This is a genomic window from Clostridium sp. UBA7339, from assembly GCF_002470865.1.
GTDB lineage: Bacteria > Bacillota > Clostridia > Clostridiales > Clostridiaceae > Clostridium_J > Clostridium_J sulfidigenes.
In genome coordinates this window covers 590,711-648,381 of sequence record NZ_DKPI01000014.1, presented here as the reverse complement: position 1 = coordinate 648,381, position 57,671 = coordinate 590,711, and the positions used below count along the sequence as shown (strand labels likewise).

Here is a 57,671-nt window from a genome sequence, read left to right as displayed (position 1 = left end):
AATTATCTAAAAGAAGTACAGGAAAGACTTTGTATATATTAGATGAACCCACTACTGGATTACACATTGATGATGTTAGTAAACTTATAAAAATTCTCCAAAGGCTTGTAGAAGGAGGAAATACTGTAATAGTAATTGAACATAATTTAGATGTAATAAAGTGTTCAGATTATATTATAGACTTAGGACCAGAAGGTGGAGATCAAGGAGGAACTATTATAGTTAAAGGAAATCCTAAAGATGTAATTAAATGTTCTAAATCATATACAGGACAGTACCTAAAAAAGATGATATAATTACTTATAACTAGCATCATAATTTATAATGATGCTAGTTATGTTATATATGTATAAAGGAGTTTTGCTTATGAATATTTTAAAATTCGCATTGAATTTAGGAATAATAGCAATAGTTTATTTTATTATAATCTACGCTTTAAAAATAATGTATACAGATACTAAATCAGTGGGTAAAAGAAGGAATAGAACTAGAAAGGCTACTTCTGGGCTAGAAATAATAGTAGCTGGAGAAAATACAAATCTAAAAAATGGAGGAATACTACCAATAGTAGATAACTTAACTATGGGAAGAAAAAGTGATAATACAGTAATCTTAGATGATAAATATGTTTCTTCTCATCATGTTAAAATTTTCAGAAGAAATAATGAGTATGTGTTGGAAGATTTGGAGAGCACTAACGGAACTAAGGTTAATGATATTAGAATAAAGAATTCCCTTATATTAAAGTCAGGGGATATAATAAAGGTGGGAACTGCTACCTTTAAATTTATGTAGTTATTAGGAGGCAAGTATGAAGGGTATAAAACAAGAAAAAAGAGTGCTTAGATTTACTTATTTGCTTGTAATGGCACTATTTTTTAATGTAGCAATTCTAACTCCAACTATTGATAAGGGTGCAATATTTATAGGAGCAATAATATGTGGTTTATTATGTTATTCCCACTTTGTAATAAGAAGATTTTATCCAGATGGGGATAAATTTATATTATTATTTTCAAATATCCTTGCTGTTATAGGGATTGCTATGATATATAGGTTGGATTTACCCATATCGGGAGGTAGTTATATAGCGGAAGGTACTAGAAGTTTTTTAACAGCTAAGCAAATTATATTTTTTGCTTTAGGTATGACTATGTTTATATTAGTAGTTGTAATACTTCCAGATTTAAAAAGATTTAGTAAGTACAAATATTTATATCTAATAATAACATTATTATTTATGTCCATGGGTACCTTTTTTGGAAAGGAACAGTTTGGAGCTAAAAACTGGGTAAATTTATTTGGGTTCGGTTTTCAACCTTCTGAGTTTGGGAAAATTGCCTTAGTAGCTTACCTTGCTTCAGCATTAAAGGATTATGAAAAGCCTTCGAAGTTTTGGATTAAGATAGGAAAGGCAATTGGATTTAGGAAAGAAAGCTCATATAAATATATAAGTTTAATAGAGCCTGCTATGGTAATGATGATATCATTGCTATTTATGTTAGCTCAAACAGACTTGGGTTCAGCGCTAATTTTCTTTGCCATAGCACTTACTATGCTTTATATTGCTACATCAAATAAAAAGTATGTAATAATAGCATTGCTGTTATTTGTAGTTGGTGGTGTCATAGGATATTACTTATTTTATCATGTTCAGATAAGGGTTATGATATGGCGAAACCCATGGAAGTATGGATATGATGAAGGACATCAGCTTGTTCAATCCCTTATAGCTATAGCAAATGGTGGATTTTTTGGGGTAGGACTTGGAAATGGATATCCAGGATATATTCCAGTAGTAGAATCTGACTTTATATTTGCGGCTATATGCGAAGAATTAGGATTACTTATTGGATTTGCAGTTATAATTTTAAATTTTCTATTATTCTATAGATGTATAAGAGCTGCACTTTACATAAAGGATAAATTTTCAAGATTATTAGCCGTTGGATATAGTACTATGATGGTATCTCAAACACTAGTAATTATTGGTGGTGTAACTGGAGCTATACCTCTTACAGGAATAACTTTGCCTTTTGTTAGTTATGGAGGAAGTTCTATGCTGATAAGTTATCTTTCACTAGGTATAATACAAAAAATATCAGAGGAGAGTAGTAATTATGAATAATCTACAAAAGAACATAAAAAATGTAATGATTGTATTTCTGTTATTATTTATTGCTCTAATCTCTTATATAAGTTATAGTACATTATTTAAAAATCAAATAGCTTTGGATAGTGTTTATAATAAAAGAAATCAAGCGGAGAAAAATAGAGTTCTTAGAGGAACTATTTATGACAGAGATATGAATCCTTTAACTACAGGTGAAAAAACAGGGGAGTTTTCTCAAACAAGAAAGTATGTTGGAGGAGTAGCTTTTTCTCATGTGGTTGGTTATAATGATGCTAAGTATGGGGCTAGTGGAATTGAAAAGAAGTTTGATAAAGAACTTTCAGGACAATCAGTAAATTCTATAAAGGATATATTTTCCAACAAAAAGGATGAGAATAAAGTTGGAAATCATGTAGTGACTACCTTAAATTCTAAGTTACAACAAAGAGCCTTTGAGGTTTTAGGTAATAGAAAGGGATCAATAGTAGCATTAAATCCTAAGACAGGAGAGGTTCTTGCTATGGTGTCAAAACCAAGTTTTGATGCAAATACAATACAAGAAGACTTTGAAAAACTGTCACAACAAGAGGATACACCTTTCTTGAATAGAGCAGTTTCAGGTCTTTACCCACCAGGCTCAACCTTTAAAGTTATTACAGCCATAAGTGCTTTGGAGAATATGTCGGATATAACCAATAGGACCTTTAATGATGAGGGGAAAATTAGTTTTAATGAAAGTGAATACCTAGAAAACTACAAAGGGTATGCTTATGGAAGCATTGGACTTAGAACAGCTTTTTTAAAGTCTAGTAATGTGGTATTTGGTACCTTAGCTATGGAACTTGGAAATGATAATTTAAAGGGAACATCAGAAAAGTTCTTCTTTAATAAAGATATTCCATCAGAAACTCTTACCATTGATAATAGTATTTTCCCAAAATATAAAAGTGATGAGGTTGGTAATATAGCTCAAAGTGGTATAGGACAAAGTGGAGTACTAGCAAGTCCAATAGAAATGGCACTAGTAGCTAGTACTATAGCTAATAATGGTGTAATGATGGAACCTAATGTAGTAAAGGAAATCATAAGTCCGGAAGGGAAAGTAGTTAAAAGCTATGAACAAAAGGAAGCAGCTACAGTTACAACTCCTGAAAATGCAGCATTGCTAAAGGAATATATGAAAGCTGTAGTCAATGAGGGAACTGGTCAGGCAGCAAAGTTATGGAACGTTCAAGTATCAGGAAAGACTGGAACTGCAGACCATGACTCTGGAGATAAGGAGCCACACACTTGGTTTATAGGTTTTGCAGGTTATGATGACCCAGAAATAGCCTTTGCTATAATTGCAGAAGAAGGTGGAAATGATAGCTTTAATGCCAGCGCTATGGCAAAGGAGCTTATGAAATCTTATTTTAGTACAAATTAATATTAAAACTTTTGAAATATAATTATATAATATACCTTATGAGTATTAATCATTGCATTAAAAGTGAAGCTCAATAAGTATTATACTAAAGATGAAACAACTTTTGGATGAGAAGTGAGGTGATTTAATGTTTGATTTTGAGTATCATCTAAAAAATCTTCCAGACAATCCTGGAGTTTATTTAATGAGAAATTCTTTGAGAGAAGTAATATATGTAGGAAAAGCAAAAAATCTTAAAAATAGAGTAAGACAATACTTTCAGAATTCTAAAAATCATAGTGAAAAAGTTAGAGCTATGGTTAAGAATATAAGTGAATTTGAGTATATAGTTACAGATTCTGAAGTAGAAGCTTTAATACTAGAATGTAATTTAATAAAAAAGTATAGTCCTAAATATAATATTTTGCTAAAAGATGATAAATATTTTCCTTTTATTAAAATTACTAATGAAGAATTTCCAAGGGTATTAGTTACAAGAAATTATGGAAATGATTCATCTAAATATTTTGGACCATATACGGATGGAAGTGCAGTATATACTATAAATGAACTTATAAAGAAGGTATTTTCTCTTAGAACATGTAGAAGAGTTATAAAGGAAAATGGGCCTAAAACAAGGGTTTGTCTTAACTATCATATAAAATTATGTAGTGGACCATGTGAAGGATTAATTTCTAAAGAGGAATATAAAAAAATTATCAATGATGTGGTGGATTTACTTACAGGGAAGGATACAAAGATTACTAGTAAGATTAAGACTGAAATGGAAGAAGCAGCAGAAAATTTAGATTTTGAAAGAGCAGCTTCTTTAAGAGATAAGTTGATAGCCATAGATAAAATAAATGAAAAGCAAAAGATTATTAGTAATAATTTTGAAAATGAAGATTTTATAGGTATTTCTCAAGATGAAAAAGATAGTTGTATTCAGATATTCTTTTTAAGAGATGGTAAAATTGTTGGAAGAGAAGATTTTATTTTAGACAATACAGGTGGAGAAGAGCCTGCCTATGTCATAGAGGAATTTATTAAAAACTTTTATGGAGGAACTGCTTTTATACCTAAGACTGTATATGTAAGTCATTGTGATGAAATTGATATCTTAGAGCAATGGTTATCTATAAAGAAGGAATATAGAGTGACTATAAAGGTTCCACATAAAGGAGAAAAGAGAAAGACACTTGATATGGTAGAAAAAAACGCTAGCCATGCTCTCGAAATGTTTAAGATTAAACATAAAGTAGACAAGGAACTTAATAATGTGGCACTTTCTGAAATTCAAGAGGTTCTTGGGATTGAAGATATGCCTATTAGAATTGAAGCCTATGATATATCTAATATCATGGGAATGGATTCCGTAGGAACCATGGTAGTATTTCAAGATGGAGTAGCTAAAAATAGTGATTATAGAAGATTTAAAATTAAAACGGTAGAAGGTGCAGACGATTATGGCTCTATGAGAGAAATATTAATAAGAAGATTTACACATGGATTAGAAGAAATAAGGAAGATAAATAATAATGGTATGGACTTTAAGTCGGGTAAGTTTTCTATTTTTCCTGACTTGATTATGATGGATGGTGGAAAGGGACAAATTAATATAGCACTTCAAGTATTGGAGGAGTTAAATATTAATATACCTGTATGTGGTATGGTGAAGGACGATAAGCATAGAACAAGAGGACTTATTTATAAAAATAAAGAAATTCTGTTAAAGCCATCTTCCAAGGCCATGCTTTTAATAACTAGGATTCAGGATGAAGTTCATAGATTTGCCATTACATATCATAGAACCTTAAGAGATAAACGTACTTTATTTTCTATATTAGATGAAATACCTAAAATAGGAGAAAAGAGAAGGCGTGAACTTCTAAAAAAATTTGGTAGTATTGAAAATATAAAAAAGGCTACCTATGAAGAGTTAATGGCTACACCTTCTATGGATGGGAAAGCTACTGAAAGTATAATTAATTATTTTAAGAAAAATAGTTAATAACCATATGTCAGCATAAAATATTGAATTAGAGTGTTTATACTATTAGTAGGATAGTATACTTAAAATGAAAGAAATATGTAATAACTGTTGATATATATAACCTAAGTATTTTATACTTAATATATAATAATATAGTAAGAGGTATACAATGAAATTAAAGGATAGTTTTGTAAGAAGTGTTTTAGATGTAGCAGGGAATGAAAATGTAAAAATAGATGAACTAATGAAGAATCATACTTCTTTTAAGGTAGGTGGACCAGCTGACCTATTAGTTTACCCTTCTAATTATGAAATGGTTAAAGAATTAATTAAAATATGCAAGGAAAATAAGGTGGATTATTTCATATTAGGAAATGGATCTAATCTCATAATAAGAGATGGAGGAATAAGAGGAGTAGTCATAAAACTAGGACACATAAATAAAATAGTAGTAGATGAAAATTTAATATCTGCACAATGTGGAGCTAAGTTATATTCAGTTGCAGATCAGGCTTTAAAGAATAGTTTATCAGGGCTAGAATTTGCGTCTGGGATACCAGGATCTATTGGAGGTGCTACTGCAATGAATGCAGGTGCCTATGACGGAGAAATGGCAAAGGTAATTGAAAGTTCATTAGTAATTGATAATGAGGGGAACATTAGAGAATTAAGTAAAGAAGAACTAGAATTTGGATATAGGAATAGTGCAATTTTAAAGTATGGATATATAGTTCTGGAAACAAGAATGAGATTGTCTCATGGAGATAAAGCTTTGATCAAGGAAAGAATGGATGATCTATCAGAAAGAAGAAAAAGTAAGCAACCCTTAGAATATGCATCAGCAGGAAGTACATTTAAAAGACCCGAGGGATATTTTGCAGGTAAGCTTATTCAAGATTCAGGATTAAAGGGTACTAGCGTTGGGGACGCGCAGGTATCTGAAAAACATTCAGGATTTATCATAAATAGAGGCAATGCAACGTCAAGGGATATTTTAGATCTTATTGAAGTTGTAAAAGCTAAAGTTTATGAAAAATTTAAGGTTGAATTACACACTGAAGTTAGAGTTATAGGTGAAGATAGTTTAACCTAATATAAAAAATAGGGAGATGGGGATATGATTTCAAAAAAAATGGTGGATTATGTTAATGGTAGTTCATTAATCAGAGCTATGTTTGAAGAAGGTAAAAGACTCGCATCAATTTATGGTGCAGAAAATGTTTATGATTTCAGCTTAGGAAATCCAAATCTTGAACCGCCAAGCACTGTAAGGGAGGCAATTATAGATATTTTAAATAATGAACCTAATACTATGGTTCATGGTTACATGAGTAACTCAGGATATGAGGATGTTAGAGAAACTATTGCTAACTCAATTAACAAAAAATTTGATACAAGTTTTACAGAAAAGAATATAGTTATGACTGTAGGTGCAGCAGGTGGTTTAAACGTGATTTTTAAAACTCTTTTAAACCCAGAAGATGAAGTAGTAGTATTTGCACCTTATTTTGGTGAATATAGAAGTTATGCAGCTAACTATGATGGAAAGCTTGTAGTAGTATCACCAAACACTACAGATTTTCAACCTAATTTAGATGAGTTTAAAAGTAAAATTACGGATAAGACTAAAGCTGTTATAATTAACTCTCCAAACAATCCTACAGGTGTTGTTTATTCAGAAGGGACTATTATAAAACTTACTAATATCTTAAAAGAAAAACAAAAGGAATTGGGAACTGACATATATTTAATATCAGATGAACCTTATAGAGAGCTTGTATACGATAACATTCAAGTGCCATATTTAACAAAGTACTATGATAATACAATTGTTGGATATTCCTATAGTAAATCTCTTTCATTACCAGGAGAAAGAATTGGATATTTAGTTATTCCAAATGAAGTATCCGATTTTGAAAATGTTGTATCTGCTTCTAATGTAGCTACTCGTATTTTAGGATATGTAAATGCACCATCACTTTTCCAAAGAGTAATAGCTAGATGTTTAGATGATAAAGTAAATATTGATTTTTATAATAAAAATCGAGAACTACTTTATAGTGAACTTACTTCTTATGGATATAATTGTATAAAACCAGAAGGTGCTTTCTATTTATTTGTTAAATCACCTATAGAGAACGATATTGAATTCTGTAATATGGCAAAAAAATATAATATTTTAATAGTTCCTGGAACTTCTTTTGCTTGTCCAGGATATATTAGAATTGCTTATTGTGTAGCTTATAGTACTATAGAAAATGCCTTACCTGGATTTAAATCATTAATTGAGTCTATAGAATAAGTAAATATAAAAATAATATTGTTAATTTTTAAAATTTTATGTGAAAGATATAGGATAAATAAATATTTATCCTATATCTTTTTTAGTAATATAAATTACTATATGATATAATTAATGTGTATAATATATAGATATTAGTGTTAATTTTTATTAAAAATATTAATTTAAAAGAAGTATAATTTTAAATTAATATAAGATTAAATTTAAAAGTTTTACTGGAATTAAATATGCAAAAGAGGTGTGATAGAATGAAATTTTTGATAGTTACAGGTATGTCAGGAGCAGGTAAGACACAAGCAATAAGATCACTTGAGGATTTAGGGTTTTACTGTGTAGATAATTTACCACCAACCCTTATAATAAAATTTGCTGAAGTATGCTTTAAAACTGAAGGTAAAATAGATAAAATTGCCATAGTAGTAGATATTAGAGGGAGAACATTTTTTGATGACTTATTAGGTAGTTTGTCCACTCTTGATAAAGAAGGTTATCTATATGAAGTATTATACCTTGAAGCTACAGATGAAACCTTAGTTAAAAGATATAAAGAATCAAGAAGAAAACATCCTCTTGCACCAGATGGAAGGATTATTAATGGTATAAGTATAGAAAAGAAAAAACTAAAAGGAATAAGGGAAAGGGCTAGTAAAATAATAAACACATCAAAATTAACTAATAAAGAGCTAAATGAAGAAATAACTATGGCCTATGGAGATGAAGGTCAAATTGAAAGTCCTTTACTTATTAATGTAATATCCTTTGGATTTAAATATGGAATACCTTTAGATGCGGATTTAGTTATGGATGTAAGATTTATTCCTAATCCATATTATATTGCTGATCTAAAGCCTTTTAGCGGCCTAGATAAGCCGGTAAAAGATTATGTATTATCTAAAGTTGAAACACAGCAATTTGTAGAAAAATTTATAGATATGCTTAAATTTTTAATCCCTAATTATAAAATAGAAGGAAAAAGACAATTGATTGTTGCTATTGGTTGTACAGGAGGTAGACATCGTTCTGTAGCTATTGCAAATAAAGTATATGAGACTTTAAATCATAATGGTAATAGTGTAACTATAGATCATAGAGATATAAATGAGGATGTAAGTAGAGGAGCTGGAAAGCGATGAAGCTTAAGGACGGGTTAATGCCTGGTGTGGGAATTAAGAGGTGGATATGTCAAATTATTTTAGGTGTATTTTTAATTTCCTACTCTATAATTGAGCTTATAAGAAGATGGGGTGAAGGTATTTCTATTAAAATATTTTTAGTAGCGATACTAGTTTTAGGGTGCGTATTGACCTATATAAGTTTAGAGAAGTATACTAAAAAAGTAATAGATATAATAAAGTTTGAAGCGTTGAATTTTTCTATGGGAAAGAAAAATTTTGACGATGATTTTTTTAAAAATAGTATATTAGTAAAGGGTCCTAAGGTGGTAGTTATTGGAGGCGGAACAGGGCTCTCCAACATGCTTAGCGGACTAAAAAGATATACCACTAATATAACCGCAGTAGTTACAGTGGCTGATGATGGAGGTGGTTCTGGAGTATTGAGGCAAGATTTAGGAATGCTACCACCAGGAGATATTCGAAACTGCATAATAGCTTTAGCAGATACTGAACCTTTGATGGAACAGCTCTTTAGGTATAGATTTAAGGATGGTTCTTTAGAAAATCAAAGTTTTGGTAATTTATTCTTAGCTGCTATGAATGGGATTTCCGATAATTTTTTAGAGGCTATTAAAAAAACTAGTGAGGTTTTAGCAGTAACAGGAAAAGTACTGCCTGTTACTCTAGAAAATGTGCAATTATATGCAAAACTAAAAAATGGAGACATAATAAAAGGGGAATCCTCAATACCTACTGAGAGCTTAAATAGAAAATCACCTATAGATAGAGTATTTATAGAGCCTAAAGATGCTAAGGGAGTTCAAGAGGCCGTTGATGCTATAAGAGATGCTGATGCGGTTATATTAGGTCCAGGAAGTGTGTATACTAGTATAATCCCTAATCTAATGGTAGGTGATATAAGAGAGGCTGTAAAGGCCACTAAAGCATTAAAGATTTATGTATCAAATATAATGACTCAACCAGGTGAGAGTGATAACTTTAGTGTTCAAGATCATATAAGAGCTATAATGAAACATTGCCAAGGTATGCCTATTGATTATGCTATTGTAAATAAAGGACTCTCAAAGGAAGAAGAAAATATAAAAGAAAGATACTTACAAAAAGGCTCAACCTTTGTTCAACTTGACCATGGTGACAAAGATAAGCTAAATGTAAAATATATAGAATTTGATATGATAAAGATTAAAAAAGAACTCATAAGACATGATGAGGATAAACTGGCTAAAATACTTATAGAAACTATATTAAAGAAAAAAATGATTAATGATGAGAAAAGAATTTTTGAATATATATATTTATCACAGAGATTAAGAAGAGAAAAAAAGGATAGGGAGTAGAGAAATGTCATTTTCACTAAAGGTAAAAAATGAAGTATGTAGAAATAGTGAATTATCTAAAGATGAAATAGCTGCCCAATTATCAGCTATAATGAAGTCAAGTGGAACATTGGGTTTTGGATTTAATAGATCTATTACTTTTAAGATAGTAACTGAAAATCCAGCTATAGCAAGATGGATTTTTAAGAATTTAAAAGATTTCTATGATATTCACACTAAATTATTAGTAAAGAAAAGCAATTCGTTAAAGAAAAATAATATATATATGGTTTTAATACCAGAAGAAGTAGATGTAAAGGGACTCCTTCAAGAATTGGGAATAATAGAAAAGGATGGCTTATTTAATATACACTACGGAGTACCTAGTGAAGTTATAAAAAATGAAAATTGTAAAAGAGCATATATAAAGGGAGCTTTTTTAGGGGGAGGAAGTATTAGTAACCCAGAGAAAACTTACCATCTAGAGTTTGTAACTCATGATCAAGATTATGCCAATGAACTTAGTGATCTTATTAACAGTTATAAGCTTAATTCTAAAGTAATACAAAGGAAAAATAGTTTTGTAATATATTTAAAAGAAGGAGAGCAAATAGTAGATCTTTTGAATATAATAGGTGCACATAATGCATTATTAGAGCTTGAAAATATAAGAATCATGAAGGAAATGAGAAATAATGTAAATAGAATTGTTAACTGTGAAACTGCAAATCTTAGTAAAACTGTTAATGCAGCTGTAAGACAGGTGGAAAGTATAAAGCTTATTGAAAGTGAAATTGGACTTGATAGGCTACCTAAAAATTTAAAGGAAGTAGCTAAATTGAGGCTTGCCTTCCCAGATGAATCCTTAAAGGAGTTAGGAGCTATGTTAAATCCGCCTGTAGGAAAATCAGGAGTAAATCATCGTCTTAGACGAATTGAAAAAATAGCTGATGAGCTTAGGAAAGAGGGTAGATAGGCATGTCAAAACATGAAGAAATAATTAAATATATTCTATCCTTAGATATAAATACTAAGATATCTGTTAGAGGAATTAGTAGTAAATTAGGTGTCAGTGAAGGAACGGCATATAGAGCAATAAAAGAGTGTGAATCTATAGGAATTGTCAATACAATTCCTAGGGTTGGCACAGTAAGAGTAGAAAAGTTAGAAAAAAAGAATATTGACAAGATATCTTTTAGGGAAATTGTAAACATGGTAGATGGAACCTTAATTGGTGGTAAGGGTGGAGAGAATAATTTTCTTGAAAGATTTATAATAGGAGCCATGGAAGTTGAAACCATTAAGAGATACATAAGCCCAGGTTCGTTACTTATAGTAGGAAATAGAGAAAAAGCTCAAAGACTAGCTCTTGAAAATCAATGTGCTGTGCTTATCACTGGGGGCTTTCAATGTAGTGATGAAATAAAGACTCTAGCAGATAAAACAAATTTGCCTGTAATATCCTGTACCTATGATACATTTACTGTTGCAAGCATGATAAATAAGGCCATATATGAAAATAATGTTAAGAAGGAAATTGTATTAGTAGAAGATGTTATGGATAAAAATCCAGAATACTTAAATGTATGGGACAAGATTAAAGCATTAAAAGAATTATCAGAGAAAACTAGGCATGAAAGATTTCCAGTTTTAGATGAGGAATCTAGAGTTATAGGTCTTGTAAGTATAACTCAAATAAATAATCATGATGACAATGAAATCGTAAATACCATTATGACAAAGAATCCTATTGTGTTAAACCCTACAAGTACGGTTGCCTATGCAGCACATATCATGGCTTGGGATGGAATTCAAATATGCCCAGTGGTATATAAAAAGAAATTAATAGGTATAATTTCCAGAGGAGATGTAATAAAGGCATTACAAATAGTTACAAGACAGCCTCATGTAGGTCATACTATGGATGATTTAATTTTAAAGAATTTTGAATTTGAGTCTAGTAAGAATAAGATGCATTTCTGGGGAGAAATTGTGCCTGAAATGCTTGACTCTATAGGTACTGCATCATGGAATGCATTAAATATGCTTTTATCAACTATGGGAACTATGGTATTAAGACAAAATGGTATTACAAATGTAGCTATAGATAGTTTCACATCTTATTTTACTAAGCCAGTTCAAATGGGTAGGATAATTGATGTATATTCTGAAGTAATAGATAGAGGAAGATATTATTCAAAGGTAGAAGTAACAATGTATAATCAAAATAAAGAGATTATGGCGAAGGCTATGCTATCAGCTAAGGTACTAAAAAATAATTAAATAAAATAGGTTAATGTATAGGGGGTAAAAAGTTGTTTATACATGTGGTTTTATTTAAGTTAAAAGAAAATACAAGGGAAAACGTAAAGTTTGTAGCAAATACTCTTAAAGCTATGGAAGGAAAAATACCTGAGCTTAAGGAGATAGAAGTAGGAATAGATGAGCTTCATACGAATAGATCTTTTGATGTATGTCTTATAACTAGATTTGATTCTGTAGATGACATGAATGAATATCAGATACATCCATATCATATTAATGAAGTTTTAGGTAAAATTAAGCCCTATATTGAGGTTTCTAAAGTGGCTGACTATTATTAAATAAAGTATTATTTTAAAGATAAAAAGAACTCTGTTTATAATGGAATGTCTCAAAATCATTACTTTTTAGATCAGTTTTATAGTTTAATTACTAGGGCTAAAAAGATTAATTATGTAAGGCATTCCATTTTTGAGAATGTTACAAAACATATGTGTGTATAATTACTTAATAGTTTATAATTTTAAGTAAAGAGGTGTTTTAATGAAGGGGAAGATTAGAAACATTATAAGTATACTTTTAATTTTAGTGGGGATTGGATTATTACTGTTTGCTTTTAAAGGAAAGTGGGAAACAAAAAAAGTTCAAGATCAGCTTTATGACAAATTTGTATCAGAAGAAAAGCAAGAAGTTAATCATGAAAAAAACGAGAAAAGTAAGGAAGAAAAACTTCCTTATATAGATATGGTAAATCCAATTGCAGTTTTAGAAATACCAAAAATAAATTTGAAAGTAGTAGTAGCAGAAGGTACTGAGGATGAAATAATAAAATATGCAGTAGGACATTTTAAGGATACTGCTATGCCAGGGGAAGAGGGTAACTTTGCACTAGCAGGACATAGAAACTATGATACAGGAGAATTTTTTCTAAGACTAAACAAATTAGAAGTTAATGATAATATACTAGTATCTAATCATGATAAAACATTTACTTATAAAGTTACAGAGAGCTTTACAGTTGCTCCAGAAGACACCTATGTTTTAGATAAAAGTGAGGATGCAACAATAACCCTTGTAACATGTACTTATGATGGTAAGGACAGATTAATAGTAAGAGGTAAGTTAGAAAAATAATATAAAAATAAGTATTTTAAAAGAAATTAGTATTGTTACAAAGGATGCAGGGGGTGAAAATATGAAGGATTTTGTACATCTGCATGTGCATACAGAGTATAGTCTCTTAGATGGTTCAGGGAAAATATCTAAACTTATTAAAAGAACTAAGGAATTAGGTATGAAAGCTATTGCTATTACTGATCATGGAACTATGTACGGTGCAGTAGATTTTTATAAAGAAGCTATAGAAAATGGGATAAAACCTATAATTGGATGTGAAATATATGTGGCAGGAAAATCAATGTACATTAAAGAACCTCAAAAGGACAATGATACCTATCACTTAGTTTTGTTAGTTAAAAATAAGGTAGGTTATGAAAACCTAATGAAAATAGTATCTACTGCTTCTATAGAGGGGTTTTATTATAAACCAAGAGTAGACTATGAATTTTTAAAGGAAAATTGTGAAGGATTAATTGCTACTAGTGCTTGCTTAGGTGGTGAGGTTCAAAAAAATTTACTTAGAGATAATAAAGAAAAGGCCAAGGAAGTTGCTTTAAAATATAAGGAAATATTTAAAGATGATTTTTATTTAGAATTACAATACCATGGAATTTCCCAGCAGTTGCAAGTGAATGAAATGTTATTAGAGTTGTCTAAGGAATGTGATATTCCATTAGTATGTACTAATGATACTCACTATATAAATGAAGAAGATAGTAAATCACACGATGTATTACTTTGTATTCAAACAGGTAAGACCGTAGAAGATAAAACTAGGATGAGATATCCTTCAAATCAATTTTATCTTAAGTCACCTGAAGAAATGTATGAGACTTTTTCTTATATACCAGAGGCTATGGAAAACACGCTAAAGATAGCAGAAAGGTGTGATTTCGATTATAAATTTCATGAATCTAAGTTACCTAAATTCCCTTTGCCTGAGGGGGTAGATCCCTTTGAATATCTTAGAGGAAATTGCTATAAGGGACTTATTGAAAGATATGAAGTATTCTCAGCTTTAAATGGAGTATTGGATGAAGAAAAAGTAAATAAAATAAGAGAAGAAAATGAAGAAGGAAAACTTCTGTGCGATAGATTAGATTATGAGTTAGGAATAATCAAGAAAATGGGATATGTTGATTATTTTCTAATTGTTTGGGATTTTATAAAATATGCTAATGAAAATGGAATTCCGACAGGACCGGGAAGAGGTTCAGCAGCAGGAGCTATAGTTGCTTATACCTTGGGAATAACCAAAATAGATCCAATAAAGTATGCTTTGCTTTTTGAGAGATTTCTTAATCCAGAAAGAGTAAGTATGCCTGATATTGACTCAGACTTTTGCTATGAAGGGCGTCAAAGGGTAATTGATTACGTAGTTGATAAGTATGGAGAAAATAATGTATCACAGATAATTACCTTTGGAACAATGGCACCAAGGGCATGTATCAGGGATGTAGGAAGAGCAATGAATTATTCCTATGCTGAGGTAGATAAAATTGCAAAGATGATCCCTTCAGTATTAAATATAACTATAGATAAATCATTGGAGATGAATAGTGAGCTACAAGAACTTTATGATGTAGATGAGAGAGTACGTGAACTTATAGATGTAGCTAGAGATTTAGAAGGGTTACCAAGACACTCATCTACCCATGCTGCTGGAGTAGTTATAGCATCCCATCCTTTAGTAGAATATGTTCCATTACAAAAGAATGAAGGTATGATAGTAACTCAGTTTACCATGGGTACATTAGAGGAATTAGGACTTTTAAAGATGGATTTCCTAGGATTAAGAACCCTTACAGTAATGGATGAAGCTATTAAGAATATATGGGAAAATCAAGGTGTAAAAATAGATATAGATCATATAGACTTTGGAGATTCAAAGGTTTATCAGATGATTGGAGAAGGAAAAACAGTAGGTGTATTCCAGTTAGAATCTGCAGGAATGACTTCCTTCATGAGAGATCTAAAACCAGACTGCTTTGAGGATATCATAGCAGGAATAAGTCTTTATAGACCAGGTCCAATGGCAGAAATTCCAAAATACATTGAAGGAAAAAGAAATCCAGACAAAGTAGAGTATGTAACTCCACAATTAGAAGTAATACTGGATGTGACATATGGGGTAATGGTGTATCAGGAACAAGTAATGCAAATAGTTAGAGATCTTGGAGGATATTCCCTGGGGAGAAGTGACCTTGTGAGACGTGCCATGTCGAAGAAGAAACATAAGGTCATGGAAGAAGAGAGAAAAAACTTTGTTCATGGAATAGTAGATGAAGAAGGCAAGATTGTAGTACCTGGATGTATTCGAAATGGAATTACAGAAGAAGCAGCTAATAAGATATTTGATCAGATGATGGATTTTGCATCCTATGCTTTTAATAAAAGTCACGCTGCAGCTTATGCAGTAGTTGGATATCAAACAGCATATTTAATGTATTATTACCCAGCAGAATTTATAGCTGCCATGCTTAATAGTATAATGGGAAACAATGAAAAGGTAGCATACTACATTAGGTTTGCAGGAGAAATAGGAATAAAAGTACTTCCACCAGATATAAATGAAAGCTTTAGTAAATTTACAGTACAAGGTAATACTATAAGATTTGGTCTTTCAGCTATAAAAAATGTTGGAGTAAATGTTATAGAATCAATAGTGGAAAGACGTGAGGAAAAAGGAAAATTTAAGAGCTTTAGCGATTTTTGTAACAAGATTGATTCTGGAGCAGTAAATAAGAGAGCTGTAGAGAGTCTTATAAAAGTTGGAGCCTTTGATAGTTTAGGAGTATACAGATCTAAATTAATAGCTGTATTTGAGAAAATTTTAGATGGAATAAACAATGAAAGAAAGAGAAATGTCCCAGGACAAATCAGTCTATTTCAAGGAGCTGATGATGAAGATAGTGCCTTTAAGATAGTTTATCCAGAAATTCAGGAATTTAATAAAAAGTATTTATTAGCTATGGAAAAAGAAATGACAGGAATATATTTATCAGGCCATCCACTAGATGATTATGAGAAGACTTTAAAACATGTAACCACTCACAAGATATCAGACTTAGTTTTAGCAGATACCCTAGAAGATGGAAGTATAGGTGTAGAAGGACTTATTAGCGAGAGAGTTTCAAAGGTAAAGGATAAACAAAAAGTAATTTTAGGTGGACTTTTAACATCCATTTCTAAAAAAATTACAAGAAATAATCAGGCTATGGCCTTTGCGACCTTAGAGGACTTATTTGGAACCATAGAACTAGTCATATTTCCAAAGACATTTTCAGCTTGCAGAGAATTTATTGAGGAAGATGAAATAGTCACTGTGGAAGGACGTATAGCACTGGAAGAGGAAGAACAACCTAAAATATTATGTGAGAAAATATCGCCATTAGTTAAAGTGAGTACGGATAAGATATATATAAGGGTTGAAGATGATAGCAAGCTAAATAGTGCAATGAAGCTTATAAGAGACAATTTTATGGGTGAATTTGGTTCAGCACCAACTTACTTATTTGCTGCTAATACGAAGAAAAGATATCTTATAAATAAAAATAGTTGGCTTAATAATGATTATGAAACTACATCTAAACTGAGAGAAATTTTTGGAGATGATAATGTTAAAGTTTTAGAAGAGTAAAGTCCACTATCATAATAAAATAAATTAATTCAAGCACCAAGAAATTATCTTGGTGCTTTTTATATTGTGCTCGCATTGGTGTAATTTAATAGGCGAAAATCCTAAGCATGGATTGATAGTGACAAGTGCATAGTTTAAGACAAAGGTGTCCATGGTGACGTGGAACCTGAAGAAAGTCGGCGGAGAAACTCTGGTCTGACGAACAGAAACTACATATAAGGCATATGTCTGTGGGTAAGGTTGCTATACAAACTAAAGCCAGAAACTATTCGAAACAGACAGTGTAAATGTAGCAGATATATGGAGTGAAAGATTACGGTCTTACCTGGGGAGAGCTGACAGATACGTTATGGATATGTATTTAGAAGTAACAATCTATACAGTGATGTATGGCTGAACTGTCAGAAGCCAGCAGAGGTCATAGTATCAAAATAGTCATAAATATTTTGAAAAAGACCGAAGAATAGGATATTTTAGATATATTTTTATGTAGTAGAAAATAGTATTAATTAAGGTAATTATAATAAATTTGCATAAAAATTTGACAATAGAAATTATAAGTTTTATAATAATAATTATTAACAAATAAATTGAATTACATAATTAATTTAATTATTAGAAAGTCATATAAACAATTTTAGTTTCAACTTGTATTGTAAGTATATTGTACTTTCTAAATTAAAGATTATAAATTTTTATAAGTTCTATTAATAAAATTTGTAAAAATTAAAATAAAACACTAAATTAAAGGAGGTAAATTTATGTTTTTTAAGACTACAGAAAAACACGAAACTTTTCGTGTAAAAATCAGAGAATTTGCAGAGACAGAGGTAAAGCCACAAGCATTTATGTTGGATCAAGAAAGTAAGTTTCCAACTGAGGCTATAGAAAAGTTAGGTAAAATGGGGGTATTGGGTACTCCGTATCTTAAAAAATATGGTGGATTAGGTCTAGATATACTTAGTTATGCCATTGCTGTTGAAGAACTTTCTAGAGTAGATGGTGGTACAGGTGTAATTTTATCAGCTCATGTTTCTTTAGGAACATATCCAATTTTTGCATATGGAACTGAAGAACAAAAGCAAAAATACATGATTCCGCTAGCAAAAGGGGAAAAGATTGGTGCTTTTGGTTTAACTGAGACAAACGCTGGTAGTGATGCTGGTGGAACTGAAACTACTGCTGAACTAGAAGGAGATTATTATATTTTAAATGGTGGAAAGATTTTTATAACTAATGCAGATAAGGCAGATACTTATGTTGTATTTGCTGTAACTACTCCAGGTATAGGAGTTAAAGGTATAAGTGCCTTTATAGTTGAAAAAGGATGGGAAGGATTTACATTTGGTGATCATTACGACAAGATGGGAATTCGCTCTTCTGCAACTGCTGAATTAGTATTTAATAATGTTAAAGTACCTAAAGAAAACTTATTAGGTGAAGAAGGACAAGGCTTTAAAATAGCTATGGGAACATTAGATGGCGGTCGTATAGGGATTGCAGCTCAAGCTTTAGGTATAGCTCAAGGAGCTTATGAAAATGCTTTAGAATATTCAAAAGAAAGAATACAATTTGGAAAGCCTATATGTCAACAACAGGTAATTTCATTTAAATTAGCTGATATGGCAACTAAGCTAAGGGCGGCTAGGTTTCTAGTATATAGTGCTGCTGAACTTAAGGAAAATCATGAGCCTTATTCTATGGAAGCTGCTATGGCTAAACAATATGCGTCTGATATATGCTTAGAAGTTGTAAATGATGCATTACAAATCTTTGGAGGAACTGGTTACCTTAAAGGAATGGATGTAGAAAGAGCATATCGTGATGCGAAAATTTGTACTATTTATGAAGGAACAAATGAAATTCAAAGAATGGTAATTGCATCTCATATAATTGGAAAGATGCCTAAAAATGAGAATAGAGCTAAAAAAGGTTCAGCTGGTGGAGTCACTGGTGCTCGTAAGAAAATGATTATGAAAGATGGAACAGCAGAGGAAAGAGTTGCTAAGCTTGTAGAAGCATTGAAAGCAGATGGCTATGATTTTACTGTTGGTATTGATATAAATACTCCAATATCTAAGGCAGAGCGTGTTGTCAGTGTAGGTAAGGGAATTGGAGAAGAAAAAAATATGGAGCTTGCTAAAGCTTTAGCTATTCAAGTTGGTGCAGCAATTGGATCATCTCGTCCTGTAGCTGAAACCTTAAAATACTTACCGCTAAATCGTTATGTTGGAATGTCAGGTCAAAAATTTAATGGAAATCTCTACATAGCATGTGGTATATCAGGTGCTGGTCAACATTTAAAGGGTATAAAGGATGCTACTACCATAGTTGCTATTAATAATAATCCTAATGCTCCAATATTTAAGAATGCAGACTATGGTATTGTTGGAGACTTACTAGAAATAATGCCATTATTAACAGATGCTTTGGATAACGGAGAACCAAAAAAGGAAGCACCTCCTATGAAGAAAATGAAAAAGTATGTTCCTAAAAAGGTTGTTCCTAATTGGAAGAGATATGTTTGTAATGGATGTGGCTATGAATATGATCCAGCCATAGGCGATATAGAAAATGAGATATCACCAGAAACTCTATTTGAAGCTCTTCCAGAAGAATGGATTTGCCCAGATTGCGGTGAAGAAAAAGATAGTTTTATAGAGGTCTAATTCTATAGCAGAAATTTTAAGTTTTTTACAATAAAAAGGAGGAGTAATTTATGTTTTGTGTTAGAAAGGTAACTGAAGACCTTTATTGGGTAGGTGGAAATGATAGGCGTCTAGCTCTTTTTGAAAACGTTCATCCAATTCCAAGAGGAGTTTCATATAATTCATATCTACTATTAGATGAAAAAACTGTGCTATTTGATACTGTAGATTGGTCAATTTGTAGACAGTTTTTAGAAAATATACAAGCTGTTTTAAATGGTAGGCCATTAGATTATTTAGTAATAAATCATATGGAACCGGATCATGGGGCTGCTATTGAAGAAATAATATTGCGTTATCCTGATGTTAAGATTATAAGTACAGAGAAATCTTTTCTCCTAATGAGACAATTTGGATTCAAAATTGATGGTAGAATGGAGGAAGTTGTAGAGGGAGACGTAAAATCTTTTGGAAAGCATGAGATAACTTTTGTAGCTGCACCAATGGTACATTGGCCAGAAGCTATGGTTACATTTGATACTACAAATGGTGTTCTTTTTTCAGCTGATGCTTTTGGATCTTTTGGAGCATTAGATGGTAAGCTATTTAATGATGAGGTTGACTTTGACCGTGATTGGATTGATGACGCTAGAAGATATTATACAAATATTGTTGGAAAGTATGGACCACATGTTCAAGCATTGTTAAAAAAGGCAAGTGGACTAGATATTAAAATGATTTGCCCACTACATGGTCCAGTTTGGCGTACAGATCTTGGATATCTTATTGATAAGTATGATAAATGGAGTAGATATGAACCAGAAGAAAAAGCAGTAATGATAGTTTATGCTTCAATGTATGGTAATACCGAAGCTGCAGCTACTGCCTTAGCTACTAAATTTGTAGAAAAGGGAATGAAAAATGTAGTTATGTATGACGTTTCAAGCACTCATGTATCTGAACTGATTTCAGAAACCTTTAGAGTTAGCCACGTAGTTTTAGCTTCTGTAACCTATAACCTTGGTATTTACCCACCTATGCATAGTTATCTTATGGATATGAAGGCTCTTAACCTTCAAAAGAGAACTTTTGCAATAATTGAAAATGGCTCATGGGCATGTAAGTCTGGAACTTTGATGAGTGAGTTCCTAGATAAAATGAGAGAAATGACAGTTCTAGAAGATAAAGTTACACTTGTATCTTCTATGAATGAAGGAAATTTGACAGATATGGATACAATTGTTGAAGGTGTTATAAAATCAATGAAATAGTTATAATAAACATGTTGTTTAAGGGATATTTACCTAAAACAAATTATGATGTTACTTTAATTGTAATTATCACCTTCACCATGAAACCCTCGATAGAAATATCGAGGGTTTTCTTCTGCAGATAATTTAGAATTATTTATTTAGATGAATGGATAAGACGAAGGCTACCCCTATGCTATTGGTAACAATGGAAGAAAATTAAGACTAAATATGATAATCTTAAGATCTTAAGAAATGAATAATTTCCAACAATCCTATTTTAGCAAGAATGCTAAATAATAAATATCTATCTCATACTCGATTGATAATATAAATTTTTTAAAAATTCTTGACATTGTATTTTGAGTATATTAAAATATACTCAATAAAACTATGAAGAGAAGAGTAATCAAACTCAATTTTTTTACAGAGAGCTTTAGATGGTGAGAGAAAGCAAAAAACAGTTTGGTGAAAAAAGCCTCGGAGTTTTACACAGGATCTTTACTTCACTAGAGTTTATCTTTAAGTGAGGTTGCTTCTTAAAAAAGAAAGAAGTTTCCTTTAGGAAGAGAGATGGTGTAACGGGTGCTCCCGTTATAGAGCTAGGGTATAAGCTTAATATATTTTATTGTAAAGCCGTACTTGAAAAGGTTAATATGGTGACATATTAATAAACTGGGGTGGTACCACGAAGTTGAACTTACCAAACTCTCGTCCCCAAGACTATTGTCTTGGAGGTGAGAGTTTTTATTTTGCAAAAATATAATAATGGACGAAAGTAACGTAACTGAGTCTACTAGAAAACTATAATGAGGTGTTATTTAGATTCATATAAGTTATGAGAAATTAAAAAGCAAAATTGAAAGGTGGTACTATTATATATGTACAATGATTATGTAGAATTAAATAACTTACAAGAAATAATGCAAGATGCCAATGAATTTAACGTAGAGAGAATAAAAAAATTAAATGAACTTTTAAGCAGAGGAATCAATCCTTATCCCTATACTTTTGAGCCAAACACTACTTCGAACTATATAACAAAAAACTTTGATAAAATAGATAGTGAAGAGAGATTTATTTTATCAGGAAGAATAATGCTTTTAAGAAGAATGGGTAAAGTAACATTTTTAAATTTAAGGGATCAGAATGGAAATATTCAAGTGTATATAAGTAAAAATGATCTTGGTGAAGATGCCTATGGAGTTATTAAACTTCTTGATGTAGGAGACATAATTGGTGTAGAAGGATTCGCATTTAAAACAAAAACGGAGGAAATAACTATTAAAGCCCTGAATGTTACCGTACTTTCAAAATCTATAAGACCGCTTCCAGAAAAATATCACGGAATTCAAGATATGGATTTAAGACAAAGACATAGATCTCTAGATATGATAATGAATGAAGATGTAAGAGATAGATTTGTAAATAGAGCTAAGGCTATGTATGCCATAAGAGAGTTTATGAATTCTAAAGGGTTTATGGAAATGGAAACCCCTATTTTAGATACAAAATATGGCGGAGGAGAAGCTAAACCATTTATAACTAATGTAAATGCATTAGACTGTGAAGTATTTATGAATGTATCTCCAGAGTTATACTTAAAAAGATTGATGGTTGGAGGCATTGATAGAGTTTTTAGTATGGGACGTTCCTTTAGAAATGAAGGAATAGATAGAACTCACTATCCAGAATTTACATTGTTTGAATGTTACATGGCTTATGCTGACTATAATGATATGATGAGAATTATGGAAGATTTATATGAGAACGTATTTACTAAAATTAAAGGAACAACTAAGGCTGTGTATGACGGTGTTGAAATTGACTTTAAAGCCCCTTGGAAGAGAGAAACTATGTGCAATCTAGTTCTTAAAGATACAGGAATAGATGTGGAAAGGTTAACTAAGGAAGAAATAGTACATCTAATTATAGAAAAAGAATTATTAGAAGAGGAGCAAAGGGACGGATTTAATATTGAAGAAGCAAATAAAGGAGACTTAATACTTACATTATTTGAGGCTTATTGCGAGGATAAATTAATAGAGCCAACCTTTGTAATAGATTTTCCATTAGATTCGTCTCCACTATGTAAAGTTCATAGAGAAAATCCAGAGTTAATAGAAAGATTTGAACCTTATGCCTTTGGAGTAGAACTTGGAAATGCATATTCAGAACTTAATAATCCATTAAGACAAAGAATTTTACTTCATGAGCAAGCAGCAAAATTAAGAGCAGGACTTGAAACTGCTAGCCCAATGGATGAAGAATTTGCAGTAGCTATAGATGTAGCTATGCCACCAGCTGGAGGTCTTGGAATAGGAATAGATAGAATGATGATGTTTTTAACAAACTCATCATCTATAAGAGATGTAATTGCTTTTCCATTAGTAAAAAGATAATTAAAAGATAATATGAGAAGAGTTAGCTCAAATTTTACTTAGATTTAACTTTAATTTGCATGAAGATATAAAAAACTTATTGATATTAGATTGTAAATTGAATTGTTGGTAAAGATAAGTTTAATTGCAGAAGTAGCTCTTCTTAATTTTGTATATAAATTTTATTAAAATTTATTAATTATAAAGGATAAAATGGGAAGAATAAATTATAAGAGACTTTATTAAAAGTTGACAACATTTACAATAGCAAATTTATAGATATTTACTCAAATGCATCCAATAATAGGTTGCAAGGAGTAACTCTAAACATTAAACTTAAGTTAAGTAAGTAGAGATTTAAATAAATAATAACCACAATAAAGCTAGGGGGTAATATAGTGAAAAAAATTGCAGTATTGACTAGCGGTGGAGATTCACCAGCAATGAATGCAGCAATAAGAGCTGTAGTTAGGATTGGAATTGAAAATGAAGTCCAGGTATTTGGAGTACATAGGGGATTTAATGGGCTTATTAATGGGGAAATATTTGAGATGGATAGACACTCTGTTTCTGATATAATTCAAAGAGGTGGTACTATCCTAAGGACTGCTAGAAGTGAAGAGTTTAGAACACCTGAAGGGAGACAGAAGGCACTTAATGTTATTAAAGTCCTTAAAATAGATGGAATTATAGTCATTGGTGGAGATGGATCCTTTAGAGGAGCTAAGGAATTAAGTGATTTAGGTATACCAACAGTTGGAATACCAGGTACTATAGATAATGATTTACCTTATACAGATTATACCGTTGGTTTTGATACAGCTTTAAATACAGCTATTGATGCCATAAATAAAATTAGAGATACATCTAGCTCCCATGAAAGAGTGAGTGTAATTGAAGTTATGGGAAGAAACTGTGGGGATTTAGCTTTATTTTCAGGTATTGCTGGTGGGGCTGAACAGGTAATAGTTCCAGAAAAAAAATTCACTATTGAAGATATATGTGAGAATATTTTCAAAGGAAAACGTAATGGTAAGCTTCATAATATTATAATCTTAGCTGAAGGTGTAGGTGGAGCACAGAAATTAGCTAAAAGCATAGAGAAAATAACGGGTATAGAGACTAGGGCAACTGTGCTTGGATATATACAAAGAGGCGGAAGTCCAAGTGCTTTTGATAGAATTTTAGCTTCAAGAATGGGTAGTAAAGCGGTAAAAGTGTTGTTAGAAGGAAAGACAGCAAGACTTATTGGTATAAAGGCAAATAAAATTATAGATATAGATATAAAAGAAGCTTTAGATTTAAAATCATGTTTTAATGAAGAGTTATATAAATTAAGTGTAGATTTGTCGAATTAATGGGTTATAGATATTGTAGAGTTACAAATTTTTTAATATAATTTTATACATTGATAAAGTTATCTAGGCAAAAAAATTTAAGTCTATGTAATATAAAGGAGGATAACTATGAAGAAAACTAAAATTGTTTGTACAATGGGACCTACTACTGATGAAAAGGAAATTATAAAAAAGTTAATTGAAAATGGTATGAATGCTGCCAGATTAAATTTTTCTCATGGAAGTCATGAAGAACATAAGAGAAGAATAGATATGGTTAAGGAAGCAAGAGCTGAATTAGAAAAGCATATTGCTATATTACTTGACACAAAGGGGCCAGAGATTAGAACTGGAAACTTTGAAAATGGAACTGTAGAACTTAAAGAAGGAACAACTTTTATAGTTCATTGTGGAGAGGATATTATAGGAGATGAAACTAAATGTTCTATTACTTATAAAAACCTATATAAAGATGTAAAACCAGGAAACATACTTTTAATAAATGATGGATTAGTGGCATTAAAAGTATTATCTATAGAAGGTAAAGAAATAAAAACTCATGTTGAAAATACAGGAGTTATAGGAAATCACAAGGGAATGAATGTGCCAGGAGTTAAATTAAATCTTCCAGCATTAACAGAGAAAGATATAGCAGATTTAATGTTTGGTATAGAAAGTGAAGTAGATATAGTAGCTGCATCTTTTATAAGAAAAGGTACAGATGTTCTAGATATAAGACATCTTCTTGATAAGAATGGTGGAGATTATATTCAAGTATTTTCAAAGATTGAAAATAGAGAAGGCGTAGATAATATTGATGAAATTATAAGATATTCTGATGGAATTATGGTAGCAAGAGGGGATTTAGGAGTGGAAATTCCTACTGAAGAGGTACCAGTAGTTCAGAAGATGATTATACAAAAATGTAATGAAGCTGGAAAGCCCGTAATTACTGCAACTCAAATGTTAGATTCTATGATTAGAAATCCAAGACCTACTAGAGCAGAAGCTTCAGATGTAGCTAATGCGATCTTTGATGGAACTGATGCTATAATGCTAAGTGGAGAGACTGCTAGTGGTAAATATCCAGTAGAAGTTGTAAAAACTATGTCTCAAATAGCTATGAAGGCAGAGGAATATATAAACTACGAGGAAAGTCTCAAGAAAAGAAGAAAGTTACATGTTGCTAATGTGCCTAATGCTATAAGTGTAGCTACATGTACAACAGCAATGGAGTTAAATGCATCAGCAATAATTACAGCGACTCAAAGTGGTCAAACAGCAAGACAAATATCTAAATATAGACCGGAATGTGAAGTAATAGCTTGTACTCCTTATGAAAGGGTTGCAAGAAGTTTAGCACTAAATTGGGGTGTGTTCCCTGTAATAACTCCAAAATTAAAAGATACAGATGAATTAATAGATAAGACTTCAGAAATTGCATTAGCAGCTAATTATGTAAAGAAGGGTGATCTTGTAGTAATTGTTGCAGGAATACCGATGAACTACATAGGTAGTACAAATATGATGAAGGTTCATATTATAGGAGATGTACTTTTACAAGGTAAAGGAAGTAATTCTGGTACAGCCTTTGGAACAGTAATGCATGTAAATAATTCTAAGAAGTTTTTTAATTCTTTAGATGAAAAGCAAATTATTATAGTAGATAAATTAAGTAGAGATTTTTCAGATGTGCTTAATGAAGTTGGTGGAATAATAGTAGAAAGCGATGAGATGAGTTCTAGTGTATTACTAGAATGTGCATCAAGAAACATTCCTATTATATATAACGCACAAAACGCATCTTCAATTATAAAATCTGGATGTTTTATAACTATGGACTCAAAAGTAGGAATGGTATATAGCGGCAAAGCTAATATTAAGTAGTTTCATCCAAGGAATTATTTTAAAATTAAGATAATTATGGTATTTATGTAAATTTTATAAAAAATATTGAAATTATCTGAAATTTAATGTATAATTAATAATCCAATGGATAAGACTTAAAATATAACATTTTTGGCAACTGATTCATTATTGACACCCGTTAAGGGTGTCTTTAATTTTTTCGAGAGTTTTAATTTAGATATATTAGCATTAAGAAGTAGCTATAATTTTAGACCTACCCCGTGCATAAAAAAAATATTTTTCCACATAATAGTATTATCTAATGACTTAAGAAAATAATTAAGAATAGGAGTGCTATGAATGAGTGGAAATTTAGCATGTAATGCAACTAATTGTACACACAACAACTCTGGAATGTGCACCGCTAATACTATCCATGTACAAGGAGCAAATGCTCACTCTAGTGAGTATACTCAGTGTGGAAGCTTCACAGAAATGGGAATAAAAAATTCTCTTTCAAATGTATATAATATGAATATTGGAGGAGAAGTAAAACAAAGCTTTAATAACTTCGCTGGAGGTATAGGACCAAGAATAATATGTGATGCAATAAACTGTAGGTATAATATCAATAAGGATTGCGTTGCAAACTTTGTACACATTAATGGGGTAGGTGCAATAAGTAGTAATAGAACAGACTGTGAAACTTTTAAGATTTAATTCACTATAGTAAGGGTAACTTTAGTTAATTTTATTAATAATCTAAAGTTGCCCTTACTTTAATTTTATATTATGACTACTTATTATGGTTAATTGACTAGTTTTCTGATAAAATTAAAATTAATTAGAAGCTAATAAAGGGTGGTTTTATGAAAATACGTAAAGAGATAAGTAAGGTTAAAGTTATAGAAGAAGCTGAAAAAGAAGAGAGAGAAAGAGTGAAAGCTTCATTAGAAAAAGAAAGATTTCTAAAAGAGGATAGGGAAAGTGAAGAAAGAGAAGCAGAGATAGAAAATCTTATTTTAGAATTAAATAATAATCATGCAGATATAGAAATTGCGAAGAATAAGGATTATATAATTAAGATAGAAGGATATGGACATGAAGGAGAAGGGGTAGGTAAAATAAATAACTTTACTGTGTTTGTTAAAGGAGCCATAAAGGGTGAAACAGTAAAGATAAAGCTTATAAAAGTAAGTAAAACCTATGGAATAGGTAAACTATTAGATGTAATTCTCTCATCTAAATATAGGACAGAACCCATATGCCCAATTTATAAGAGATGTGGAGGCTGTAATCTTCAACATATATCCTATGAAGAACAACTTAACTTTAAAACTCAAAGAGTAAAGGATGTTATGGAAAGAGTAGGAAAGATAGAAGGATTAAAGGTACATAATACTATGGGTATGGATTTCCCATATAACTATAGAAATAAGGTTCAGTTACCAGTTGGAAATAATGATGGAAATATAGTAGTAGGATTTTATGCACCAAGATCTCATGAAATAATCAATATGGATCACTGTTATATACAAAGTAAAATAGGTGATAAAGTTGTTAAGATCCTTAAGGAATGGATGAAAGAGAATAAAGTAACTCCTTATGATGAAAAAAATCATAGTGGTGTAGTTAGACATATAATGATTAGAGAGGGGTTTAAGACTAAGGAGGTAATGGTTGTAATAGTTACTAATGGAGAAAAGTTACCTAATATAAAACCACTTATAAAATCTCTTAGAGAAGAAATTTTAAATCTTAAATCTATAATTCAAAATGTAAATAAGGATAAAACAAATGTGATTTTAGGTAACAAATCTATTACTCTATGGGGAACAGATACAATATCAGATTATATAGGTGAATTTAGATTTAATATATCACCATTATCTTTCTTTCAAGTAAATCCTGTACAAACAGAAATTCTATATAAAAAAGCATTAGAATATGCAAGTCTTACAGGAAACGAGATTGTATTTGATGCATATTGTGGCACAGGGACTATATCACTGTTCTTATCTAAAAAAGCTAAAATGGTATATGGAATTGAAATAATACCAGAAGCTATAGAAAATGCTAATGAAAACAAAATAATTAATAATGTAAAAAATGTGGAATTTATAGTAGGAAAATCAGAAGAAGAAATTCCAAAACTAATTGAAGGTGGAATACACCCAGATGTAATTATGCTAGACCCTCCAAGAAAGGGCTGTGAGGAATCACTTCTACATGCCATAGCAGAAGTAAGACCTAAAAGGATTGTTTATGTATCATGTGATCCTGCAACATTAGCAAGAGATTTGAAAGTTTTTGAAGGATTAGGCTATAAGGCTGTAGAGCTGCAACCAGTAGACATGTTCCCTCAAGGACATCATGTAGAATGTGTAGTCAATCTAATTAAGCAATAGGGCAATTTATAAGAGTTAAACAAGATGGAATAGTTTAAACTTCAGACATTCTTCCGATATGTTTTTTATATGTCGGAAGTTTTTGTTTTTAGAACAGATTCTAAGATATCAACAGTATCATCTTTAATCCTTTTAGTTATAGAATATCATTGACTACTTTTACTTCTTTCAAAATAACAAAATATCTGAAACCCTTGAGACCACAACAACTATTTAACTAGTTATATAGTTTTCTATTAACATATATAAATAGTTTAATATATAACTATTTATTATATGAAAATATAAATTAAGATCAAGAATAAGGTCATATGAGAGCACTGCTGTAAGGCGGTATTCTCATATGACAATGAAATAGTAAATGTATATTTTATTTTGCTGGTTTTATAAGTACTTCTCCAGCACCAAATATAACAATTCTATATTTGGGAGTAAGAGGAATTAAATCATGTATTGGAGATTTAGGCTCTAAACGTAGAAATTGCAGTGAAGTAAGATTTTCATCCATAACTATTAAGTAAGAATTATCCTTTGATGAAATGTTTTGGATAGTATAAAGATTATCTTTTGTAGGAGCAAAGTCTGATAATGTGTAAATACCTTCTTTATAAGTAGTGTTGTCAGATGCAAGAGCTACAATAGAAGTACTAAGTATTAATGTAATCAAAATTACTAATGTGGTAGTAAATTTTTTCATATAATAGCCACCTTTCGATAATAGTTTATGTAGTCAAAAAATAATGTAAAATAAAAATTTTATAGTATTTGTAAAGGGAATACATATCAATAATATATATTTTATTTATTACTAATTTAAGATTAAATAGAAAAATATATATTAATCAACACCTTTAATGAATATTTCACCATCTCCAACTATAAAAATTTTATATTCTGATTTAAGAGGAATTAGATTATATCTTGACGATTTTGGAGTTAGGTATATAACTTGTAATAAGGTATCATTTTCACCCATAACTGCGAAGTAACAATTACCTTTTGATGAAATATTCTGAACGAAGTAAGAATTGTTTTTTGCAGGAACGAAGTCTGATAATTTATATGAGCCTTCTTTGAATAGATTTTGGGCAAATGCAGGAGTAGAAGCAGATGCACCAAACATTAGAGTTATCAAGATTAATAGCATAACAGTAAATTTTTTCATATAATGACCACCTTTCAACAATAGTTTATGTAGTTGAAAAGATAATATACAGATTTACGATTTAGGAAGTACGTTAGATAAAATTATCTTTGAAAATTGAATAGTACGGTGTTTAAAAAGTATGTTATGATTATTTATATTTGTGTATAATTTATATTGAGTACCTACACTGATAATTATTAATTAGGTATAAGAATTACAAGTCTTTATATCCAGTATTTTATCAGTGGAGTTTCTTTTTTAAAAAGTTCATTTAGCTTTATAACAGGAATGTTATTTAAATAGCATTACAGGTGTATAGTTGTGTATATAATAATTTTAAAATGATAGAGAATAAAAATAAATTTTAATATTGAATTTGAATGTGATTAGAAATTAGAAGTTATATATTAGAATATCACAATAATGCTAAAGAAAGTTATACAAGAATCCATGTATAAACCAGTTAAGATTAAAAATAATAATCTTTGCTGGTTTTTTATGTTGAAAAAATATTGGGGTTTTACGATTAATGTTGAAATATGGCATTTGAAATTCATTGATGAAACCTTTACGATTAGATAAAATAATAGACAAGTATATAACTATTAATTTACATATATAATAAAAATATACTTATGAGTAAAATATTATTTGAAGGGAAGTACCTATAAAATGAAAAAGATAAATTTTCCACTACTTCTTGGAAGTATAATTGTAATATTTCTAGCAATTGTGGCCTTTTACCCAGAATTTTTCACATCAAAGGATCCTCTTTTTGAAGAAGCACCTAAGTATATAGAGTACAAAGAGGAAGGTGAGTGGGTGAAAAAGTTTGCTTACAACCCAATGCCGCCTAATAAGGATAATATTTTTGGAACAGATGATGCTGGAAGGGATGTATATTCAAGGCTTGTATATGGAACAAGAAATACATTAAAGTTAGCACTACTTATAGGTATATTTAGAATGATTTTAGCTCTTCCCCTTGGATTAGCTGCAGCAATGGGTATAAAGTTTATTTCAAATATAATAAAAATATTTAATACATTTTTTACTGCTATACCTATGCTTTTATTTAGCTTTGTAATTTTGAACATTGGATATTTCAGAAATCTACAAATGGATAAATCAATTTTTGCTTTTGCAATAGTACTTACCATTGTGGGATGGGCAAAGTTGGCTGGAATAATTGAAGATTCAACTAGGATGGTTATGGAAGAAGATTTTATTGAAGGTGAGATAGCTATAGGGAAGACAAAACTGCAAATAGCACGTCAAAATGTTTTACCTCACATATTACCAACTAGTATAAGCTTATTTTTTAAAGAAATGGGTATGGCGTTGTTTTTAATTGCTCAGTTAGCAGTTCTTGAAATTTTTGTTGGAGTAACAAGATCTATCAATGAACTAGCTTTTAAGGCAAATTATGCAATGAATTTAGAACCTGAATGGGGAGGTAGCCTTTCTAGAATTGCAGAAAATGTTGAAAAATACCAAGCAACATATTGGATGACCCTTTATCCTATATTGGTTTTTAGTATTGCAATCATTGGGATAAACCTTACAGGAGAAGGATTAAAAATAGAATTTCAAAAGAGAGATTCTAGAGTGATTAGTTCTATTAGAAAAATTGGTTATCTAATATCACCAAAAATGTTTATATCTCAAATTAAGGACATTAAGAAATACTACAAACCTGTAATTATCAAGAGTTTAATTATAATAGGAATTATTACATGGGCGATAATCCCTTGGCATCCAAGCCTTTATGAATTTGACATAGATCAAGCAAAATTACATCTTGAAGAACTTACAAAGGACAAATATGGAGGTAGGGTAGCTGGAACTGAAGGTGGATATTTAGCTGGAGAATATATAATTGATACTTTAAAATCCTATGGATATCAGGTGAATACCCTAGATATATCATTAATAGAAACTACAGATAAAATAAAAAATGAAAGTTTTGCACAAAAGCCTAAAACTTTGACTCCTGTGGTAATTGAATCAGGGTGTATAAAGCTTAAAGATGACAAGGGTGAGAATAAGACTTACTATCTTAATCAAGACTTTACAATTATATCTGTAAGTAAAAATATATTTAATGATACTCCAGAAGAAGAATTGCATTATAAAGGAGTTGCTGCAGAACCTGAAAATATAATTAATATACCAGAGGGTACAGAGTTTTTTTCAATTGAGAGAAATTTCAATGGTCTAGGAAATGAATCTCAGAATACTACTAATAATCCTAATAATAAAGCAGTTAGTGATATACAGTTTATATTATCAGAAGGCTACAATACAAACACCAACGTATACCTTTCTGAATCTACTATTATTGTTCCCTTTGATAATTTAAGGTTGGAGTTAGAAGCTGGTTACAGAGAAGTTGAAATAGACCTTGATTATCCAGAGATGCCTAAATATAATGGACGAAATATTACTGCGTTTTTACCTGGAAAAGACAAAACATATGAAGATCCAGGCGAATTAATATTAATAGGAGCAAGCTATGATGGTGTTCATATAAATGAAACTCAAAGTACACATGCAATGACAGCAACTCCTACTGCAATATCGCTGGAGGTAGCAAGGATGTTGTCTATTGCAAAGGAACCATTGGAAAAATCAATTCAATTTATATTCTGGGACAATGAATATGATTTTATGAAGTACTCAAATGTTGATGGTTCCTATGATTACAATATAACAAGAAATATACCTGTAAATATGGCAATATCACATAAGTACTATTATTTTGATATAAGCTATCCAGGTTATAGTAAGGATGAAAATTTAAATATTATTACTGCTAAAGCTCAGATAAGAGAGAAAAGTAATTATCTTATGGGGCTGGGAATGGAAAAGCGACTTAAACAAATGGATGTGAAATACCAAAGATTTCATAATGATTATACAACTACAAAAGCTATGAATAATTTGAGCTTAAATGCACTTTCAAGTGTGGCAATAGGGAATTCTTCCACAGAGGGAGTTAATAGTAGTATTGACATCTTAGAAAATGTAAATTATAAAAAAATGAAAGATATTGGACAAATTATATTAGATACCATGACAATGAATTCTTATATGATGGATTAGTAAGAAACCTTTGAAAAGGAGAAAAACCATGATAGAAGTAATAAATCTAACTAAACAATTTTTAATAAAAGACAAAATTTTTGGTGTGAATAAAGGGGTTGTACATGCAGTAAATGGTGTTAACTTTAAAATAGAAAAGGGAGAGACTTTGGGTCTTGTTGGAGAGTCAGGAAGTGGTAAATCAACCATAGGGAGATTGATGTTAAGACTCTTAGAACCAAGTGACGGAAAGATATTCTTAGAAGGAAGAGATATTAGTACCATTAGCAACAAAGAATTCCGAAAGCTAAGAAAGAATTTACAAATAGTTTTTCAAAATCCCTATTCTGCATTAGATTATAAAATGACTATTGAAGATATTTTGATTCAACCACTTCAAATACACAATATAGTTAAGCCATTAGAATACAAAAAAGAGGTGTTAAGATTACTTGAAATGGTAGGATTATCAGCACAGGATGCTAATAAGTTACCTCATGAATTTAGTGGAGGTCAGAGACAAAGAATTGCAATAGCCAAAGCTTTGGCAACAAGACCTAAGTTTGTAGTATGTGATGAATCTGTATCAGCTTTAGATGTATCTGTTCAATCACAGATACTCAATCTTATTATGGATCTTCAAGAAGAGTTTGGTTTATCATATTTATTTATATCCCATGATCTAAGTGTAATAAGGCACGTTAGTAACAAAGTAGCAGTGATGTATCTTGGAAAAATAGTAGAAAAAGGTAGTGTAGATGATATATTTGACTCTCCAAAGCACCCATATACTGAAGCATTAATGTCTGCTTCACCAGTACCAGAGCCTAGCAGAAGCATTGATAGAATAAAGCTTCAAGGTGAAATACCTAGTGCAATGAATATACCATCAGGATGTGCATTCCACAATAGATGTCCTAAAAGAGTGGCTAAATGTGAAACTGTTGAGCCAGAACTTATAGAACTTGATAATGGAAGGTTAGTTTCTTGCCATTTATATGAAGATGGGAGGAGTAAAAATGAAAGCTGAAATATTAAAGGTGGTAACTAAAAAAGTTCTTATGAATATATTAATACTCCTTGTAATTGTATTTCTTGTTATAGCTGTAACAGGAATACCATTAGATTTTGATATAGTTTCATACAATGGAAAACACACACCTAATATGAATATGGATGGAGTTATCGAAAACATAAGAAATAACTTTAAAATATTTTTGCGAGGTGAAGAATTTAATATTAAGGTTCAGGGAGAAACTATAGGACAACTATTACTTAAAACAGCAACTAAAAGCTTATTTATATTATTTTTTGGAACGCTTTTAGCAGTTGTTATTGGAATTCCTAAAGGAATTATAGATAGTAGAAAGAGGGAGAGGAGTGGAACAATAAAATTACTGCAATCTCTAATACCTCTTTCAATCCCAGATATATTAACAATAGTACTTGTACAGATGGGTGCTATATACTTATATAACAACGGAATTTCATTATTGGGTTTAGGGCCACTGCCAGCATTGGGAGATGAAGGATTTGTAAATGCAATTTACCCTATAATATCAATATCAATACTTCCAGCAGCATATATTGCAAGGATAACAGCTACTACAATAGAAGAAAATTTTGAAAAGCCATATATACTGGCAGCTAGGGGAAAGGGATGTTCTAGGGTTCAAATTATAAAAAACCACATGATGAAAAGCATAATCTATGGAGTGTTATCTGGATTTCCAACAGTTATGGGTATAATGTTTTCAAGTCTTATTATAGTAGAAAGATTATTTTACTTTAGAGGAATGGGATTTTATATGATACTTTTTTATACAACAGATTTGATTCCACCATATGAAGGTGGAATAGCCTTTACTACATTTATTTTATTTCTGGCGATTTTTTACTATTTTATTTTTCTGATTTTTAATGTGTTAAAAGATATTATAGTACCTAAGACAAAATTTCATTAAGGAGGGATAAGATGACATTACTTCAGGTTAAGAATTTAAAAACATATTTTTATTTGAACGGAAAGGAATATCCTGCAGTAGATGATATAAACTTTACCCTAGATGAAGGTAAAACAATGGCGATTATCGGAGAGTCTGGAAGTGGTAAAAGTGTGACTGCTTTATCTATCATGGGGTTAATTGATGCTCCAGGAAAAATAATTCATGGAGAAATACATTATAAAGGAGAAAATTTGCTTAAAAAGAGTGAAAAGGCAATGAGACAAATAAGGGGAAATGAAATATCTATGATATATCAGGATCCAATGACAACATTAAATCCTATGAATAAGGTAGGAGAACAGATTGCAGAAGCTCTCATAATTCATAAAAAAATTAGTAAGAAGGAAGCTCAAAAGGTTGTTATAGAGTTAATGAAAGCCGTTGGTATTACGGATGGAGAAGAAAGATATCATCAGCTCCCTAATCAGTTTAGTGGGGGAATGAGACAAAGACTTATGATAGCAATGGCAATAGCTTGTAATCCTAAAATATTAATAGCAGATGAACCTACAACGGCTTTGGATGTTACAATTCAAGCAGAAATTTTAGATCTATTACGTAAACTTAATAGTGAATACAATATGTCCATAATATTAAATACCCATGATTTGGGAGTAGTAGCAGAGATGGCAGATGAAGTAGTGGTAATGTATTGTGGAAAAGTTATGGAAATAGCACCAAATAAAGAACTATTTGAAGAGCCTATAAATCCATATACTAAAAAGCTTATGGAATGTATTCCAAGAATAGATGATAAAAAAAGGAGATTAGATACAATTGAAGGATATGTTCCACATCTATCACAATTATCAAAGGGATGTAGATTTTCAGATCGTTGTCATGAAGCCTGTGATAAATGCAGAAGTGAATTGCCAGATTTAAAAGAGGTTTTTAAAGGACATTGGTCTAGATGCTGGCTTCATGAAGATTAGTTTAGGGTGTTTTTAAATAAATCATCTGAAAAAATAACATTTTATATAAAAGAAAATTCATGTAAATATAAATATGATTTGCTACCATAATTTTAGTATTGGTAGCAAATTGTTTTTTTATTAAAATATTGACCAATATATATTATTGGTTTATGATATGGGCATAATATATAATTTTGAGGCACGAAATATTAATTTTATTTAAAGGGATGATAATATGTTGTCAAAAGAAATGGATGAATTGATTAAGCAACGGCAAGGTCAAGTAAAAAAGGAAAATTCTCAGATTCCTTACAGTGTTGCATTGCTTTTAATTACATTAATAATGTGTGCTATACTTTGGAAAAGCAAGTTTAATTATGCTGTATGTTTAGGTGTAGGTATTATAATTGGTATTATTTTAAGATATTCGAGATTTTGTTTTACAGCAGCATTTAGAGATCCTTTTACTAGTGGAAATACAAGAGGGTTAAGAGGGATGATACTAGCTATGATTGTAAGTACTGTAGGTTTTGCTGTAATTCAATCTGGATATATTCATAATAAAGGTATTGATTACAATTTGATTCCAGGAGCAGTTAGTTCAGTAGGTATTCATGTAATGATTGGTGCTTTCATATTTGGTATTGGAATGGTTTTAGCTGGAGGCTGTGCTTCAGGTGTATTGATGAGAATAGGAGAAGGACATGCTTTACACTGGGTTGTCCTTATAGGATTCATAATTGGAACCTTACTAGGAGCTAAGGATTATTCTTTTTGGTATGAGCATTTTATTAAGGATGCTAAGACCATTTACTTTTTAGAGCATTTTGATTTGAAAATTGTTGTTTTAGTGCAGATAGTTGTATTAATAATTTTATATAAATTAGCATTAAGGTATGAAAATAGACATTTGAAATAATTGTAATGGAGGAGCTTATATGACAGTAAGAAAGGTAGATTGTTTAAGCGAATTATGTCCTATTCCTTTGCTAAGGGCAATGCAGGAGCTTAAAACAATGGAGCCAGGAGATATTTTAATTCTTAATTGCGATCATAGTTGTGTAGCAATTGATATAGAGAAGTGGGCACTAGAAAAGGAATATCCCATACAGCTTGTGGAATTAGGTAGAGGAGAGTGGGAAGTATATATTCAAAAGCCAAAAGGAAAATAGGGGAGAGATAAAATGAAGTCTATAATAAAATATCTTAAGAAACCTTGGCCTTATTGGGTAGGTGGAATTTTATTAGGAGTAATGAATGTAATTTTACTAGGTCTAATTGGTATAAGCTGGCAAATAACTAGTGGTTTTTTATTATGGGGTATTGGCATACTACAATGGTTTGGGTTAGACCCCTTTAAATGGGAGTATTTTAGTCATTTTCAATCTTACTACGGTCCTATAATTTCCAATGGAAACATATTTATTAATCAATATACAATTTTAAATATAGGTGTTATTTTAGGATCTTTAGTTGCAACGTTATTAGCTTCCCAATTTAAATGGAAGAAAATAAAGAGTAAAAAGCAGTTTATAATTGCTCTTTTAGGAGGAATTATGATGGGATATGGAACTAGGCTTGCCGTTGGTTGTAACATTGGTGCTTTTTTCAGCGGCATACCGTCTTTTTCCTTACACGCTTGGGTTTTTGGTATTTTTGTAATGTTGGGTACATGGGTAGGAGTTAAGATTTTAGTTAAATTCTTTATATAAAAATGGAAAAGAGGACATGTGTCCTCTTTTTTTAACAAAAACCTCTTTTATTAGAAATTATAAAATCTACAAACATTTGCTCGTGCTTTGTAAGTGTATATTTTTTTCTTGAAGCTATATAATAACTGAAAGAAATTTTAAAATCCTCTACTTCAACGATTTGAATAGACTGTTTTTTTAGTTCTTGAGCAACTGTTAATTTTGGTAAAAAAGAAAGACCTTTTCCCGAAAGAATAGAAGACTTAATAGATTCGGGAGAATTTAAATCATAAATCACATTTAACTCTTCTACAGTTACATTTTTTTCTTTTAATGATTTTTCAATTACATATCTAGTTCCAGAATTTTGTTCTCGTAAAATTAGTGGAATATGTTTTAATTCTTCCATAGAAATTCTTTTAGGTGAATTATCACTATTTCCTACTAGCAAAAGCTCATCCGAAATAATAGGTTGAGTAGAAATATCATTTAACATTGGATCATGCTGAATGATTCCAATATTAATATCGTGTTCTTGTAGTTTTTGAATAACTTCCCTTGAATTTATTACCTCCATACGAATGTCAACTTCTTCATGGAGATGTTTAAAGGTAAAAATACTACAAGGAAGAGCATATTCACCCACACTTTTGCAAGCACCAATCATTAACTTTGGTTGCTCGTGATGCAAGTTAATCAAATCTCTTTTAATATTTCCTTGAATAGAAAGTAAAGTATCTGCATAGTTAAATACTACTTTTCCTTCTTCTGTTAATTCTACACCTTTATTACTTCGATTTAAAAGATTTACACCTAATTCATTTTCTAAGCTCTTAAGCTGACCACTGAGACCAGGTTGGGTAAGGTGAAGAATTTGTGCTGCTTTTGAGATACTATTATATTTCACTGTTATATAAAATGATTCAAGATATTCAAGATTCATATAGTCACATCCTAAAAATAATTATACATATATTCTATTTTACTAGTATATTACACAGAAATAAATATATTTATTTTTATTAGGCATATTTTAAAATTGGTTAAAGGGAAGTGTTATGGTATATAACATTTAGTTTCTATGGAAAAAGAATAATATGTAATAAAATTTTATTATAAAGATAACAAGTCATGATGTAAACGAAAACACAACCACTTTGTACCAAATATTGTTAAAAAAATCACACTGAATTTTAAATTAAAAGTATAAGGAGGAAAAAAATGAAAAAGACTGAACAAATTTTAGGATTTATAGGAATTTTACTAGTATTACTTTTAGGAAAGACATTATTAAAAACTGACATGCTATTTTTTAGACTTTTAGTGGGTGTGGGATTAGGTTATGCTTTATCTAGGGCTTATACAGGATTTGCAGGTAGTGTTAATCGTGCATTTAACACAGGATCAACAAAATTAATGAGGACACTAATGTTCTTGTTCTTTATCTCATCTTTATTGACTACTGCATTTTTATTCAAGGCAGATCCAGCTAGTTACGATCTGTGGATAAACCCAATTAACTTTGGTCTTATATTAGGGGCAATACTATTTGGGTTTGGTATGTCATTTTCATCATGTTGTGCATCAGGAGTACTTACGGACTTAATAACAGGTCTTCCTAGAGCGTTTATTACATTAATCTTCTTTGGGTTAGGAGTATTCTTAGGATTCCCTATACAAAATACTGTAGGATGGGTTAAGAACTCTTGGTTTTCAACTCCAGTAGGTGAAAAGTTGGCAGGAGGTGTATTCCTACCAGATCTATTTAAATGGGATGGTCTTGAAGGATATCTAGGTGCCTTAGTATTAATGGCATTATTTTGTGGAGTAGTTGTATTTATATCATACAGTTACGAGAGAAGTCGTAAGCAAAATAATACTTATACTGGTCACTCAATGGAAAAGGTACAGGATGAAAATGAAGTGTTAGACACTAAGAATTACAAGCTTTTAAGTGAAACAACATACAACAGATTATTTGTAAAACCTTGGACATTAGTGCAAGGGGCTGTAGTTATAGGGATATTATTTGCTTTGTTAATGGGAATTACTAAGGCTGGATGGGGCGCATCTACTCCTTATGGAATATGGTTTGGTAAATTCTTGATGATATTTGGAATTTCACCAGAATCTTTGGCAGCCTTTACTCAAATGCCAGCAAAGGCGTATCTTGTTCCATTCTTTGAACATGCTGTTTCAGTGCAAAACTTTGGAATACTCATTGGAACTAGTATATACTTGTTAACTGCTGGTAAGTTTAAGAAAACATTTATGTCAGAGATGCACATTACAGTAAGAGAAGTATTACTATATGCACTAGGCGGAATTACTATGGGATTAGGTACTAGACTTGCGAATGGATGTAATGTAGGAGCATTATATACTCCAATTGCAAATTTCTCACTTTCCGGTTGGATTTTCTTAATTTTCATGGTAGTTGGTGGTATTGTAGGAAATACACTAGCTAAAAGACTATTTAAGCAACATTAAAAGGAGGTATCATTGTTATGGGTAAAAGAATTTTAATTATTGGAGGAGTTGCTGGAGGAGCTTCAGTTGCAGCAAGAGTACGTAGAATTGATGAAAAAGCAGAAATAATTATGTTTGAGAAGGGACCTCATGTATCTTTTTCTAACTGCGCTTTACCATTTCATTTAAGTGGCATGGTGGAAAATGGTGACGATTTAGTTTTAATGTGTCCAACACAGTTCAAAAATCAATATAATATTGAAGCTAGAGTTAATAGTGAAGTTATAAAAATTATAAGAGATGATAAAAAAGTAGTAGTTAAGAACCTTCTTACAGGAGAAGAATATGAAGAGTCCTATGACAAATTAGTTTTATCTCCAGGGGCTAATCCAATATTGCCAAGAAGTATTGAAGGAGTAACAGGTTCCAATGTATTTACAGTAAGAAATGTAGTTGATATAAAGAAATTAAAGAATTATATTGATAGTAACAATATTAAGGATATTGCTGTTGTTGGTGGTGGTTTTATAGGGGTTGAAGTAGCGGAAAACCTATGTTTAGCAGATAAGAATGTAAGTCTTATAGAAGCACTTGATCAAATAATGAGTCCTTTTGACTATGATATGGCTCAAATACTTCACAAGGAAATGATGGATAAGGGAGTAAACCTTATATTAAGTGATGGAGTTAAGAAGATAGATGAAGACTTTGTAGAATTACAATCAGGTAAAAGGGTGGCTGCAAAAGTTGTAGTAATGGCAATTGGTGTTAGTCCTGAAACAGGATTAGCTAAGGATGCAGGACTTGAAATTGGAGTAACTGGGGGCATTAAAGTTGATCATAACTATTTGACTAATGACAAAGATATATATGCTGTAGGTGATGCTATAGAAGTTTATAATCGCTTAACACATAAAACTTCAAGGCTGGCTTTAGCAGGACCAGCTCAAAGACAGGCTAGGGCAGCAGCTGATAATATGTATAATATTCATCACAATAATAATGGAGTTATAGGATCATCTGTAGTTCAAGTATTTGATCTAGGAGCAGCTTCTACAGGATTAAATGAGAAAACTGCTAAAGCAGCAGGGATTTCTTATGATTTTGTATATATTATTCCAGGAGATAAAGTTGGATTAATGCCAGATAGTAATCCAATGCATTTCAAATTAATATATGAATATCCAACAGGAAGAATTCTTGGAGCACAGGCTATAGGAAAAGGAAATGTAGATAAGAGAATAGATGTAATTGCAACAATGATAACAATGGGTGGAACCTTAGAGAATTTAAAGGAATTAGAGTTATGTTATGCTCCTTTATTTGGAACAGCAAAAGATGTAGTTAATTTTGCAGCTTTAGTAGGACTAAATTTATTATATGGTAAGTTTAGACAAGTACCAGTAACGATAGTTAGGGAGTTAGTAGAAAACGACGAATTTATTGTAGATGTAAGAGAGAAGCATGAATATGAACAAGGACATCTTAAGAATTCAGTAAATATTCCATTAAGTGAAATCAGAGAAAGAATGTCTGAAATACCAAAGGATAAACCTGTATATTTACATTGTCGTTCAAGTCAAAGAAGTTATAATGCAGTAATGGCATTACAAAATAGTGGATATGATAATGTGATCAATATATCTGGTTCTTATCTAGGTATTTGTTGCTATGAATATTATCAAGATCAAGTAACAGGAAGAGCAAAGATAGTTACAGAATATAATTTTAATTAAGGATTGAATTTTATGAAGAAAAAGTTGAACAGAATAGACATATTAGCCTTAGCATTAGGATCTATTATTGGATGGGGTTCATTTACCTTGCCAGGTTCAAAGTTTCTCCATGAAAGTGGTATTATTAGCACGGCCATCGGTTTTATACTTGGTGGTCTTGCTATTGTTTTTATACAAAAGGGTTATCACATAATGATGGAGAAGCATAATGAAGATGGGGGAGAATTCTCTTATACTTACAATAACTTAGGAAAGGGAAATGGATTTATAGTAGGCTGGTCCTTGACATTGTGTTATATAAGTATGGTTCCACTTAATGCCACAGCCTTTGTATTGGTGCTTAAAAGGTTATTTGGTTCAGTAGTGGACTTTATATATCTATATCAAGTAGCAGGTTATCCAGTATACTTGTCAGAGGTTATCATTGCCAGCTTGATAATTCTTGTATTTGCTTATATTAATATCAAAGGATTGAAATTAAGTTCCATGGTACAGAACATTTTAATTTTATTAATGGTGGTAAATGTAATTATAGTGTTTGCTTTCATGTTTATGAAGGTAGACCACAGCTTGATTAGGGATACCTATATTAATAACTATAAGTTTAATATTACTGAAGTAGTAAAAGTTTTTGCTATAGTACCCTTCTTGTTTGTTGGCTTTGATGTAATACCGCAAGTATCCACAGATTTGAATTTTGAAGCACCAAAAGCTACAAGAATGGCATTACTAGCAATATTTGCTGGAGCACTTTTTTATAACCTATTAAATATTACAACAGGTCTAGTTTATACTCCAGAGAAAGCCTTATTGGAGCAGTGGGCTTTAGGGTCTGCAGTACTTGATAATATGGGATATATAGGCTTTATCCTACTAATAATATCCCTAGCTGGTGCAGTAGCAGGTGGTATAAATGGGTTTATGTTAGGGAGTAGCAAGTTAATTGGAGCTTTATCCAGATATAAACTTATCCCATCAAAGTACAAAGAGAAAAATAAAAATGGTGTTTTCGAAAATGGAGTTAAATTTATAGCCGTAGTAAGTTTAATAGCACCATGGTTTGGTAGAGAAGTTATTATCTATATTGTAGATATGTCATCCTTACTAGCAGCAGTAGCATATTTTTATGTATGTTATATTGGGTTTAAAAACTCAATAGGAGTTGACAAATATTTTTCAGCATTGGGAGCTTTTATAGGGCTAGTATTCATAGGATTATTGATAATACCAGGTTCTCCTGCAAGATTAAGTAGACCTTCTATGGTATTGGTGATTTTATGGGCAGTGTTAGGATATTTTTTCTATAAGAAGTATTCAAAGACAATGAAATCAATTGATAATCACATATAAGTTTAAAAATAATTTCAAAAGTAAGTTATTCTTGAGAAATATGTTCATTTTAAAATATCATAGGAAAGTTAAATAAATTGGTGTTAGTATATTATAAAATATTATATAAGGCAGCCTGAAAAATAGTTTCAGGTTGCCTTTTTATAGTTTAACAATATAAATCATAAGATATAAATAATCCTCAACATGTTAATAAATTGGTAATCATATAAATCATCCAGCATATAAATATAAAAAACATTGGAGGAATTAATAATGATAGATAGATATAATAAAACACCGTTATATATACAAGTAAAAGAAGAAATAACCAAGGCAATTATAAGTGGTAGATGGGAGGTTAATTCTCGAATTCCAACTGAAAGGGAACTGATGGAGAACTATGAAGTAGGTAGAGCTACAATAAGACAAGCGATAGACTTATTAGTTAGTCAAGGATATCTGTATAAGAAACAAGGAATTGGTACCTTTGTTTTAAGAGATAAGCCTTCTTTGGGATTTGAGCCACTTATTAGTCTAACTTTTACATTAAGAACTAAGGGAATAAAGATTAGCAACAAAATACTAGATGAGAATTTTTTTATCCCAGCCGAAGAATTAACAAATAAGATGAGATGGAAAATAAATCAAAAGTGCCTTTATGTAAAAAGGTTAAGAACTGTTGAGGAAATCCCAGTAGCCATTGAGAATTCATATTTTTCACAGCGGTTTTCTAATGATAATAGTAAATTTGATTTTAAAAAATCCTTGGCAAGCATGATTATAAATGATTTAAAGGTAGACATATCAAAGGTAGATCAGACGATAACTATTAGAATTCCTAATAGCGAAGAAAAAAGTCTGTTAGAAATAGATGAAACTACAAGAGTATTAGTTATGGAAAGATGGATATATGAAGAAAATAATGAAGAACCATTCTATTATTTAAATTTTATAGTTCCAGAAAATTTATACTATGTACCTATGATAAATTATTAAAAATAAGTATTTATTTTATAGTTAAATCATAGTATATACAGAGAAGTTAAGATGTCCGAACATCCTAAGGAAGGGATATGTAATGATAAAAAAATATGAAAAGGTTCAAAAACTTATACAAAAAGAGGTTAATAAAGAGATTTACTGCAGAGAATGGAACTCTTCCATCATTTTAGAAGGACAGGTAGAGAGTTGGGATATGGTTATTAAAGCCGGTAAACTTGCTGCTAAAAGAGGATATAAGGGTGTAGTAAATAAAATAACTGTGAAGGATTTAAAAATACCTCTAATTAAAGCACCGATTATAAGAGATTCAAATTTAAATGGGAAAAGGGTAGATGTACTCATTATTGGAGGAGGAGTTATAGGATGTGCTATTGCTAGAGAGCTTGCAAAGTGGGAAATGTCTATTTTATTGCTTGAAAAAGAATCAGATTTGGCAATGCACACATCATCAAGAAATGATGGGATGATACATCCAGGTATAGAAGCTCCTATAGGAAGTAAAAAATCCATATTTAATGTTAGAGGTAATGAGCTTTATTCAAAGATTACAAAGGAGCTAGGGGTACCTTTTGAAAGATGTGGCTCTACAGTGCTTTTTGATAGAGGATTTATAAGGTTAGCTAAACCTTACCTTATGAATAGAGCACGGAAGGCTGGAGTAAAGGATGTAGTTATTTTAAATAAGGCACAGGTAAAAAAAATAGAACCAAATGTGACGGATAATATAGTTGGGGCAGTTCATTTTGGAACAACAGGTATATTATCTCCTTATAGGATGACCTATGCTTTTGCAGAAAATGCAGCTATGAATGAAGTTGAGTTTTCCTTAGATACCTTAGTAGAATCATTCCTTATGGATGGAAATGAGATTATTGGAGTAAATACAAATAGAGGATTAATATATCCTAACGTAATTATAAATGCAGCTGGAATCTTTGCTGATAAAATTGCTAACATGGCAGGTGATCAGTTTTTCACAATACATCCAAGGAAAGGAGAGACGTTAATATTAGATAGAAAGAAAGGTTCTTTAATTAATGGAGTGGTAGCTAAACCAAGCTTAAATCTGACTAAAGGAAATACTAAGGGTGGAGGTATTGTAAAAACAATAGATGGAAATATATTGGTAGGGCCTGATGCTTATGAACAACCCTTTAGAGAAGATTATTCTACAAATTCAACAAATATAGAGAATATATTAAGAAAGCATTTACCTGTAGTACCTAAATTATCTAATGGTGATGTAATAACATATTATGCGGGAATAAGAGCCGCTACTTATGAAGAAGATTTTATCATTGAACGATCTGAACGTGTTGATAATTTAATTTATGCAGCAGGTATCCAATCACCAGGTCTTGCATCTGCACCAGCTATAGCAGAGGAAATTGAGAAGATAACCTGTAGATTACTAGCTGAAAAAATACAGTTAAAGAAAAAAGATTATTGGAATCCAATAAGAAAAGGAATACCAGAAGTAAGAAATATGTCCTTTGAGGAAAAGGCTAAGCTAATAAAAGAGAAACCAGAATATGGTGAAATAATTTGTAGATGCGAGGAAATAAGCAAAGGTGAAGTTCAGGATGCTTTAAGAAGTCCAATAAAAGTGGATACAGTAGATGCTATTAAAAGAAGAGTTAAGGCTGGGGCAGGCAGATGTCAAGGAGGATTTTGTTTGCCACAGGTATTAAAGATTATTAATGAGGAATATGGTAAAAGTTTTGATGAAATAACTAAGAAAGGTAAATATTCTAACATTCTTATAGAAAAAGTACAAAGTAAATATAATAATCTTACAATAAATGATAATGAGGTGAAATTAAATGAAAGACAATAAATTTCACTTTGATGTAATAGTTATAGGTGGAGGTCCAGCGGGGCTTGCAGCAGCATTAGCATCTAATGAGAAGGGAAGTAAAACATTAATTGTTGAAAGAGAAAAAAAATTAGGTGGAATATTAAAACAATGTATTCATGATGGATTTGGATTAATTACCTTCAATGAAACACTTAGTGGACCAGAATATGCCGATAGATATATGAGAAAGATTATGGAAAAAGATATATCAATATATACATCAACATTTGTAAGTAAAGTAGAAAAGGTAGGAGAAAGTTTTATATTAACCTTAATAAATTCAAGAGAAGATGTTTTTCAGGTTAGCTCTAAGGCGTTAGTTTTAGCCAACGGGTGTAGAGAGAGAACGTCTAGACAAGTTTTTATAAATGGAGATAGACCTGCTGGCATATATTCAGCAGGAACAGCACAATATTTAACAAATATCATGGGTTATCTACCTTGTAAAAACTGTGTGATTTTAGGAAGTGGAGATATTGGATTAATTATGGCTAGAAGGTTAACCTTGGAAGGTGCCAAGGTTATAGGTGTGTATGAAATGAAAAGTACTCCTTCAGGATTAAGCCGAAATATTATGCAATGCTTAGAAGATTATAATATTCCATTACATTTATCCCATACAGTAACTAGGGTAATAGGGGAGAGCAAAGTTTCAGCAGTTGAAACATGTAGAGTTGACGAAAATATGAAGCTCATTGATGGAACAGAAGAGATAATTAAGTGTGATGGATTAATATTATCAGTAGGATTAATACCAGAAAATGAGGTAGCAGAAAGTTTGAATATAGAAATTGATCCATTAACCAAAGGACCAAAGGTAGATCATAACTTTAGGACAAGTGTAAATGGGGTATTTTCCTGTGGAAATTCTCTTCATGTTAATGATTTAGTAGATTATGTATCAGAAAGTGGGAAATATGCTGGAGAACAGGCAGCAACTTATGAAGAAAATAGTTATAGAAAATTAGTGGATATAACCTTTGATAAAAAAGAATTTCTATATGTAGTACCACAAAGCATAGATTTAAATTCTATAGATAAAGATATAACAATTTACTTTAGAAGTAAAGATGTAATAGAAGATGTAAAAGTGGAATTTTACTTAGATAACAAAGTAGTATTTATGAAAAAGTATAATATAATAAAACCTCCGGAGATGGAAAAAATAATTTTAAACTTAAAATCATTTTCTGTAAAAAATATGGATAATCTAAATTTGGTTATGAGTAAAATTAAAGAAGGTGTATAAGGTGGAGTTAAAAAAAATCACCTGTATAGTGTGTCCTAATGGTTGCAAACTTACTATAATTGAAAAAAATGAAGAACTATTAGTGGAAGGTAATAAGTGCAAAAGAGGCATAGAATTTGGAATTAATGAGATAAAAAATCCATTAAGAAGTATTGCTTCAACAGTAAATACTATATATAAGGAAATGCCAAGACTACCGGTGAGAACTGACGGACTGATTCCAAAGAGTAAAATATTTAATGTAATGAGAGAAATAAGTAAAGTAGTAATAACAAATCATGTTGATATAAATGAAGTAATAATTGAAAATGTATTAAACACTGGAGTTAATATAATTTCAACCTCAAGTTTGATTGAGATATTAAAGGAGGAGTATCCGAATGGAGGATAAATATGTTCTCTCCATAGATTGTGGGACACAAAGTGTAAGAGCGTTGATATTTAATGGATTAGGTACATTAGTAGCTAAAGAGAAGCTAGATTTTCAACCATACTTTTCAAATAGACCAGGATGGGCAGAACAAGATCCAGAGATTTGGTGGCAAGGTGTATGTCATGTATGTACAGCACTAAAAGAGAATAATTCTGCTTTTTTTAATGAAATACTTGCAGTATCAGTAACAACACAAAGAGATACAGGTATAAATGTAGATAAAAATGGGGAAGCATTAAGACCTGCAATAATATGGTTAGATCAGAGGATGGCAGAGTGTAAAAAACCTATAAGTAAAAAATATGATTTTCTCTTTAGGTTAATTGGAATGAAAAAAGCCATAGAGGTTTCAAGGAAAAAATGTAAAGCAAATTGGATAATGGAAAATCAGCCGGAAATATGGAGAAACACTTATAAGTATTTATTACTTTCAGGATATTTAAATTTTAAATTAACAGGAAATTTTGTAGATTCTATAGCATCTCAGATTGGACATATACCTTTTAATTTTAAAAAGAAAGATTGGCCAAAAGGAAATAAAGATTATAGATGGGAAATTTCGGGAGTTGAAAGAGAAAAACTACCTCAGCTTGTAGAGGTGGGAGAAAGAATTGGGGAAATAAGTTCAGAAGTTGCAAAGGGTACAGGGTTAAAGATTGGAATACCTGTTATTGCAGCAGGATCAGATAAAGGTTGTGAAACCTTAGGTACAGGTTGTAAGAATGAAAAATGGGTAAATTTAAGTTTTGGAACAACAGCTACAGTTCAGACTATGTCAAAAAAATATATAGAGCCTTTAATGTTTATGCCAGCTTATCCAGCTTGCATCCCAGGATATTACAATCCGGAATTTGAAATTTTTAGGGGGTATTGGATGATTAGTTGGTTTAAGAGAGAATTTGCTAGAAAGGAAGCTATGGAAGCAGAAGAAAGAGGCATTTCTTATGAAGAAATATTAAATGAAAGATTAAAGGATGTTCCACCGGGATGCCATGGGTTAATGCTTCAACCATATTGGGGACCAGGTTTAAAATATCCTGAGGCAAAGGGAGCAATTATAGGTTTTGGAGATGTTCATACAAGAAGCCATATTTATCGAGCTATTATTGAAGGAATAAATTATGGATTATTAGATGGAATAGAAAAAATAGAAAGAAAAACTAAGGAAAAAGTGAAGTATGTAATGGTTTCAGGAGGCGGCTCTCAAAGTGATACTATTTGTCAAATAACTGCCAGTATGTTAAATAGAAAGGTTTATAAAACTACGACCCATGAGACGTCAGGATTAGGAGCAGCTATTATAACTTTTGTAGCTTTAGGAATATATGTAACTTACAATGAAGCTATTGAGAAAATGGTTCATTATAAAAAAATATTTACTCCAGAAAAAGAATATACAGAAATATATTCAAAACTTTTTAAGAAAGTTTACAAGAGAATATATAGAAGACTTAAATCACTATATTCAGATATTGGAAAGATAACAAATTATCCAGATATTTAATTGTAATGGGGGAATTATTTATGAATAAAAATGAAGATATTTTCACACCAAATTGGTATGAAGATTTACCACCAGAAGGATCATATAGATCTATTTTAAAATGGGGAAACCCTAAGGAATTTAAACATCCCAATCCTAGATTATACACTTTGATGAAGAAAACCTTTGAAATGACTGATGATGATTTTAAAACACCTCAAAAAATGGGTTTAGAAAAGGTTAGTTTTGAAAAAGAGATTACTTTAACAGAAGGTCAAATTGCTCACTTTAAGCACATAGTAGGAGAAAATAATGTAAGAATGGACCCTTATTCAAGGCTTCAAATAGCTTATGGAAAAACTATGATAGATTCAATGAGACTTAGAGAAGGTATCGTTGAAAATATTCCTGATATAGTAATACATCCAAGAAGCAAAGAAGATATAAAAGAAATAGTTGAGTACTGTAATGAAGAGAAAATACCAGTGTATGTTTACGGAGGAGGTTCATCTGTAACTAGAGGTGTTGAGTGCGTAAAAGGTGGAGTATCCTTAGATATGAGAGTTCATATGAATAAGGTAGTTAACTTTAATGAAATAAATCAAACAATAACTGTAGAAGCTGGTATGTCAGGTCCGAAACTAGAAGAAACATTAAATAAAGCAAAGGAACTCTTTGGTGCAAAGAGGGCATATACCTGTGGGCATTTCCCTCAATCCTTTGAATATTCGGCAGTTGGAGGCTGGGTTGTAACTAGAGGAGCAGGTCAGAATTCAACCTACTTTGGAAAGATTGAGGATATGGTTATATGTCAAGAGTATATCACGCCGGCTGGAGAAATAAAAACCGATGAATATCCTGCATTAGCTACAGGACCATCCATCGATGAAATCATGATGGGAAGTGAAGGTGCCTATGGAATATTAGTTTCTGTAACTCTTAAGATTTTTAGATACATGCCAGAAAATCAAAGGAGATTTAGTTATATATTCAAGAACTGGGAAGATGCTAGAAATGCAGCAAGAGAGATTATGCAAGGGCAATTTGGATTTCCATCAGTATTTAGATTATCAGACCCAGAAGAAACTGATGTTATGATGAAACTCTATGGAGTAGAAGGAACAATTATTGATAAAATAATGACTGTAAGAGGATATAAGACAAATGAGAGATGTATGTTTTTAGGATTTACAGATGGAGAAACATGTTTTACAAAGGTAGTAAGGAAAAAGGTTCATAAGATATGTAAAGCGTATGGAGCCATGTCGACCACAGGATATGTAACTAAGGCATGGGAGCACGGAAGGTTTAGAGATCCATATTTAAGAGAAGATTTACAGGATTATGGTATTATGACTGATACCCTTGAATGTTCAGTTAATTGGGAGAATATGGATTGCGTTCATAAGGGAGTAAGAGCTTACTGCAAAAGTAGACCAAATACAATTTGTATGACACATATGTCTCATGTTTATCCACAAGGTGCAAATCTGTACTTTATTTTTATAGCTAAAATGAATAAAATAGATGAGTATTTAGAATATCAATATGGAATACTTGATAATATTCAGAAGTATGGAGCTGCGATGAGTCATCACCATGGAATAGGAAAGATGACAGCCCCTTGGCTTGAAGGTCAAATAGGTAAAAATCAAATGGCGGTATTCAAGGTATTAAAAAATCATTTTGATCCAAATAATATTATGAATCCAGGTGGAACATTAGGTCTTGATTTATCTGATGATAAGAAAAGAATGGTAAAGTAAAAGGATGAAGTGAAACCTTGATAAAAGGTACTTACTGATGGTAAGTGCCTTTTAATATATGGTAGTTTAGGTTTGGCTTTATTTGTTTTGTATTGATTTTACTTACACCTTGGCCTGGAGATGAAGCAGTTGCTGTTACAGCTTTTTTAGGTAATGTGTTTAATAAATTATTACCAATAACCAAGTATTATATTGAATGAAATTTTAATAATTCTACATTACACTTATTTACATATATAATAATATAAATTCAACATCATAATGTTAAATTTAGAAAAATAAGCTAAGAGTAAAGAATATATTACATCTCAGTAAATAGTATTGAGAATTTTATTTATAAATGAAACAGAATTTATTAATTATTATAAAAAGCTACGTATCTAAAATTTACGTAGCTTTTCACATTTTATTTTTCATTCTTACTTATATAGAGTTATTTCACTTTCACTTACATTAACCAATTTGCTCACAATTATTTTTAATATCTGTTATAACATTCATGATTTCTCTTGCATCATTTATGTTATCTTTAAATAAGGTGGTTATACTGCCAAGACTTCTGAAGGGTTCTTCCATAAGAACTCTATTATCCTCTATAATTCCATTAGCTACAATGTAGTCTACAATAAGTTTTACAAATCTTATTTGTATTACATTGAGATTCTCTTCACTAAGAAATTTGCTAAAGGCCTCATTGGCTGCTTCTCTTTGAAGTCCTACTATTTTTCTCACTAGCTTGGTAACTGGAGTATTTCCATACTCTTTTTCATATTCTGCTTTGCTGCCAAGGTCTTTCCATAGGATACGTTCTAAGGTTTTCATATCTTCTTTTGTGAGTTTTTTATTATTACGAAGTTTGTATATAGCTAATTCATCTTTATGCTCTTTTAGGTAATGCTCCACCTTTTTCTTATAATCCTTAAGGTCATTACTATTATACATTGCTCCATTTTCATTGATTTCAAGGATTTCATCTTTAAAGTTAGTGTAATATATCTTTTGGCCATCTTTTTCGATAAACCTAATAAGGTCTCTTAAGGCATTTCTTACTTCTTCAAGGTCAAGGATATCTGCACTTTCCCAGAACTCATTAGTTAGAACTTTTTCAATGATATGTTTTTGCTCCATAACCTTTGGGATTGTCCCTAATTTAGAAAGTTGCTCTGCTGTATTAATAATAGCTTTTATAGGCTTTGTGGCATTTTTGTTTTGCAAATATGCAAGATCCACTGTATAGATAAGACAATCAAATCTCTTGGCAAGTTCATCATCATTAAGTGGTGTAATTAATGGTGAGATGTACTCTTTTATATCAGCTACACTTCCCGTTCCTAAGACATTCCATGGCTCATTGTTTTTATAGATTTCTACATATCTTTCATGGAGCTTCACTCTAAAGTTTTCTCTATTTAGGCTTCTTACATCCTCTAAAAGTTCCCTTAAGATGTCTTTTCTATAATGAATATAATCTTCTTCTTGATACTTAATATCTTGAAGTTCTCTTAAAATATCAACTTTAGTGTTAAAGATTCTCTCCGTTAAGCTATGGGTACCCTTACTCTCCATGCCTTTAGGATTAGCTCTAAAGAATTCAAAGTTAGTACAAAAATCAAATATATAGAACTGTTCCTTGTTAAGTCCCACTCCAAGGAGGTCAGTACAGAGTCTTGTACCTCTTCCTATCATCTGCCAGAACTTAGATTTAGAACGTACCTTTTTAAAGAACACAAGGTTTAATATTTCAGGGATATCAATACCAGTATCAAGCATATCTACAGATACAGCTATTTGTGGCATCTTTTCCTTTGTACTAAAATCATCTATCAAGGTATCTACATAGTTAATGCTATAATCTATCTGCTTTATAAAATGTGAGCCATACTCTGGAAAGATTATATTAAACCGATCTACAATAGCCTGGGCATGGCGACTACTTTTTGCAAAGATAATTGTTTTTCCAAGTTTATCGCCACCCTCAACCTTTAGGCCTTTTTCCATAAGCTCTCTAAGAACCATATCTATAGTATTTGCATTAAAAAGCCATTCATTAATAGCACTATTTGAAATGTTATCATCTATATTTTCATCTTCTTCAAAGTTTTTTTCAAATTCATCCTTTTCCTCATCACTAAGGTCGTCGTAATAAATTCCCTTTTCTATAAACTTAGATTTAACCTCTATGGACCTATAATCTACCAAAAATTCATCCTCTACAGCTTTTTCTAGTTCATAGGCAAAGGTTGGTACATTATTCTCCAGCTCAAAAATGCTATAGGTATTCTTATCAATATCATCCTTTGGAGTTGCAGTAAGTCCAAGGAGCATAGAATCAAAGTGCTGAAAAATATCTCCATACTTTTTATAAATACTTCTATGACTTTCATCAATGATTATAAGGTCAAAATGTCCAGGAGTGAAAAGTTTTCGTCCATCCTTGCTTCTTTTCTCATCTATAGCGTTCATCATAGTTGGATATGTAGAGAAAATTATTCGAGCTTGCTCTGGATTATCTTTATTATCTAATAAATTGCAAAGAGTAAGACTTGGTAGTAGATTACTAAAGTTATTCTTAGCTTGCTTCACAAGGGCCTTCCTATCTGCAAGAAATAAAATATTTTTCACATGATTATGTCTCATTAATATATCAACTATAGAAATGGCAGTTCTTGTTTTACCACTTCCTGTAGCCATAACGAGAAGCATCTTTCTATGCTTAGTTTTTATAGCTTCACATACAGACATAATTGCTTCCTTTTGATAATAACGGTTAGAAATATCATCATTAATCATTACATTATCAAAGGAGATTTTATTACTTCTTCTATCAACTATAAGTTGTAATTCATCCTTAGTGAAAATTCCACTGACAGGTCTTTGAGGATAGTCCTCTGAATCATTGATATAATTTATGTCAAAGCCATTGGTGGTAAAAATAAGAGGTCTTTGCATGTATTGATGCTCCAAAGAATCTGCATAAAGCCTTGCCTGCTGAGAACCCACATTAGGGTCCTTACTTGTTTTCTTAGCCTCAACCACTGCAAGAGGTTTTCCATTATTACCATAGAGCACATAATCTACAAAACCTGTACCTGCAGCATTAGGCATTCCCTCCACTGGTACTTCTACAAGACAATCCGTGCCTATATTCCACCCTGCCAGCTTAAGCTCAACATCAATATATTTCTTTCTTGTCTCTGCCTCACTTAGCTCATCAACTTCAAAGTCATAGCTTTCAGTATTACTTATTCTTTGCTCCGTCATAGTCTTACGTAAAGATTCATTCTCTTTGCGTATGTCTTCAAGTTTTTTATCCTTTGAACTTAGCCTATCATAAAGGTCTCTAAGTTCCTGAGGTCTTGTACGTTTTTCTTCACCTTGTGCTAGAATACTCTCATTAAAATCTTTACAAGTATATTCATCTGCATAACAATAATCAATCCATCTTACCACTTCATGAAGATTCCTAAGAGAAAGCACAGCCTCATCCCTTGTAATGCTAGCATTTGTATGAACTGCAGTATTACCAAGTTTAATTATGTATTTAATAAGTGAAAACAAAGATGGGTCTATAATCTGCCTAAAGGTAGTCTCATGAATAAGACTTGAAATATTATCTTGATAAGGAACTGTAAGATCATTATCAAAACTATAAACCCACTTAACAGCAAGCTCCACTGCTCGCCTTGAAAGAATAGCACAAGTAGCAGGTGACACAAGAAGACTTTTCTCCGCCTCTACTGCACTAGTTGCAAATCTTTTAAATATATGTTTTGACTTTAAAAAGTCAAAGTTGGTACACAATAAAATCCCCTCCCCATGGGCATTTGATAGATATTACTTTTATCGAATTATATGTATATTTTAATATTAATTATGTTTAATTAACTATATTATACCTTATTATAACAAAATACACCTATATTTCTATAGATGTACTCTTTATGATTTTAGCATTTAAGTTTTTTATTTCATTACATTATATATGATATAACTTTAGTGGTATAGATTAACACACTAATTATCATTTTTTACAGTAACTACTTTTAATAGATATATTTCAATGCTTATTTGCTGTAATATAAAACAAACTCCGATAATTTAAACTTATTTGATAATGAATAATTTTTTATGATATAAATCAACTGATATAAATCACTAACTAACATAAAGGAATTGTAAAAAACTATAATCCATAGAATAGCATTTAATATACTATATGTATACATTATAGCTCCTAATAAAATAGTAGTTATACAAAATGGTAAAACTGTATAAAGGATTAAAGTAAAGAAATTGTATGTTCCATCTACGTTAGCATAGAAAGCCATTTTTTTAGGTATAAAACCTATATGAAACTTTCATCTGTTCTTTCCAAAACTTACGCCTATAATAAAATGAATCACCTCATGAAGTATTATTGTGCCTATAGCAAAAATAAGTTTTTGAAAAATAGAAACTTTATTAAGATTTACTCCTATACTCTTAATACAATACTCAGTAACGTAATAGAGAATAAAGAATAAAATTATCATTTTTATCTTAGAATATTTAATGTCAACAGGGTTCCACTTGTTAGTCAATTCTCTGTGCATATATAAGTCACTCCTATGATTATTTTATAGTTCCATTTATTATACTATAAAATATAAAGTCACTTAGATCACCGTTCTAATATATTAAAATTAATGAAATTAATCTAAGTTGATGAATAATTAAGGTATATACAACCTATAATTAATTCTTTTTTGCTATATTTATAAAATTAAGTGAAATACCCAATATAAGTCCAGCTAAAATATAGAAAAATGTTTCCGACATAGTAATAAAATACATACCAATGACGGCAAAAATTAAAATTAATATTAATGCAGAAGATGTATAGAATACAGGCTTATAAGATTTTTTTATTTTAAGCTTTGAATCTATTTTGACTATTAAGGAATATTTTTTATCTATTTCCATTAATATTATATAACTAACTAAATAAGTGAATAACATTGGTAGAACTTTAAGGATTCCATTCATTTTTTTCAACTCCTTCCTAATTAATTCAGTGATATAACAAACGTTTCTTTAATATGTAAGATTAATTATAATACGATTAATATTTATTATTTTATGCACTCAAAAATCCATATAGATATAACACTACCCCTATTAATATCATAAATAGTATGTAAAGAGGAACTACTATAAAACAAAACTTGATAAAGTTAATTTCTTTAAAGTTTTTATTAACCAATGAGTAAGACAGTGGAGCAGTGATAAGAGTTGATATGCTCATGGTTATTATAAAAAAAATATCTACAGGTTTATTACTAATAATTTGACCAATTATCCAACATACCAACCCCCATAAAAACCAAAACATAGCATATTTAAAGGATAGTTCATTTTTGTTTTTTCTCATATTAACCTCCTAGTTTCTATTTTTAAAAGCCCATGCAAGTAATTATAACAAGTTTTAACAAAATTTTATATAACACTAAGTATAAAAACTTCAAAAATGTGGTTATTGTTTTTACAAATATTTTAAATGTATAGAGAGGTATAATGTGGAGGTAAGTGACAATAAAGATGAATTAATGCGTGTATTGCCTTTTTTACAAGACCTGGCGAACCAAGATCCTGAATTCTTAAAAAAGTTATTATTTAAAAATAAAGACGAAGCGTTTGAGAAGTTTAAAGAATCTCTAAAAGAATTAGTTAATTTGCATGAAAATCAACCTAAATGTACAAATAAACAGGAACAAGGTAAATTAAGCACTAAGAAAGGAAGAATGCTAGAAAATTTGGCAGATTATCTTATGCTTGAAAGCTCGATATATAAGATAAAAACAAATCTTAAAAATGATACAAATGAAATTGATCTGCTTCTTCAATTTAATGATTTAGGTTTAATAGCATCTAATGTTTTCCCGATATATATGAGAGAAGATATAATTATTGAATGCAAAAATTACAATACAACTATAGGAGTTACATGGTTAGGAAAAGTAGCTTCGTTATTAGATATACGTAATGTTAAATTGTGCGTTTTATTTTCATATCACCCTATATCAGGGAAACAGGAGTGGGTAGATGGAAAAGGATTTATTAAAAAGCTATTTCTAAAAAAGAATATAGCAATAATAAATATTAATGTTGATGATTTAAATAATATTGCCAATGGAAAATATACTTTTCCTGAGATTATACAAAATAAGTATGATAGTCTTAAGTATCATACAGATATAGAACAATATATTTCTATACACCCAGCAGAAGAGTGTAAAAGCTAGTAGGGAATAAAATCCTTACTAGCATATTTTTTATTTATAGTCATACTTTATTAAGTTATTTT

General features: G+C 30.8%; 45 protein-coding genes and 1 other annotated feature (1 of these 46 cut by a window edge). Of the genes, 38 read left to right on the top strand and 7 right to left on the bottom strand.

Going from position 1 to position 57,671, the window contains the following annotated elements; all coding sequences use genetic code 11:
- From uvrA to rlmD, 21 genes are all read left to right on the top strand, one after another.
- On the top strand, positions 1–296 hold the end of the coding sequence (uvrA, locus tag B2S02_RS17290) for an excinuclease ABC subunit UvrA (protein WP_346847678.1). Its footprint begins 2,530 nt before the window's first position; 296 of the gene's 2,826 nt are visible here — the last part of the coding sequence; the start codon falls outside the window, past its left edge; the stop codon is at positions 294–296.
- 70 nt (positions 297–366) lie between these two features.
- Positions 367–795, top strand: coding sequence for an FHA domain-containing protein (locus tag B2S02_RS17285; protein WP_035132164.1), 429 nt, complete (start codon positions 367–369; stop codon positions 793–795).
- Between the two features lie 16 nt (positions 796–811).
- Positions 812–2,128 (top strand): FtsW/RodA/SpoVE family cell cycle protein, encoded by a 1,317-nt coding sequence (locus B2S02_RS17280; RefSeq protein WP_346847677.1) that lies wholly within the window; start codon positions 812–814, stop codon positions 2,126–2,128.
- Entirely contained in the window at positions 2,121–3,539 is a 1,419-nt protein-coding gene (locus B2S02_RS17275) for a peptidoglycan D,D-transpeptidase FtsI family protein (RefSeq protein WP_346847676.1), read from the top strand. The genes B2S02_RS17280 and B2S02_RS17275 overlap by 8 nt, the downstream gene beginning before the upstream one ends.
- 127 nt (positions 3,540–3,666) lie before the next feature.
- On the top strand, positions 3,667–5,529 hold the full coding sequence (uvrC, locus tag B2S02_RS17270) for an excinuclease ABC subunit UvrC (protein ID WP_346847675.1): 1,863 nt from the start codon (positions 3,667–3,669) through the stop codon (positions 5,527–5,529).
- A gap of 151 nt (positions 5,530–5,680) precedes the next feature.
- A complete protein-coding gene (murB, locus tag B2S02_RS17265; RefSeq protein WP_346878162.1) occupies positions 5,681–6,604 on the top strand; it encodes a UDP-N-acetylmuramate dehydrogenase in 924 nt (307 codons plus the stop codon).
- Between the two features lie 24 nt (positions 6,605–6,628).
- Entirely contained in the window at positions 6,629–7,813 is a 1,185-nt protein-coding gene (locus tag B2S02_RS17260) for a pyridoxal phosphate-dependent aminotransferase (protein WP_346847673.1), read from the top strand.
- 248 nt (positions 7,814–8,061) lie between these two features.
- Entirely contained in the window at positions 8,062–8,946 is an 885-nt protein-coding gene (rapZ, locus tag B2S02_RS17255; RefSeq protein ID WP_346847672.1) for an RNase adapter RapZ, read from the top strand.
- Positions 8,943–10,286 carry a gluconeogenesis factor YvcK family protein gene (locus B2S02_RS17250; RefSeq protein WP_346847671.1) on the top strand — a complete coding sequence of 448 codons (1,344 nt, stop codon included), beginning with the start codon at positions 8,943–8,945 and terminating at the stop codon, positions 10,284–10,286. The genes rapZ and B2S02_RS17250 overlap by 4 nt, the downstream gene beginning before the upstream one ends.
- A gap of 4 nt (positions 10,287–10,290) precedes the next feature.
- The gene (gene whiA / locus B2S02_RS17245; RefSeq protein ID WP_346847670.1) at positions 10,291–11,241 is read left to right on the top strand and encodes a DNA-binding protein WhiA; all 951 of its coding nucleotides are present in this window, start codon (positions 10,291–10,293) and stop codon (positions 11,239–11,241) included.
- Between the two features lie 2 nt (positions 11,242–11,243).
- Entirely contained in the window at positions 11,244–12,548 is a 1,305-nt protein-coding gene (locus B2S02_RS17240; RefSeq protein WP_346847669.1) for a DRTGG domain-containing protein, read from the top strand.
- Positions 12,549–12,580: 32 nt separating this feature from the next.
- Positions 12,581–12,868 (top strand): Dabb family protein, encoded by a 288-nt coding sequence (locus tag B2S02_RS17235; protein ID WP_346921081.1) that lies wholly within the window; start codon positions 12,581–12,583, stop codon positions 12,866–12,868.
- A gap of 202 nt (positions 12,869–13,070) precedes the next feature.
- Complete coding sequence (locus tag B2S02_RS17230; RefSeq protein ID WP_346847667.1) at positions 13,071–13,661, top strand: class D sortase; 591 nt, start codon at positions 13,071–13,073, stop codon at positions 13,659–13,661.
- A 61-nt stretch (positions 13,662–13,722) separates the two neighbouring features.
- Positions 13,723–17,286: a DNA polymerase III subunit alpha gene (locus B2S02_RS17225; RefSeq protein ID WP_346876640.1), complete on the top strand. Its 3,564-nt coding sequence runs from the start codon at positions 13,723–13,725 to the stop codon at positions 17,284–17,286.
- 761 nt (positions 17,287–18,047) lie between these two features.
- Positions 18,048–19,955, top strand: a complete 1,908-nt coding sequence (locus B2S02_RS17220; protein ID WP_346876639.1) for an acyl-CoA dehydrogenase family protein — start codon at positions 18,048–18,050, stop codon at positions 19,953–19,955.
- 50 nt (positions 19,956–20,005) lie between these two features.
- Complete coding sequence (locus tag B2S02_RS17215) at positions 20,006–21,205, top strand: FprA family A-type flavoprotein (RefSeq protein WP_346921080.1); 1,200 nt, start codon at positions 20,006–20,008, stop codon at positions 21,203–21,205.
- Between the two features lie 363 nt (positions 21,206–21,568).
- Positions 21,569–21,906, top strand: a binding site (T-box leader).
- A gap of 159 nt (positions 21,907–22,065) precedes the next feature.
- Positions 22,066–23,586, top strand: a complete 1,521-nt coding sequence (gene lysS / locus B2S02_RS17210; RefSeq protein ID WP_346876637.1) for a lysine--tRNA ligase — start codon at positions 22,066–22,068, stop codon at positions 23,584–23,586.
- A gap of 377 nt (positions 23,587–23,963) precedes the next feature.
- The gene (pfkA, locus tag B2S02_RS17205) at positions 23,964–24,923 is read left to right on the top strand and encodes a 6-phosphofructokinase (RefSeq protein WP_346876636.1); all 960 of its coding nucleotides are present in this window, start codon (positions 23,964–23,966) and stop codon (positions 24,921–24,923) included.
- Positions 24,924–25,031: 108 nt separating this feature from the next.
- Positions 25,032–26,789, top strand: a complete 1,758-nt coding sequence (gene pyk, locus B2S02_RS17200) for a pyruvate kinase (protein ID WP_346876635.1) — start codon at positions 25,032–25,034, stop codon at positions 26,787–26,789.
- A 321-nt stretch (positions 26,790–27,110) separates the two neighbouring features.
- Entirely contained in the window at positions 27,111–27,470 is a 360-nt protein-coding gene (locus B2S02_RS17195; RefSeq protein ID WP_346847660.1) for a DUF1540 domain-containing protein, read from the top strand.
- Positions 27,471–27,619: 149 nt separating this feature from the next.
- Positions 27,620–29,158 carry a 23S rRNA (uracil(1939)-C(5))-methyltransferase RlmD gene (rlmD, locus tag B2S02_RS17190; protein WP_346876634.1) on the top strand — a complete coding sequence of 513 codons (1,539 nt, stop codon included), beginning with the start codon at positions 27,620–27,622 and terminating at the stop codon, positions 29,156–29,158.
- Positions 29,159–29,528: 370 nt separating this feature from the next.
- Here the strand turns inward: rlmD and B2S02_RS17185 are convergent, their stop codons facing one another.
- Positions 29,529–29,855 (bottom strand): hypothetical protein, encoded by a 327-nt coding sequence (locus B2S02_RS17185; RefSeq protein ID WP_346921079.1) that lies wholly within the window; start codon positions 29,853–29,855, stop codon positions 29,529–29,531.
- 141 nt (positions 29,856–29,996) lie between these two features.
- Entirely contained in the window at positions 29,997–30,323 is a 327-nt protein-coding gene (locus B2S02_RS17180; RefSeq protein WP_346876632.1) for a hypothetical protein, read from the bottom strand.
- Positions 30,324–30,977: 654 nt separating this feature from the next.
- Here B2S02_RS17180 and B2S02_RS17175 point away from each other — a divergent pair.
- The 7 genes from B2S02_RS17175 (at position 30,978) to B2S02_RS17145 (ending at position 38,021) form a co-directional block, all read left to right on the top strand.
- Positions 30,978–33,410, top strand: a complete 2,433-nt coding sequence (locus B2S02_RS17175) for an ABC transporter permease subunit (protein ID WP_346921078.1) — start codon at positions 30,978–30,980, stop codon at positions 33,408–33,410.
- A 28-nt stretch (positions 33,411–33,438) separates the two neighbouring features.
- Positions 33,439–34,419, top strand: coding sequence for an oligopeptide/dipeptide ABC transporter ATP-binding protein (locus B2S02_RS17170; protein ID WP_346847657.1), 981 nt, complete (start codon positions 33,439–33,441; stop codon positions 34,417–34,419).
- Positions 34,409–35,353, top strand: coding sequence for an ABC transporter permease subunit (locus tag B2S02_RS17165; protein ID WP_346847656.1), 945 nt, complete (start codon positions 34,409–34,411; stop codon positions 35,351–35,353). The genes B2S02_RS17170 and B2S02_RS17165 overlap by 11 nt, the downstream gene beginning before the upstream one ends.
- Positions 35,354–35,364: 11 nt before the next feature.
- Complete coding sequence (locus B2S02_RS17160; RefSeq protein ID WP_346847655.1) at positions 35,365–36,327, top strand: ABC transporter ATP-binding protein; 963 nt, start codon at positions 35,365–35,367, stop codon at positions 36,325–36,327.
- A 220-nt stretch (positions 36,328–36,547) separates the two neighbouring features.
- Positions 36,548–37,228, top strand: coding sequence for a YeeE/YedE thiosulfate transporter family protein (locus tag B2S02_RS17155; protein WP_346921115.1), 681 nt, complete (start codon positions 36,548–36,550; stop codon positions 37,226–37,228).
- A 19-nt stretch (positions 37,229–37,247) separates the two neighbouring features.
- Positions 37,248–37,481, top strand: a complete 234-nt coding sequence (locus tag B2S02_RS17150; protein WP_035132122.1) for a sulfurtransferase TusA family protein — start codon at positions 37,248–37,250, stop codon at positions 37,479–37,481.
- A 12-nt stretch (positions 37,482–37,493) separates the two neighbouring features.
- On the top strand, positions 37,494–38,021 hold the full coding sequence (locus B2S02_RS17145; protein WP_150841602.1) for a YeeE/YedE thiosulfate transporter family protein: 528 nt from the start codon (positions 37,494–37,496) through the stop codon (positions 38,019–38,021).
- A gap of 31 nt (positions 38,022–38,052) precedes the next feature.
- Here the strand turns inward: B2S02_RS17145 and B2S02_RS17140 are convergent, their stop codons facing one another.
- Complete coding sequence (locus tag B2S02_RS17140; protein WP_346921077.1) at positions 38,053–38,943, bottom strand: LysR family transcriptional regulator; 891 nt, start codon at positions 38,941–38,943, stop codon at positions 38,053–38,055.
- A 278-nt stretch (positions 38,944–39,221) separates the two neighbouring features.
- On the opposite strand from B2S02_RS17140, the gene B2S02_RS17135 reads away from it, so the two are divergent.
- The 9 genes from B2S02_RS17135 (at position 39,222) to B2S02_RS17095 (ending at position 51,328) form a co-directional block, all read left to right on the top strand.
- Positions 39,222–40,490 carry a YeeE/YedE family protein gene (locus tag B2S02_RS17135; RefSeq protein ID WP_346921076.1) on the top strand — a complete coding sequence of 423 codons (1,269 nt, stop codon included), beginning with the start codon at positions 39,222–39,224 and terminating at the stop codon, positions 40,488–40,490.
- A gap of 17 nt (positions 40,491–40,507) precedes the next feature.
- A complete protein-coding gene (locus tag B2S02_RS17130; protein WP_346876627.1) occupies positions 40,508–42,205 on the top strand; it encodes an FAD-dependent oxidoreductase in 1,698 nt (565 codons plus the stop codon).
- A 12-nt stretch (positions 42,206–42,217) separates the two neighbouring features.
- The gene (locus tag B2S02_RS17125) at positions 42,218–43,555 is read left to right on the top strand and encodes an APC family permease (RefSeq protein WP_346921075.1); all 1,338 of its coding nucleotides are present in this window, start codon (positions 42,218–42,220) and stop codon (positions 43,553–43,555) included.
- A gap of 255 nt (positions 43,556–43,810) precedes the next feature.
- Positions 43,811–44,533 (top strand): GntR family transcriptional regulator, encoded by a 723-nt coding sequence (locus B2S02_RS17120; protein WP_346876625.1) that lies wholly within the window; start codon positions 43,811–43,813, stop codon positions 44,531–44,533.
- 82 nt (positions 44,534–44,615) lie between these two features.
- Positions 44,616–46,376 (top strand): FAD-dependent oxidoreductase, encoded by a 1,761-nt coding sequence (locus B2S02_RS17115; protein WP_346921074.1) that lies wholly within the window; start codon positions 44,616–44,618, stop codon positions 46,374–46,376.
- A complete protein-coding gene (locus B2S02_RS17110; RefSeq protein ID WP_346876623.1) occupies positions 46,363–47,646 on the top strand; it encodes an NAD(P)/FAD-dependent oxidoreductase in 1,284 nt (427 codons plus the stop codon). Before B2S02_RS17115 ends, B2S02_RS17110 begins: the two co-directional genes overlap by 14 nt.
- Before the next feature lies 1 nt (position 47,647).
- The gene (locus B2S02_RS17105; protein ID WP_343826045.1) at positions 47,648–48,037 is read left to right on the top strand and encodes a DUF1667 domain-containing protein; all 390 of its coding nucleotides are present in this window, start codon (positions 47,648–47,650) and stop codon (positions 48,035–48,037) included.
- The gene (locus B2S02_RS17100; RefSeq protein ID WP_346921073.1) at positions 48,027–49,583 is read left to right on the top strand and encodes an FGGY-family carbohydrate kinase; all 1,557 of its coding nucleotides are present in this window, start codon (positions 48,027–48,029) and stop codon (positions 49,581–49,583) included. Before B2S02_RS17105 ends, B2S02_RS17100 begins: the two co-directional genes overlap by 11 nt.
- A gap of 20 nt (positions 49,584–49,603) precedes the next feature.
- Positions 49,604–51,328 carry an FAD-binding oxidoreductase gene (locus B2S02_RS17095; protein ID WP_346921072.1) on the top strand — a complete coding sequence of 575 codons (1,725 nt, stop codon included), beginning with the start codon at positions 49,604–49,606 and terminating at the stop codon, positions 51,326–51,328.
- Positions 51,329–51,781: 453 nt separating this feature from the next.
- On the opposite strand, the gene B2S02_RS17090 is transcribed toward B2S02_RS17095, so the two are convergent.
- The 4 genes from B2S02_RS17090 to B2S02_RS17075 all read right to left on the bottom strand — a co-directional run bounded on the left by B2S02_RS17090 (position 51,782) and on the right by B2S02_RS17075 (position 56,738).
- Complete coding sequence (locus B2S02_RS17090) at positions 51,782–55,129, bottom strand: DEAD/DEAH box helicase family protein (RefSeq protein WP_346921071.1); 3,348 nt, start codon at positions 55,127–55,129, stop codon at positions 51,782–51,784.
- Positions 55,130–55,686: 557 nt separating this feature from the next.
- Positions 55,687–55,920 carry a hypothetical protein gene (locus B2S02_RS17085; RefSeq protein WP_346878177.1) on the bottom strand — a complete coding sequence of 78 codons (234 nt, stop codon included), beginning with the start codon at positions 55,918–55,920 and terminating at the stop codon, positions 55,687–55,689.
- A 142-nt stretch (positions 55,921–56,062) separates the two neighbouring features.
- The gene (locus B2S02_RS17080; protein ID WP_346847644.1) at positions 56,063–56,353 is read right to left on the bottom strand and encodes a hypothetical protein; all 291 of its coding nucleotides are present in this window, start codon (positions 56,351–56,353) and stop codon (positions 56,063–56,065) included.
- 91 nt (positions 56,354–56,444) lie between these two features.
- Positions 56,445–56,738 carry a hypothetical protein gene (locus B2S02_RS17075; RefSeq protein ID WP_346847643.1) on the bottom strand — a complete coding sequence of 98 codons (294 nt, stop codon included), beginning with the start codon at positions 56,736–56,738 and terminating at the stop codon, positions 56,445–56,447.
- Between the two features lie 145 nt (positions 56,739–56,883).
- On the opposite strand from B2S02_RS17075, the gene B2S02_RS17070 reads away from it, so the two are divergent.
- Positions 56,884–57,609: a hypothetical protein gene (locus B2S02_RS17070; protein WP_346921070.1), complete on the top strand. Its 726-nt coding sequence runs from the start codon at positions 56,884–56,886 to the stop codon at positions 57,607–57,609.
- The last annotated feature ends 62 nt before the right edge of the window (positions 57,610–57,671 follow it).

Coding starts and splice junctions, on each gene's coding strand:
- B2S02_RS17170 (WP_346847657.1), top strand. CDS start 33,439: ATGATAGAAGTAATAAATCTAACTAAACAATTTTTAATAAAAGACAAA.
- B2S02_RS17140 (WP_346921077.1), bottom strand. CDS start 38,943: ATGAATCTTGAATATCTTGAATCATTTTATATAACAGTGAAATATAAT.
- B2S02_RS17275 (WP_346847676.1), top strand. CDS start 2,121: ATGAATAATCTACAAAAGAACATAAAAAATGTAATGATTGTATTTCTG.
- B2S02_RS17125 (WP_346921075.1), top strand. CDS start 42,218: ATGAAGAAAAAGTTGAACAGAATAGACATATTAGCCTTAGCATTAGGA.
- B2S02_RS17120 (WP_346876625.1), top strand. CDS start 43,811: ATGATAGATAGATATAATAAAACACCGTTATATATACAAGTAAAAGAA.
- B2S02_RS17085 (WP_346878177.1), bottom strand. CDS start 55,920: ATGCACAGAGAATTGACTAACAAGTGGAACCCTGTTGACATTAAATAT.
- B2S02_RS17150 (WP_035132122.1), top strand. CDS start 37,248: ATGACAGTAAGAAAGGTAGATTGTTTAAGCGAATTATGTCCTATTCCT.
- rapZ (WP_346847672.1), top strand. CDS start 8,062: ATGAAATTTTTGATAGTTACAGGTATGTCAGGAGCAGGTAAGACACAA.
- B2S02_RS17165 (WP_346847656.1), top strand. CDS start 34,409: ATGAAAGCTGAAATATTAAAGGTGGTAACTAAAAAAGTTCTTATGAAT.
- B2S02_RS17215 (WP_346921080.1), top strand. CDS start 20,006: ATGTTTTGTGTTAGAAAGGTAACTGAAGACCTTTATTGGGTAGGTGGA.
- B2S02_RS17260 (WP_346847673.1), top strand. CDS start 6,629: ATGATTTCAAAAAAAATGGTGGATTATGTTAATGGTAGTTCATTAATC.
- B2S02_RS17230 (WP_346847667.1), top strand. CDS start 13,071: ATGAAGGGGAAGATTAGAAACATTATAAGTATACTTTTAATTTTAGTG.
- B2S02_RS17185 (WP_346921079.1), bottom strand. CDS start 29,855: ATGAAAAAATTTACTACCACATTAGTAATTTTGATTACATTAATACTT.
- B2S02_RS17135 (WP_346921076.1), top strand. CDS start 39,222: ATGAAAAAGACTGAACAAATTTTAGGATTTATAGGAATTTTACTAGTA.
- B2S02_RS17080 (WP_346847644.1), bottom strand. CDS start 56,353: ATGAATGGAATCCTTAAAGTTCTACCAATGTTATTCACTTATTTAGTT.
- murB (WP_346878162.1), top strand. CDS start 5,681: ATGAAATTAAAGGATAGTTTTGTAAGAAGTGTTTTAGATGTAGCAGGG.
- B2S02_RS17175 (WP_346921078.1), top strand. CDS start 30,978: ATGAAAAAGATAAATTTTCCACTACTTCTTGGAAGTATAATTGTAATA.
- B2S02_RS17145 (WP_150841602.1), top strand. CDS start 37,494: ATGAAGTCTATAATAAAATATCTTAAGAAACCTTGGCCTTATTGGGTA.
- B2S02_RS17100 (WP_346921073.1), top strand. CDS start 48,027: ATGGAGGATAAATATGTTCTCTCCATAGATTGTGGGACACAAAGTGTA.
- uvrC (WP_346847675.1), top strand. CDS start 3,667: ATGTTTGATTTTGAGTATCATCTAAAAAATCTTCCAGACAATCCTGGA.
- B2S02_RS17180 (WP_346876632.1), bottom strand. CDS start 30,323: ATGAAAAAATTTACTGTTATGCTATTAATCTTGATAACTCTAATGTTT.
- rlmD (WP_346876634.1), top strand. CDS start 27,620: ATGAAAATACGTAAAGAGATAAGTAAGGTTAAAGTTATAGAAGAAGCT.
- B2S02_RS17160 (WP_346847655.1), top strand. CDS start 35,365: ATGACATTACTTCAGGTTAAGAATTTAAAAACATATTTTTATTTGAAC.
- B2S02_RS17115 (WP_346921074.1), top strand. CDS start 44,616: ATGATAAAAAAATATGAAAAGGTTCAAAAACTTATACAAAAAGAGGTT.
- B2S02_RS17095 (WP_346921072.1), top strand. CDS start 49,604: ATGAATAAAAATGAAGATATTTTCACACCAAATTGGTATGAAGATTTA.
- B2S02_RS17240 (WP_346847669.1), top strand. CDS start 11,244: ATGTCAAAACATGAAGAAATAATTAAATATATTCTATCCTTAGATATA.
- lysS (WP_346876637.1), top strand. CDS start 22,066: ATGTACAATGATTATGTAGAATTAAATAACTTACAAGAAATAATGCAA.
- B2S02_RS17130 (WP_346876627.1), top strand. CDS start 40,508: ATGGGTAAAAGAATTTTAATTATTGGAGGAGTTGCTGGAGGAGCTTCA.
- B2S02_RS17285 (WP_035132164.1), top strand. CDS start 367: ATGAATATTTTAAAATTCGCATTGAATTTAGGAATAATAGCAATAGTT.
- B2S02_RS17110 (WP_346876623.1), top strand. CDS start 46,363: ATGAAAGACAATAAATTTCACTTTGATGTAATAGTTATAGGTGGAGGT.
- B2S02_RS17225 (WP_346876640.1), top strand. CDS start 13,723: ATGAAGGATTTTGTACATCTGCATGTGCATACAGAGTATAGTCTCTTA.
- B2S02_RS17250 (WP_346847671.1), top strand. CDS start 8,943: ATGAAGCTTAAGGACGGGTTAATGCCTGGTGTGGGAATTAAGAGGTGG.
- whiA (WP_346847670.1), top strand. CDS start 10,291: ATGTCATTTTCACTAAAGGTAAAAAATGAAGTATGTAGAAATAGTGAA.
- B2S02_RS17075 (WP_346847643.1), bottom strand. CDS start 56,738: ATGAGAAAAAACAAAAATGAACTATCCTTTAAATATGCTATGTTTTGG.
- B2S02_RS17195 (WP_346847660.1), top strand. CDS start 27,111: ATGAGTGGAAATTTAGCATGTAATGCAACTAATTGTACACACAACAAC.
- pyk (WP_346876635.1), top strand. CDS start 25,032: ATGAAGAAAACTAAAATTGTTTGTACAATGGGACCTACTACTGATGAA.
- B2S02_RS17280 (WP_346847677.1), top strand. CDS start 812: ATGAAGGGTATAAAACAAGAAAAAAGAGTGCTTAGATTTACTTATTTG.
- B2S02_RS17220 (WP_346876639.1), top strand. CDS start 18,048: ATGTTTTTTAAGACTACAGAAAAACACGAAACTTTTCGTGTAAAAATC.